This is a genomic window from Pseudomonas sp. XS1P51, assembly GCF_054897845.1.
Genome location: NZ_CM142707.1, coordinates 6,501,938 through 6,559,608 on the forward strand (window position 1 = coordinate 6,501,938; position 57,671 = coordinate 6,559,608).

Here is a 57,671-nt window from a genome sequence, read left to right on the forward strand (position 1 = left end):
CGTGGTCGTCGCCGAAAACATTCATGTGTGGATGGCGGACACCCAAACCCCGCAGTCGCATGCCGATTGGCTGACGACGCTGCACGCCATCGAAACCCTGAAACCGAAAACCATCGTGCCAGGTCATTACCTCGGTGAGAGCGCCCGTTCCCTGGCCGCCGTGCAGTTCACTGCCGATTACATCAAGGCTTTCGACGAAGAAACCGCCAAGGCCAAAGACTCCGCTGCGCTGATCGCCGCGATGAAAAAACGCTACCCGACACTGGGCGAAGAAAGCTCCCTGGCGCTGAGCGCCAAAGTCGCCAAGGGCGAGATGAAGTGGTGACCCGTCGTACCTGAAACTGATCGCTGATCGTTCCCACGCTCTGCGTGGGAACGATCAACTTGCATTGATTTACCCAAACCAACTGGAGAGCGTCATGAGCAAAATCGCAATCATCGGTGCCACCGGACGTGCCGGTAGCCAACTGTTGGAAGAAGCCCTGCGTCGCGGTCACAGCGTCACGACCATCGCCCGCGACACGTCGAAGATCGGACAGCGTGCCGGTGTGGTCGCCAAAAACGTCGACGCCCTCGATGCCGAAGCGTTGCAAGCGGCAGTTACTGGCCATGATGTTGTGATCAGTGCCGCGCACTTCGCGACCCTTCCAGCCAGCGCTGTACTCGGGCCGGTGAAAAAGGCCGGGGTGAAACGACTGCTGGTGGTGGGCGGTGCGGGTTCGCTGTTGCTGCCGGACGGAACTCGCGTTATCGACAGCAAGGGCTTCCCGGCGGAGTACAAGGCTGAGGCCAGCGCGGGGGCGGAGTTCCTCGGGAACCTGCGTCAGGAAAAGGATCTGGACTGGACCTTTGTGTCGCCGTCGGCGGAGTTTGTCGAAGGCGAGCGTACCGGCACGTTTCGGATCGGCAAGGATGATTTGCTGGTGAGCAGCGCAGGGCGGAGCTGGATTACGTTCGCCGATTATGCGATTGCGATGCTGGATGAAGTGGAAGCGACGAAGCACTCTCGTCAGCGGTTTACTGTCGGGTATTGATCCAGAAACACCGCCCCCTGTAGGAGCTGCCGAAGGCTGCGATCTTTTGACCTTGATCTTCCCGGCGCCGCTGAAGATCAAAATCAAGATCAAAAGATCGCAGCCTTCGGCAGCTCCTACGGGGTTTGTCCGTTCAGCGGGCCTGAGCCTGCTCCACCAACCACCCCATCAATTCGCGCAATTTCGGCGAAGGTCCAGGCTTCTCGGGGAACACCAGGTAATACGCTAGCCCCGTTTTCACCTTCAATTCAAACGGCATGACCAGCCGCCCGGCACTCAGGTCATCGCCAATCAACGACCAATCCCCGATCGCCACGCCTGTCCCCTGGGACGCCATCGACATCGCCAGGTCCAGCGTCTCGAAATGCTGACCCTTGCTGACATTACTCAATTGAAGGTTTGCCGCTTTCAACCAGGCGTTCCAGTCCCGCTCATCCCGCGTCGGGTGCAGCAGCAAGTGCTGTTGCAGATCCGCCGGTGTCTGCAAGGCCATCGGTCCGTCCAGCATGGGTCGTGAACACACCGGCGTCAGTTGCTCATCGAACAGCAGATAAGACGTCAGTGCGCTGTCCGGCGGCGCGCCGTACATCACCGCTGCATCGAACTGCTCGCGATGGAAATCCACACCGTGCTTGACCGTGGTGGTCAGCTCCACCGGCACATCCGGGCGTTCCCGTTGCCACTGCAACAGACGCGGCAGCAGCCAGCGCATCACACAAGTTGGCGCCTTGAGTTGCAGGGTCTCGCGCTTCTCGCCGATCTGCTCAACCGCCTCGTCGATCAAGCCGAAAATCTGCTGGACCCGTGGCAGCCACTCCCGTCCTTCGGCGGTCAGGTCGAGACCCCGGGCCTGGCGAATGAACAGCTCATAGCCCAGATGATCTTCCAGCCCGGCGATCTGCCGACTCACCGCGCCCTGGGTGATGTACAGCTGCTCGGCGGCCCGGGTGAAGTTGCAGCACTGCGCGGTAATCAGAAATGTGTGCAGCGCCGGCAGGGGAGGCAATCGTTTCATTGGGATCCAAGGTATGACGTGAGGACATGGCTAGTATGACTTTTTATCCATTGTTGCGGCTACGTGTCGCCCGTTCCAATGAGGCCATCCCTGGACCTGCCTACTCATCATAAACACTGCGCAGGCCCGGCGTCTCAAACGAACAAGAAGGGCAAAGACATGGCGACGTGCGGCGAAGTATTGGTCAAGTTACTCGAAGATTACGGGGTTGAGCAGGTGTTCGGCATTCCCGGTGTTCACACCGTGGAGCTGTATCGCGGGCTGGCCCGTTCGAGCATCAACCACGTTACTCCGCGTCACGAACAGGGCGCCGGTTTCATGGCCGACGGCTACGCTCGCACCAGCGGCAAACCGGGTGTGTGCTTCATCATTACCGGCCCTGGCATGACCAACATCACCACCGCCATGGGCCAGGCCTACGCCGATTCGATCCCGATGCTGGTGATCTCCAGTGTGCAGACCCGCAACCAGTTGGGCGGCGGTCGCGGCAAGCTGCACGAGCTGCCGAACCAGAGCGCATTGGTCGGCGGTGTCGCGGCGTTCTCCCACACGTTGATGTCGGCGTCCGAATTGCCAGGCGTCCTGGCCCGTGCGTTTGCCCTGTTCCAGGCCGGTCGCCCACGTCCGGTGCACATCGAAATTCCGTTGGACGTCCTGGTCGAAGAAGCCGATGACCTGCTCGCCAGCGTGCCGGTGAACGTCGACCGCGCCGGCGCATCGCCGACCGCCATTTCCCGCATGACCGATTTGCTGGCCGGTGCCAAGCGTCCACTGATTCTCGCCGGTGGCGGCGCCATTGATGCCGCCGCCGAATTGACTGAACTGGCCGAACTGCTGGACGCGCCGGTGGCCCTGACCATCAATGCCAAAGGCATGCTCGAATCCGCTCACCCGCTGCTGATCGGTTCGACCCAGAGCCTGGTCGCCACCCGCGCCCTGGTGGCCGAGGCCGACGTGGTGTTGGCGATCGGCACCGAACTGGCCGAGACCGACTACGACGTGACCTTCGCCGGTGGTTTCGACATTCCCGGCAAACTGCTGCGAGTCGACATCGACCCGGACCAGACCGTGCGCAACTACCCGCCGCACATCGCGCTGGTGTCCGACTCGCGTAACGCTGCCCAGGCCTTGCTGAGCGCGCTGTCCCACAAGTCACTGGCCGAGCGCCGCAACGATTGGGGCCAGGTCCGTGCCGCACGCTTGCGCGAAGAACTCGCCGCCACGTGGGACGCTCCGACCCTGGCGCAGACCCGCTTTCTGGAAACTGTGCTGCACGAGTTGCCGAACGCGGTCTTCGTCGGCGATTCGACCCAGCCGGTGTACACCGGCAACCTGACCTTCAATCCGGAACGCCCACGTCGCTGGTTCAACTCGTCCACCGGTTACGGCACCCTCGGTTACGCCTTGCCGGCGGCCATTGGCGCCTGGCTCGGCGGCAGTGTCGAAAGCGGTGCCCGCCCACCGGTGGTGTGCCTGATCGGCGACGGTGGCCTGCAATTCACCCTGCCGGAACTGGCCAGCGCCGTTGAAGCGCGCACCCCGGTGATCGTCCTGCTGTGGAATAACCAGGGCTACGAAGAGATCAAGAAATACATGGTCAACCGCGCCATCGAGCCGGTCGGCGTAGACATCTACACCCCGGACTTCATTGGCGTGGCCAAGGCCCTGGGCTGTGCGGCCGAAGCCGTCAACGGTGTCGAGCAATTGCGCAGCGCACTGCGCGCCGCCACCGATCGCCAGGGCCCGACGCTGATTGAAATCGATCAGGCTTCGTGGATGAAGGCGGTGTCGCAATGAGCTTCCGCATGACGTTCCCAACGGCACTGGACGGCCTGTACATCGACGGCCAATGGTCGGCCGGCAACGAGCATTTGCGCGTGATCAACCCGGCGACCGAAGCCCTGTTGACCACCGTTAATGGCGGCGATGAAAAAGCGCTTGATCAAGCCGTAAGCGCCGCGAGCGAGGCTTTCAAGGACTGGTCGAAAACCACCGGTGCCGAGCGTGGGGCGATCCTGCGCAGAATCGCCGCGGGCGTGCAGGCCGGTCGCGAACAGTTGATGCACTTGCAGTCGAGCAACAACGGCAAACCGCTGTTCGAAGCGGCCATCGACGTCGACGACGTGATCGCGACGTTCGAGTACTACGCCGGTTTGGCCGAAGGGCTCGATGCCAAACAGGACAGCGCTGTTGAGCTGCCGAGCGACGACTTCAGCGCCCGCGTGCGCCGTGAACCCTGCGGTGTGGTCGGCCTGATCGTGCCGTGGAATTTCCCGATGGTGACCACCGCGTGGAAACTCGCCCCGGCCCTGGCCGCCGGTTGCTGCGTAGTGCTCAAGCCTTCGGAAGTCACACCGCTGCCGGAGCTGGAACTGGCGGCGATCATCGCCGAGGCCGGCCTGCCCAAGGGCGTGTTCAACCTGGTCTGCGGCACTGGCCTGGCGGTCGGTGCACCGATGTCGGCCGATCCACGCATCGCCAAGATTTCGTTCACTGGCAGCAACGCGGTGGGCGTGCAGGTCATGCAGCGGGCGGCGGAAACCGTGAAGGGCGTGAGCCTGGAACTGGGCGGTAAATCCTCGCTGCTGGTGCTCAAGGACGCCGACGTAGAGCTGGCCGTGGAAGTGGCCTGTGGCGGCGGTTTCTTCAATGCCGGGCAGATGTGTTCCGCCACCAGCCGCGTATTGGTCGCCGATGAACTGGCCGATGAGTTTCTAACGAAACTGAAAAAACGCGCCGAAGCCATTCGCGTGGCCGACCCGTTCGACCCGAACGTGGAAATGGGCGCACTGGTCAATCAGGCGCAATACCAGCGTGTGCTCGGCCACATCGATCGCGGCTTGAGTGCCGGCGCCAAGCTGATTTGCGGCGGCAATCGCCCGGCGGACCTGCCACGCGGATATTTTTTGCAGCCGACGATTTTCACCGAAGTGCCCTCAGGCAGTGCGCTGTGGTGTGAAGAGATCTTCGGCCCGGTGATCTGCGTGCGCAGTTTTGCCTCTGAAACCGAGGCGATTGCCCTGGCCAACGACAGCCAGTTCGGCCTGGTGGCCAGTGTGGTCACCCGCGACGTTGAGGCCGCTGATCGGGTCGCCAACGCCTTGCAGGCGGGGCTTGTGTGGATCAATGCGCCGCAAGTGATCTTCCCGCAGACCGCCTGGGGTGGCTACAAGCAGAGCAGCATCGGCCGCGAGCTGGGGCCGTGGGGTTTGCAGGCATTTCAGGAAATCAAACACGTGATTCGCGCCGTCTGACGGTACCTATCACTGTAGGCGCGAGCTTGCTCGCGATGGATGTCAACGATAACGCGGGGAGTCAGACAACCCGCGTCGTTCATGCGCCTTTCGCGAGCAAGCTCGCTCCTACATGAGGCATGCACTGGCGTCATGGCTTCAATGAGTTTTTATCGATAGTCAGGTGTTTTGCACGACCTCAGGATGAACCCGTCGGCTCAGCGCAAGCCCTTTGAAACCGGGGGCTTTAAGCAGATCCGACCGCGCGGATGCAACGGTTGCGACCAACCTCATACTTAAAAAAACAAAGGGAGTCCTTCATGGGCGAGCACGATCTGAACAGACGTCAATTCATCAAAACTGTGGGCGTAGCCTCGGTTGCAGCGGCGGCCATGAGCTTGCCCTTCGTCCGGGCCAATGCCAGCGACACACGCTTCCAGGGCAAAACCCTGCGTCTGCTGACCTGGTCCGATGACACCGGCCTGGCAGCACTGCGCAACATCGCGGCAACCTTTGAAGACAAGTACGGCTGCAAGGTCATCGCTGACCGCACCGGCAGTACCTCGGAAATGGTCGCCAAACTCAAGGCCGGCGGCGATCGTCCGCAGTACGACATCATCACCCTGGCAGGCGTCGGCGCCGAAGGTCTGGCCGCTGCCGGGTTGCTGGAAAAACCCGATCTCAACCGCATCCCCAACCTGGTCGACGTACCGGAGAAATACCGCACCGGCGCCAATGGCCACGGCATCGGTTACCTGCTCTGGTGCAACAGCCTGGTCTACAGCACCCGCACGATAAAAGAGGCACCGGACAGCTACGCCGCCCTGTGGGACGCCGACCTGTCGCCGAACATCTTCCTGCCGCCGCCGAACTGGACCGAGGCCATGGACCTGATCATCCTCGCCGCCAAACTGGCCGGTGGTGATGAACACAACATCGAACCCGGCTTCAAGAAACTCGCCGAGCTCAAGGATCGCGTGGTGACCCTGGGTGAAAATCCGAACCAGATCGCCGAACTGTTCCGCACCGGTTCCCTGGACATGGGCGGCTTGTATGCACCGGCGTTTTTCCCGAAACAGATCCGCGATCCGGCCTACGGTCTGGGTGCTACGTTCGGCATGAAAGAAGGCTTCTACACCGACCTGATGCTCTCGGTCATGCCGAAAAGCCGTCCGGGCGATATCGACCTGGCCTACGCCTTCATCAACCACTCTCTGGACCCGCTGGTGCAGGGCAAGATGGCCGAAGACATCTACAACGGCCCGGTCAACGCCAAGGCGATCATCTCCGCCGAAGCGCGCAAGAGCCCGTACATCCTCACGCCGGAGCAGATTGCCGAGAAGGCGATCATGCACGACAACGCCTTCCTGGCCTCCGTGCATGACCAATGGATTCGTCGCTACACGGAAATCTTTTCTTCCTGATCCGTAGGAGCTGCCGAAGGCTGCGATCTTTTGATCCTGCTCTTCGGTGGCTCTGAAAAGGTCAAAAGATCGCAGCCTTCGGCAGCTCCTACAGGGGCCTGTGCATTCAGATATTCCTGTACCTGATCTTCCATTGACGAGACCCTTGCTATGGAACACCAACCTTTGACCCATCCGGTCAGCGCCGCTGCATCGCGCCCACGCCTCGGTGTTTCGCCGACGACGCGTGCCTGGTTTTTCCTCTCGCCATCGATGCTGTTTCTCGGCGTGCTGATTGCCGCCAGCCTCCTGGTCCTGCGCATGAGCGTGGGCACCAAAGGTGCGGAATGGACCGGGTTCAGCCTGGCCAGCTACGCCCAATTGCTGGAACCGTATTACCTCAAATCCTTGCTGCTGACCCTGCGCCTGGCCCTGATCAGCGCAGTGATCGCCGTCGTACTGGCGATCCCGGTGGCCTACACCATGTCGCGCCTGACCTCACCGTTTGTGCGACGGATTTTCCTCGCCGCGGTGCTACTGCCCTTGCTGGTCAACCTGCTGCTGCAAAGCTACGGCTGGCTGGTGATTCTCGGCCCTGGCGGGATGCTCAATCAGGCGCTGATGGGCCTGGGCCTGATCAAGCGACCGATCATGCTGCTGTACAACCAGAACGGCGTACTGATGGGCCTGGTGCAAACCGCATTTCCGTTGGCCGTGCTGCCGATCGCCAGCGCCATGCGCGGCGTCGCCCGTACCTATGAAGAAGCCGCCGCCACGTTGGGCGCCAGCCGTTTGCAGGTGTTCCGCCAAGTGGTGTTGCCGATGAGCATGCCGGGGATCATCACCGGTGCGACGCTGGTCTTCGCCTACAACGCCAGCAGCTTCGTGGTGCCTTTGCTGCTCGGTGGCCGTCGTGTGCCGATGCTGGCGGTGATGGTGCATGACCAGATCGCGCCGCTGATGAACTGGCCCGCCGCGTCCGCTGCCGGCGTGGTGCTGATCGTCACCACCCTCGCGATCATGACGTTGTCCGAATTCATCACTGGCCGTCGTCGGCGCATGCTGGAGGCTTCGCAATGAGCTCTGTGATCAAGAAGCGTTATGGGCTGTTGCCCGGTGAGACCGGCAAGTTTGCCGGCATTCTTTCGGGCTTCATCCTGCTGCTGGCGGTGTTGCCGATCCTGACCATGATCGTGATGTCGTTCAGCGGGGCGTCGAACCTCGACTTCCCGCCGAGCAGCTACAGCCTGCAATGGTACAAAGCCGCCTGGCACACCTTTGTCTCGCCGGACTCCAGCGATGTGCTGAGCCTCGGCAAGGCCATGAGCACCAGCCTGATGGTCGCTTGCCTGACCATGGTGTTCGCGACGATTGTCGCGGTGCCGGCCGCCTATGCCCTGACCCGTTGCGAGTTCCGCGGCAAGGCCGTGGCGCTGCAACTGATGTCGTTGCCGTTGGTGTTTCCGATGGTGGTGTTGGGGCTGGCGTTGCTGCTGGTGTTCGACAGCCTGCCCTTCCAGATCACCACTTCGCGACTGGTGATTGCCCACGTGATCCTGGCGTTGCCGTTCGTGGTGAAGAACTGCACGGCGGCGATGCTCTCCATCGGCAGCGAAGTGGAAGAGGCCGCGCAGATGCTCGGCGCCTCACCGCTGCGGGCGATTATTGATGTGGTGGTGCCATTGATGAAATCGGGGATTCTGGCGGGCATGCTGCTGGCGTTCATCGTTTCGTTCAACGAATTCACCGTGACCTATTTCCTCTACACCATCGACGTCATGACCGTGCCGATCTGGATGTACAGCCGCACCGTGTCGTCGCTCGACCCCACCGTATTTTCGTTTGCCGTGCTGATCGTGCTGATCGACTTCGTCCTGATCTGGGCGTTGGAGAAGCTGGTTGGTGAAGGTGGCGTTTCGTTCTGATTCTTGAGGTGCAACATGACTGGTCTGATTCTGGAAAACGTCGAGAAACATTACGGCTCGGCCTGCGCGGTAAAGGATGTAAACCTGCATTTGCCCGAGGGCAAACTGGTGTGTTTTCTCGGCCCTTCGGGCTGCGGCAAAACCACGCTGCTGCGGATGATCGCCGGGCTCGAAACCCTGACCGGCGGCGAAATTCGCCTGGACGGTGAAGACATTGGCCACACGCCGGCGCATCAGCGCAATTTCGGCATGGTGTTTCAATCCCTGGCGTTGTTCCCGCACATGACCGTGGGGGAGAACATTGCCTATCCGCTGAAACTGCGCGGGGTCAGCAAGGCTGATCAGCAGGCGCGGGTGGTGGAGTTGCTTGAGCTGATTCAACTACAGGAAATGATTGATCGCCCGGTGGCAAAACTCTCCGGCGGTCAACGTCAGCGCGTGGCGATTGCCCGGGCGATTGCCAATCACCCGAAAATCCTGCTGCTGGATGAACCGCTGTCGGCGCTGGACGCCAAGTTGCGTGAGTCGATGCAGGTGGAGATTCGTCAACTGCAACAGCGCTTGAACATCACCACCATCATGGTGACTCACGACCAGCGTGAAGCCATGACCATGGCCGATATCGTCGTCGTGCTGGGTGAGCATCGGGTGCAGCAAGTGGGGACGCCGATCGAGATTTACCGGCACCCGGCGAACGAATTCGTCGCGGACTTTATTGGCTCGGGCAACATCTTCCCGGCCACGGCGCTGGGCAATGGCAAGGTTGGTTTGCCGGGCGGCGATGCGCTGGACGTGCCGATCTGCAGCAGCATCGTGGTCGGTGAGAAGGTCAAGATGCTGATTCGTCCTGAAGACCTGCAACTGTCGCACCCGCAGGCGACGGCGGGTAATCGGTTGCTGGGCAAGGTGACGTTCGTGCGGGATATCGGCGCGACGATTGAAACGACCGTGGAGTGTTCCGGGGTTTCGTTTACCGCGTTGAGCACGCCGTGTCAGGGGTTTGGGTTGAGCATTGGCAATCCGGTGTCGGTGACCCTTCCTGCCGAGGCGTGCCGCGTACTCGGCGCCTGACTGACTGGCCCCATCGCCGGCTTGCCGGCGATGAGGGCAGTATTGTCAGCACAAACCCTGGCTAGACACTCAACCGCAACCGCGCCAAATCCCGCAACGGTGGCGCCCCGAACAATCGGCTGTATTCCCGGCTGAACTGCGAAGGGCTTTCATAGCCGACGCGGTATCCCGCCGCCGACGCTTCCAGCCCCTCCGCCAGCATCAACCGCCGCGCCTCTTGCAGGCGCAGCTGCTTCTGATATTGCAGCGGACTCATTGCCGTCATCGCCTTGAACCGGTGATGCAATGTCGACACACTCAGGTTCACTTCCTTCGCCAGATCATCGATACGCAACGGCTGTTCATAATTGCCGTTGAGCCATTTGATCGCCTGGCTGATGCGGTGGCTCTGGCTGTTGGCGATGGCGATTTCATACAGGCGATGACCCTGCTGACTGCGCAACAGCCGATAGAGAATCTCCCGACGAATCAGCGGCGCGAGCATGGCGATGTCTTTTGGTGTGTCCAGCAAGCGAGCCAGACGCAGCACGGCGTCGAGCATCGCGGTGTCGAGCCGTTCGACATACAGGCCTCGGCCAGTGGGACGTGTAGGCACGCCAATCGGGCCGGCGTCGGCAATCAGCGCGGTGATTTCCGCCGGGTCGATGTCCAGTCGCACCGCGAGGATCGGTTCCTCCGGCGAGACGTTCACCACCCGCCCGCTCAGCGGCATCGAGACGGAGACCACCAGGTAGTTCAGCGGGTCGTAGTTGAAGTACTCGTCAGCCAGCCGAACCTCTTTGCGCCCCTGGGCCATGATGCACAGTGCCGGTTGCGCCAGCACCGGGGCGAACTCATGGGATTGGCTGTGGCGCGCCATGAACAGCGAGCCGACCGCAGTGGCATAATTGCCATCCTCCTGCGTGTTGCGGCGGATGATGGCGGCCAGTTCCGCGCGCCGCTTCTCCATGTCAGCGTCCAGCGGGGCTTGAAAATGATCGAGCGACGACATGCCTGGCATCCTCTTTGAAGCGTTGGCGATGAGCTGAGCTTAAGTTTGTGCAAGGCACAGCGGTAGACACATCCTGCCAAAAGCTTGCCTGATTCTGCACGGGGTTGGGTGGCTGCGCCGCCATGGCAGGACACTGCCGTGAAAACTTGCTTGAAAGTCGTGTTTCAGCCCCGTGACAGGATTTACACGTTGTTACAGGTACAGAGGGCAGCTTCGCAGGATTGTGCAACAAGCCGGCAGGAATCGACTAACGGGGCCGCGCGCGGGCGCTTAACCTTGGATCCTGTCGCAGCCCGTCCCACGGCTGCGGTCGACTACCTGGGAGGGTTGAACATGTCTACGCAGATCCCCGTCAGTCATATGGCCTTTGTCCGTGCCCGCGCCGGGCGTTCAGCGGAACTCGGTGCGCGCCTCAGCGCCTTGATCGAGCCGTCGCGAGCCGCGCCTGGGTGCTTGAGTTTTTCCCTGCAGCATTCGCAATGCGATCCGGAGTTGTGGCTGGTGTCCGGCTTCTGGACCCATCAGCAAGCCATGACTGCCTACTTCAGTACCCCGGCCATGCAGATTTTCGCCGAGCTGGTGCAGGAGCTGGTGGTCAACAGCCTGGATTTTCATACCTTCAAGGATGTGTCGGCAGCCCAGGCGCTCGGTCAGTCCCGGTCGTGGGTACACAAAATGGCGGGTTGAGGGTTTAATGGCTCAACTCTCAATCAGCCAGGATCCGCGACATGGCACGCAAAGCCTTTGAAACCTTCGAAGCCGTATCCGCCGTAGTCCCCCGCGAAGGCGGTTACTACGCGGCGATTGCCACCAAAGCCATCGGCAGCCCGGGTGTACCACGCTTTAACAAACTGCTCGAAGAGCAGACCTTCAAGACCGCCAAAGAAGCGGACGAAGCCGCCGCACTGGAGCTGACACGTCTTAAAGGCGTCAGCGAAGACGGCGACCTGATCTGGTAATTACTTGACCGCCCCTGGGCGGAACATCTTGAACAATGCCTCAGGCCCCAGCTGGAAATAATCCGCTGGTCCGCCGCCGCGCAGAATCGGTTCTGCCGCGGCGGTGTCGTACACCCCATCCTTCAACAGCCACTTGGCGATATGCACGGCGACCACTTCGCCGAGAATCAGCCAGCTCGGCACCACTTCGCCGTCCGCCCGTTGCAGCTGAATGATCTGCGTGACCTTGCACTCGAAGGACACCGGGCTTTCGGTGACCCGTGGCACCTGAATGATTTTCGAGGCCGCTGGCGTCAACCCGGACAGCTCGAATTCGTTGACCTCTGGCCCGACCATGGCGCAGCTCTGGTTCATCTGCTCGGCCAGTGGCCGGGTCGCCAGGTTCCAGGCGAACTCGCCAGTCTGTTCGATGTTGTTCAGGCTGTCTTTGCGCCCGACGCTGGAAAAACCAATGATCGGCGGAATGTAGTTGAAGGCGTTGAAGAAACTGTACGGCGCCAGGTTCAAGCGGCCGTTGGCATCCAGTGAAGAAATCCAGCCGATGGGACGCGGGCCGACGATCGCGTTGAACGGATCGTGGGGCAGACCGTGGCCTTTGGCGGGTTCGTAGAAGTGGATGTCGTCGGGCATGGAGTGAATTCCTGGGGCTCTCGGGAGGCGCTCATGGTGCAAGGACGAGCGGATAATTTCCAGCAATGCGGTACAAATGTGGGAGCGAGCCTGCTCGCGATGGCGGTGTAACAGACAAAATCTTTAGCGAGTGTTAAGCCGCTATCGCGAGCAGGCTCGCTCCCACAGGGTTTTGTACCGATTCCGGCATTTATGTTCCTCCAGAAATGAAGAAGCCCGGCCGAAGCCGGGCTGTGAACCTTCCTCCAATGATCAGCCGATGGCTTCTGCAGTGCCGGTTTTATCAAAACCGTCGGCGGCATAGGAGTCGGAGTGGGCGCGTTCGACCGAGGCGCTGGCTTCGGAGGTAAAAGAGGCCGAGTTGGTTTTGTCATAGCCATCTGCGGCAAACGCGTTGGCGGTCAGTACGGAGAAGACCAGGGCGAGGAAAAGTTTGCTTTTCATCTTCATAACTCCAGATTCAATGATGTTGAATAAATTGATTAAAATGCATTGATAAGTGATAAAAACAATCGATTAATTAGATGTTAAGGCCGTCAGGCTTTTTCGCTTTCAAAGACTGAGTGAGCGCATCGCCGTTAATCGATCAGGCAGGGGCAGGATGTGTTCCGGGCATTAACCGTCGATTAATCCGAGGTGACAGATTTTTCATATAGCGACTGGCTGATGGAAACTCATCATTCTTAGCGCCAAAAAAAGGGGGGCAGACCTTGCGCAGGTCTGCCCCCTTTTTTGTAGCGCGAGTGGACTTAGTCGGTCTCGATCCGCGAATGCTTGCGGGTGTCTTTCATGGTGATGTACACCAGCAACGACACGGCAATACACGCGGTGACATACCAGTAATAACCGGTTTCCATACCAATGCTCTTGAACCACAGGGCGATGTATTCAGCGGTACCGCCGAAGATCGACACGGTCAGCGCGTAGGGCAGGCCTACGCCGAGTGCACGGATCTCGGTCGGGAACAGTTCGGCTTTCACCACTGCGTTGATCGAGGTGTAGCCGCTGACGATGATCAGCGCCGCCATGATCAGGAAGAACGCACCCCACCAGGACTGGATAGTGTGCAGGGTGGTCAGGATCGGCACGGTGAACAGCGTGCCGAGGACACCAAAGGCAATCAGGATCGGCCGGCGACCGACCTTATCCGACAAGCCGCCGATGATCGGTTGCAGGCACATGAACAGGAACAGCGTTGCAGCGGAAATGGTGGTGGAGTCGGAAATGCTCATGCCGACGGTGTTCACCAGGTATTTCTGCATGTACGTGGTGTAGGTGTAGAACGCCAGGGTGCCGCCCATGGTCAGGCCGACCACGGTCATCAGTTCTTTCGGATGGCGCATCAAGGTGCGCATGGCGCTTTCCTTGGCCTTCTCTTTCTTGGTGAACGACTCGGTTTCTTCCATGCCACGACGCAGGTAGAGCGCGACTACGGCACACAGCGCGCCGATGGCGAACGGGATGCGCCAGCCCCAGGCGTACAGCTCTTCGGTGGTCAGCACTTGTTGCAGCACGATCAGCACGGCCAACGCTATGAGCTGGCCGGAGATCAGGGTCACGTACTGGAAGCTGGAGTAGAAGCCGCGACGTTCTTTGGTCGCCATCTCGCTGAGGTACGTCGCCGAGGTGCCGTACTCGCCACCGACCGACAGGCCCTGCAGCAAGCGGGCAAACACCAGCAGGATCGGTGCGCCGATGCCGATGGTTTCATAACCCGGGCTCAGGGCGATCAGCAGCGAGCCGAAGCACATCAGGTACACCGAGGCCATCAAGGCACGTTTGCGACCGGCCTTGTCGGCGTAGAGGCCCATCAGCCAGCCACCGATCGGGCGCATCAGGAAGCCCACGGCGAAGATCGCGGCGGTGTTCAGCAGTTGTGCGGTGGTGTCGCCTTTCGGGAAAAAGGCCTTGGCGAAGTACAGGGAGAAGGCGGCGTAGACGTACCAGTCGTACCACTCGACCATGTTGCCGACCGAGCCGCTGAAGATGGATTTGATGCGGCTGGCGGTGGTTCTTTCTCTGGCCGGTACGGCAGCCGACCCAAGGGGCAGGGTATTGGAGTTATCCATTGAAGGATCCTTCGTTTAATTGTTTTTGTGGAGCGCGTTGAAACGCAGCCTGCTGGGGCTATAGCAGGAGCTGTGCCAACGGGAGGAGGGCCGGTTTAGAGGGGATGAATGTTTGCGGTGAGCGGAAATCCGCTTATTTTGGATTGGGGGCAAGCGGAAAACCGCTTATCCGGCTTATGGATTTGCTTTGCCTGCACTGGCCTCATCGCGAGCAGGCTCGCTCCCACAATGGGCCGGTGTACACAGTTAAAAATGGGGAGGGAACAGACTTGCAATGGTCCGGTGTACACAATTCGAATGTGGGAGCGAGCCTGCTCGCGAAGAGGCCGGATCAGACACACAAAAATCAGCTGTCTTGCAGGAACATCTCGCGGGTCAACCCATGTCGCTGCATCTTTTCATTGAAGGTGCGGCGCGGCAGTTGCAGCTCTTCGAGCACCGCTTTCACGTCGCCCTTGTGCCGGGTCAGCGCCGCGCGCAAGCAGTGCGCTTCAAATGCTTCCTGCTGTGCCGCCAGCGACTGCCCGGGATCGATGCCCACCGGTTCCGGCTCGCCGAGGCCCAACACCTGACGCTCGGCCACGTTCGCCAGTTCGCGCACATTGCCCGGCCAGTCGTGACTCAGCAGATGGCTCAACTGCGGGCCGCTCAGCGGTGGGAACGTGCGCCCCAAACGCTCGGCAGCGCTTTGGGCAAACGACTCGAACAATAACGGAATGTCTTCACGACGCTCGCGCAACGGCGGCAGACGCAACTCGGCGACGTTCAAGCGATAGGCCAGATCCTCGCGAAAACGTCCGGCCCGCGCTTCGTCCAGCAGATCAGGTTTGGTCGCCGCGATGATCCGCAAGTCCACACGAATGCTCTGATTCGAACCCAGACGCTCCAGCTTCTGCTCCTGCAATACCCGCAGCAATTTCACCTGCTGGGCCAACGGCATGCTTTCGATTTCATCGAGAAACAGCGTGCCGCCATCGGCGTATTCGAGCTTGCCGATGCGCTTGCCCTGGGCGCCGGTGAACGCGCCGCTCTCGTGACCGAACAGCTCGGCCTCGAACAACTGCTCGGGAATTGCCGCGCAGTTCAGGGCCACAAACGGCTTGTCGGCGCGCGGCCCGAAGTCATGCAGGCAACGGGCAACCAGCTCCTTGCCGCTGCCGGTTTCACCGCGGATCAGCACGTTGACCGGCAGCGCCGCCAGATCCAGGACTTGCCGGCGCAGCGTCTGCAAGCCACGGGACACACCGAGCAGCGTCGCGTCGAGTTTGGCGCGGTTGTCCGCCTGCTCGTGCAAGGCACGGTTTTCCAGCACCAGCCGGCGTTTATCCAGGGCTCGGCGCAGGCTGCCGAGCAGGGTTTCGGGGCTGAACGGTTTTTCGAGGAAGTCATAGGCGCCATCGCGCATCGCGTCGACCGCCATCGGCACGTCGCCGTGGCCGGTCAGCAGGATCACCGGCAAATCAGCATCGCGGCGTTGGATTTCGGCCAGCAATTCCAGCCCCGTCATGCCCGGCATGCGCACGTCGCTGAGGATCACGCCGGGGAAATGCCTGGGCAATTGCGCCAGGCATTCATCGGCGCGACTGAACAGCTGCACTTCGAAACCCGACAGGCTCAGCCATTGCTCAACGGCGCTGCGGATGCTGCTTTCGTCGTCGACCACCATCACGGAATTCAGCATGAGCCATGAGCCTCCAGATCGATCGGCAGCATGACAGTAAAGGCCGCGCCGCTGCCTTGATTTTCCACACTCAGGCGTCCGCCCGATTCGTGAACGATAGCGAACGACACCGCCAGCCCGATACCCAGTCCATCACCCACCGGTTTGGTGGTGAAAAACGGATCGAACACCTTCGCCAGGTTTTCTTCGGCAATGCCGCCACCGTTGTCGGTAACGGTAAGACGCCAGAGTTGTTCGTCGGCTTCGAGGCGGATTTCCAGACGCTTGCAGGGTTTGTCCTGCATCGCATCCAACGCGTTGCGCAGCAAATTGATCAGCACCTGTTCCAGACGAATCGCATCGCCACGCACCCAGGCCGGGCGCGTCAGGTGCAGTACCGTGCTGACCTGTTCATCACGCAGGCGAGTGTCGAGCAGTTGCAGCGATTGGTCCACCACGGCCGCCAGGTCCAGGCGTTCGCGCAAGCCACTGGGGCTTTTGCGGGCGAAGGTTTTCAGGTGGCCGGTGAGGGCGGCCATGCGCGTCAGCATGTCATCCACCGGTTTGAGCGCCTTGTAGGCGTCGTCGACCCGGCCGTGATCGAGCAGCAGCCTCAGAGTAGCAAGCTGCATGCGCTGGGCGGTCAGCGGCTGATTGATTTCATGGGCCAGCGCCGCAGACATCTGGCCGAGGGCGGCGAGCTTGGCCGATTGCACCAGACCGTCCTGTGCCGTGCGCAAGTCGCGGGTGCGTTCTTCCACCAGTTGTTCGAGTTCTTCGCGACTGCGCTGGCGCATTTTCGCCAGGCGCCAGCGCTGGTTGAGAAACAGCAACAGAAACACCAGCGTCAGCCACAACCCGGCAGCGGCGAGCGCGGCGTTGCGGCTGTCTTCGAACGCGACCTGCGGGCGACGCAGCAGGTGCAGGGTCCAGCCTTCGGCGGTCAGCGGCAGGGATTCCCACAGGTAATCCGCTTTCCCGTCCGGGCCATTGACTCGCGCCAGCTCACTGTTGTCGTCGAAGCGTCGCAGCGATTGATAGTCCAGCAGCGTCAGCGGCTGCTTGTCGTATTGGCGGGTGGCTTTGAGTTCGGCGTGATCGCTGTCGTTCAGCGGTTTCAACTGGCGATAGCGCCAGCCCGGCTGGTTGGCGATGAAGATGATCCCGCGCGCGTCGCTGACCAGCAGCGTGTCGCTGCCCTGACGCCATTCGCGCTCCAGTTCCGGAAACTCGAGTTTCACCACCATTGCACCGAGAAACTGCCCGTCGTCACCCGTGACGGCGCTGGACAGGAAGTAACCGGGAATCCCGCTGGTCACGCCCACTGCATAAAAGCGCCCGGTGCCCTGGGTGCGGGTCTGGCTGAAGTAGGGGCGAAAGCCATAGTTGTGGCCGACGTAACTGCTGGGCAAACGCCAGTTACTCGCCGCCACGGCGAGGCCGGTGTGATCGAGCAGTTCCAGGGTCGAGGACTGCGCGGCACCGTTGATCTTTTCCAGTTTTCGATTCAGCACGTCCTGTTGTTCGGGCGTTACCGGTCCGTTGAGCGCGGAACGCAACTCCGGGTCAAGCGCCAGCACGGCGGGCAGGGCGCGGTAGCGTTCGATCAGGGTGTGCAGGGACGTGGCGTACAACGCCAGTTGCTGATTGGCGCGGGCAGCGTCTTCCACCAGGGCCTGACGCTCGGCGTGGCGCGTGGCCAGGGTGGCTGCGAGGGCTGTGCCGGCGAGGATCAGGAAGGTGTAGAGCGTCAGGCGCAGGGTTCGGGACGTTGGCAGCATGATGGTGCAAACAGATAGAAAGTCGGGCGGGCACCATAGCATGGTGTGCCCGCTGGAAGAGACATGCCTTTCATTGACTGGTTGCGGGTGTTCTGCGAAAGAAATTCAAGAAGCCGCTGAAGTAGCCAGGTTGTCCTCGATCTTCAGCTGCAGGCTGATTTCGCTGCATGGGTGCTCGATAGCCCACCATTTTATGTAGATCCACGACAGTGAAATTGTTACCGAGAGCACTGATGAGTTCAGGAGACTTAATAGCTTCTGTAATCGCATTTATGGTGTTTTCTGGAAGCTCCGTATCTTGCGTTGCGTCGTGAAAATCATCATCGGGACCTTCCAGTATCTCTCTGATGCGATTGGCTTCGGCTTCGAGCTCTTCACGCGACTCTGCATTTCCATTGATTGTGGATAGTTCGATGTTTTCTTGTGAGGTACCCGTGCTGCTCTCGATATCCTTATGAATCCGACCCATGATTGTGATGTTGTATGTGCGCAAAATAATTCGAGCTACCAAGTTGCCAACAATTCCCCCGACTATCCCGCCTACTGCCGTGCCAACTGCCGCCGCTGTCGCTCCGCCTTCTGCTGAGCCGCCAGCTGGGTTGGTTGTTTCGTTCAATATGCCTCCTATCACGCCGCCCACTGCACCACCGAGTGCCCCGCCTGCCGAGGTTAACTTTGTTTTTGCGCTTGTTGCGAGGAATCTCTGAGCCCGGTGTTTAAAGTCGTTCCACAGACCCTCGGGGTTTGTGTTTACTAAATTTTCAAGGTCGCGTTTAGCCTTAAGGAACGTGTACAGATTGCGTCTTTGTTCATCGGTCATTCCCTCAAAGTCTAAACCCGGTGGCAGTGGTGGCTCATCTGCCATCTGTCCTTGTGCGTCGACGTACCTCAGCGGATTGCTCCTGACCATCCGATACACATTCAACCCATCCACATCCCCCGCCGGATCCGGACTGATCCACCGACACAACCACGGCGCGTAATACCGCAACCCATAGTCATACAACCCGCTCGCATCCCGTTCCTTGCCCGAATAACGAATGGTTTTGTAACGGGCCTCGACGTCATTGCGCGCCGCCCACCAGGCCGTGCCGCCGTAGGGGTAATAACCTTCATGGCTGATGATGTCAGCCTCGCCATCCAGTTCCAGAGCGCTGGAGCCCAAATGGTCGCAGAGGCTATAGCGCAACTGATCCTGCTTGATATCGTCGGGTGGCGGCGTGACCCAGTGCAGGCAACGTACCTGATCGCGCTCGGCCTCTACGGTGATGACTTCCAGGTGTTCGCTGGCATCCAGCGTACGGATTTCCAAGCCAGGTAAATATCGCACTTCACACACATGCGTCGTGCCGCTGGCAAGGCTGCGTTGCTGTTTTCGCACGCGCAGATGTTGATGGTCATAAACGTAATATTCAGCATCGTTCTCGCCACCATCACGGCTGACGAACGTGATTTGTTGCAGCTGGTTTTGCCCGGTCCACAGCAAGCGTTGATCATGAGGATGCAGACTTTGCAGGTTGCCACTAGCATCAAAGCCACGACCGAAATCGGGTGGACGTTGTTCATCCCAGGCCAGTGCCCGGTTGCTGTCTTCGGCAACTTTAAACGCTCGGCGATGCGCCTGGCCGGGATGGCCGCTTTCGTGGCGCAGCACGGTGAGGTTGCCGCCCTGATCGTACTCGTAGTGTTCGGTGTAGTTGAGCAGCCGGTTGCTGTCGCCAGGGTCGGGCATCAGTTCAGGCAACTCTGGGCGGATGCTCTGGCCCAAGGCTTCGCGGCCCGTTGCACTGATCAATTGGGACAGGCTGTCGTAGGTGTAAAGGCTAATAGCCTCAACCTGCTGATTCGCAAAATAGCGTGTGGGTTGGGTGTGATCTTGCAATTCCACTACGTTGCCACCGGCATCGTATCGGTAACTCAGTGCCTGCAACCGTCCTCGACCGACGCGATCGGTCGTCAGTCGTAACAAGCGTCCACTCGCCGGGTCGAACTGCGAGCTTGTGGTCGTGCCGTTGCCGGCGGTTTGCGATTCGATCTGGCCCCGGGCATTGTACCTCAGGCAGTGCAGCAAGGTTTTTTCGGCGGTGTCGTCCTTGAGTTGCAGGTGCACCTGTTGAAGCTGGCCTGCCCGGTCGAAGTGCCATGATTGCCGGTGGCCGCGGGCGTCGACTTGCCGAATCAGTTCGCCGAGCGGGCTGTAGCGTCGACGAGTCTGGAAACCTTCGCACGGCTCGAGTAATTCGTTGCGAGCTTCGAGTGACAGCGGCCAGTCGGGGCGTCGCAGGGTTTTGAGAAAGTGCCGCTTCTGGATGATCAGCTCACCCAGTAAACCGTACTCCTCTGAATGCAGAGTGCCGGCGGTGTCGTCGTAGCGGATCAACTGGCCGCACTGATTGCGTTCGGCGAACCTGGCCGAGTTGTCCGCGTAGGTCAGGCATTCGATGATTCGTAAACTCGAGTCTTGCGTTTGTTCATGGATCGCTGTCAGCCGCTGCTGTTCGTCGTACTTGTACGTCCAGTGGCTGCATCGGCCATCCCAACGTGTCTGCATCTGTCCGGATTCGCCGGGCAACTCCAGACGCCAGCCGGCATCGATACTGTCCGTGAACAACACCGCCCCCGAGAGGCTGTAAACCGTGGCCAGATTCGGTCGGGCCTTGGGTGTCAGGAAGCGCGGGTCGCGTTGCGCCACCAACCGGCCGGCGATGTCATGCTGTTGGGCCGTAACCCGCGCCTCAGGGATGAGCGGGTCAATGTCCCGCCGCCAGTACGTCACCTGGCGTACTGGCAGGCTGCGGTTATCGATGACCACCAGCTGTGGGGTGTGTGCATGGACACTTGAGTTCAATGGAGTGTCCAGTTATTCCAAATGGTCGGTGGACGGGTTGGTGGCGGGTCAAACAGATCGTTCTCATCGAAGGCAATGGTGTACCAGCAGCGATAGCGCTGTTCTCGACGCAATGGTCTGAGTTCCGAGTTTTCTCCTTGCTCCATTTTTTTCGCCAGGATGGTGTGCGTGGGGCGGCCGGCGGCGTCGTAAAACTGTTGATCGTGATAAGCGAAGGCGCGTAACGAATCGTCGTTGATGCGACGAAACTGATCGGCGAAATAAGGCCGGTAGATCCGCACCTTCTCACCCTTGTTGTTGTATTCGACGGGTTCGCTGACCCGCCAGCGCCGCATGGCTTCGGCTTCCTCCGGTTTACCCTCTTCATTGAGTTTCAAGGTGCCGTCGTCCGCCACCACCCAGGCCTTGCCGGGCTCCACTTCCTGCTTGGTTTGCAGCACGCGGCCGAAACCATCCTGATGGATGATGGCGATGCGAATCTGTAACTCCGGATCACCCGGATAGCGGTCCGCCTGCAAGGTCGCGACGTGAACCGGTTCTCGATGGGCAGCGTCAACGTATTGCTGCAAAAGCTGTTCGTCTGCGCTCGGGTTTTCGAGCTCCAGCAGATGCTGGCGCGCGCGATCACAGAGATGGCCACTGGGTAGTACAAAACCTTGCGCTCGGGCCCAGTCGAACCAATCGCCCTCCGGCAGCTGAGTTGTCGGGATTCGGCCCATCCAGCTGAAAGCATCACTGAACATGGCCATGGCGTAATTGCCGATGGCTTTGCGGGCTGTACTGATGGCACTGGTCGGGCTGCGGTCGTAGGGCGGAATATAGTTACGCAACGAATGAAAGCCGACTTTCTCACCCAGTTCAGTACCATAAAAACTGGTGACCAGCACCTCGCCAAAGGCGTTGTAGCGCGCTTCCTGAATATTGCGATTGGGGTCTTCGATGGCCGCGGGCAAAAACGTGCAGTAATCGGTGTTCAGCGTTCGGGTGATGCAACCGTCCGGCAGTTCGATAGCCGTGTGCAGGCACCAGTGGGGGTCATAGGTGACTTTGGTGATGCCGTGGCTTTGGGTCTGCTGGAAATGTTTGATGTTGTAGAAACCTTCCGGACCATGATAGCTGGGGAAGCCTCGGTGCACGGACCACAGGTAGTTCTTCGCGTCGGTCGGGTCCGCCGGTTCAGGTTCAGGTTGTTCCGGTTTGGGCAGGAACCACTTCATGATGTGGTAACCCACTGATTCAAGCTTTTCCTTGAGATTGAAGGGCATTTCCTGCTGGTCATTCTTGAGCTTGTCGTAAGCGCTCAGGGCTTTGGCATCCAGTTCGGCAATTTCCACGTGGCCTGGCAGCGCATGGACAGTCGCCTTACCCTCTTCCATCGTCTCACCGGTGGCGGGGTCGATGTAGAACTGCATGGACATTCCGGCGAGCACCCACTGCTCCGCCCATTTATCAGTGTCGCTCCATTCAAGGACGTTCTTGTGGTGGATGTCCTCGATATTCAGATCTGACTTTTTCAGCACCAGTGCATTACTGCGCTCCCTGAACGGCAGCCCGAGCCGATAGGGCTCTCCCGGTTTCCAGCTCGCTTCGTCATAAACATGGATGTATTCGGCTTTGGACTCAGTCAAGTACCAGCACTGTTGCGCGTCATCGTGGGCGTCCGTCCACCAGCGGTTTTCATGTTCGTCATCAAACGGCGGTGTTGCGTCGGTTTTGCGCCGTGCGTAGTAGACGACGAAGGCATGCAGCACGCTGCCGAATTCGTCCCATCTCAGGTTGAGCGTGTGTTCGCAACGGGGGTCGTCCGGCATTTCCGGTTCGTACTGATAGCTGATCGACTCCAGTGCCATGGGTTGCAGCACGGTGTAAGGGTAATGCTCACCTTTTGCGCGCAGCAGGCGAACCTGAAAGCGATGTTCTGCCACGGCATAAGGCACCATGGGATTATCCAAAGCGAACACTTCAGTGCGCAGCGTCGAGCCGCTGAGCGCGCGCGCGATCTCGCGAGCGGTTTCCTCATCGGGTGGTGGCTCGATGGGTTCTGCCGCTCTGTCTCGCAGATGAAAACGTTCCAGCCTGGTGGGTTCCAGGTCTTTAGCGTCTGTGTCGCCAATGTAATAACCGTTCCTTGGTTGATTTATGTACTTGCCAATGTGAAACCAGGTTTTACTCCAGATCGGAGCGGTGAACCCCAAGCTCGCGCGTTCTACCTCGGTAGCTTCGGTATCGGTCTGCAGTAACAAACCAAAGCCGCGGAATTCTCGTTCGAAGGGGTCGTAGTAGCCCTGGCGATAGCTCATGAGCTGGGTCAGTTGATTGCCGGTGATTTCATCGACCTGGGTTTGACGCTTGACCAGATGCATCGCGAACGGCACACCGGATTCAACGACGGTGTCTTTATCGATCTGGTGTTGTTCGTATTCCTCGTCCAGGAATTCCTGCGCCGAACTGCGATAGCCGATGAAACTCAGAGCGCCCATGTTGTTGTTGCTGCGATTGACCAGGTACGGCTTGGCTTTGACGAAATCGTAGCGCCAATGCCGTGGGGACATGTGCGGTACGGTCAGGACCAGGCCGGTGCATCCCAGCCCCAGCAGGTCGGCAGTGGTGACCTGACACAATCTGTCGTAACGCACGCCTTCAGGCCAGGGCAGATCGATGGATTCGCTGGCGAAGCCCTTGCCGCAGTGGTTCATGAACACTCGCAGGCGGTCCGATTCCAGATAGATCAGGTCGGTTGCGCCCGAGCCATCGAGGTCCGCCAGCAGGGCCTGTGAAGCATTGAAGCTCTCGTAAGGAATGTCCGGTGCGTTGAGTTTGATTCTTTTACCAAAGCGGCCATGCCCCAGATTGGGCCAGCACTCCAGACTGTTGTGACGGATGCGAAACAAGTGCTGTTTGCCGCTGCCCAACACATCACTGAAACCCACCACTTCAGTTTGTGAACTGCTTGGCAGTGGCAAGGCATCGTCGTTGTCGTGCGGCACATCGCTGCCTTTGCTGAAGCCGTTGTCATCGCCCATATTGGTGTACAAACGCACGCTGTTGCTGCCGATCAGGGCGACATGGGTGCGACCGTCACCCACCAGATCGGCCATCTGCGCCTGGGGATGGAAATACTCCAGCGGAAACGCTTTGTAGGGGACGTACGTCGACCACTGGCGGTCGGGGTGCATCGTAAAGAAGCCATTCATGCTCGGGGCGTGCAGTCCCCATTCCAGCTTGCCGTCACCGTTCAGGTCGCTGAGGGTCTGGCGTACCGCTTTACTGCTGTCGGCCAGCGGGATGTACGGCAGCTCTTTCAATTCGCCATAACGCACGTCATCGCCGCCGCTGTCGGCCCGCAACGGTTCGCGGTAGTACCAGGCCTTGTCATGACGGCAAAGTACGCCCGGCATGCCTTTGCCGTACAAATCCACCAACTGGTAGCGCTGACCGTCATTGAGTCCCGGCATCTCTGGAAAGGTGCTCCAGCCCGGATGTTCACCTTCGAGATCGAAGGGCGCGTAGTTGAACTCCATGGGCGGCCGGCTCTCAACCTGGCCTTGCCCGTCATAAACCTGAAGATGAGCAGCGGTCAAATGGCTGTAATCCAGCGGGCTCTGGTGATGCTCCAGAAACAGGCGCTGAACCAGCAGTGGCGAATCACCGAGCTCGGCGGTGAAATGGTGAAACATCAACACTTGTCGACACAGGCGTCGGGTGCCCAATTCGAATCCGTAGTCGTGGTTCCAGAACGGGTCGCTGCGTTCGAGCCACTCGCCGTACTGTTCGCCTTCCTGCAAGTATGGTGGGCCGTAGGCCGGTTTTACCGTCAGGTCGTGGCTGCGTTCGCCATAGTCGAACAGCAGATGAAAGTGGAAGTGCACGTTTTTCCGGTCATCGGCGTTCAGGCAATACAGCGTCGACTCCGCCACCGCGTTGCCATAAAGCACCCGGTGCAGATATCGCTGGGCACGATAATCGCGAAACTGTGGCGCGGTGGGTTCTTCTGTCTCGGCCTTGTACTCATAGACGATGTGCTCGCCGCGAGTGTTGACACTCTCGTCCAGCAACCACACACCGACGCGTTCGGGTTCCAGTGGTTTGCTCTCGTCTTTGTGTTCAGCCCGGCGCGAGGCCAGAGTCTTGCCATACACGTGGGTGCTGCCATCGGCGCTCTGAATCTTCCAGAAACCCGCCGCGTCATCTTCATTGAACCAGCGTTCGATCTTGGCGAATCCGCCCTCGATCCGGGGCTGGTAACTGACAATCCGATAATCTGTCGTTCCAACGACGTCGGCTCTCTCGCTGGGCTTGCCGTTACCGTCAAGCACGACCATCCAGACCTCACCGTCGGGGCCGACGATCAGATCCTTGCCTTCATAAAATGGAACGCCCTTGCTCGTGCGTACCGTGATGGCGTTGACGGTCAAACTCCAGCCGATGCCGTACTGACTATTGCCCACATGGCTGCTGTAGCCGAGCGAAAGCGACGGCACCAGATCACGATTGGGTGCATTGGAAATCGGCAATGACAATGCCAGCGAGGCTGAACCCGTGGTGCCCACCGCTCCCCAACCACCAAAGCTTGCAATGGCGCCGCCAATTTTGGGTTGGGCGGGGGCTGAAATATTGATAGTGCCTTTTTGTTCTTCCGTGGCCATTTCTGTTTCCACCTGACAAGGACGCACAAGTGCATTCAACTTATCAGGGGATGCAACGGCTGTGACCTGTCACATCTGACAGGTCAGCTCGATTAACCCACAAACAATTGCGGTGTTCTCAGGGCGAAAAAAAACCGGTCTGTCGTCGCCGACAGGCCGGTTTCTTTATGGGCGTTTCAGTGCAGCTTACTGCACTTCCACCGCCAGGCTTTCACTGATCTTTTTCTGCCAGATGGCAGGACCGGTGATGTGTACCGACTCACCCTTGCTATCCACCGCAACAGTTACCGGCATGTCTTTGACGTCGAACTCGTAGATCGCTTCCATGCCCAGTTCGGCGAACGCCACCACGCGGGATTTCTTGATGGCTTGCGCCACCAGGTAAGCCGCGCCACCAACCGCCATCAGGTAAACCGCCTTGTGGTCCTTGATCGCTTCGATCGCGGTCGGGCCGCGTTCGGATTTGCCGATCATGCCCAGCAGGCCGGTTTGCTCGAGGATCTGACGGGTGAACTTGTCCATCCGCGTCGCGGTAGTCGGGCCGGCAGGGCCCACCACTTCTTCGCGTACCGGATCGACCGGGCCGACGTAATAGATGAAGCGACCCTTGAGGTCCACCGGCAAGGCTTCACCCTTGTTCAGCATCTCGACCATGCGCTTGTGCGCGGCATCGCGACCGGTGAGCATTTTGCCGTTGAGCAGGACGGTTTCGCCCGGCTTCCAGCTCTGCACGTCTTCCGGGGTCAGGGTGTCGAGGTTGACGCGACGGGCCGACGGACCGGCCTCCCAGACGATTTCCGGGTAGGCGTCCAGCGGCGGCGCTTCCAAGGACGCCGGGCCGGAACCGTCGAGCACGAAGTGGGCGTGACGGGTGGCGGCGCAGTTCGGGATCATGCACACCGGCAACGAAGCGGCGTGGGTCGGGTAATCCATGATCTTCACGTCGAGCACGGTGGTCAGGCCGCCAAGGCCCTGAGCGCCGATGCCCAGTTGGTTGACCTTCTCGAACAGCTCCAGGCGCATCTCTTCGATGCGGTTGGACGGGCCGCGTTTTTTCAGCTCGTGAATGTCGATGGATTCCATCAACACTTCCTTGGCCATGACGGCGGCTTTCTCGGCGGTGCCGCCGATGCCGATGCCGAGCATGCCCGGTGGGCACCAGCCGGCGCCCATTTCCGGAACGGTTTTCAACACCCAGTCGACGATCGAGTCGGACGGGTTGAGCATGGCCATTTTCGATTTGTTTTCGGAACCGCCGCCCTTGGCCGCCACGTCCACTTCCACGGTGTTACCCGGAACGATGGAGTAGTGGATAACGGCAGGGGTGTTGTCCTTGGTGTTTTTGCGAGCACCCGCCGGGTCGGCGAGGATCGAGGCACGCAGGACGTTTTCCGGCAGGTTGTAAGCCCGGCGCACGCCTTCGTTGATCATGTCGTCCAGGCCCATGGTGGCGCCATCCCAACGCACGTCCATGCCCACGCGGACGAACACGGTGACGATGCCGGTGTCCTGGCAGATCGGGCGGTGGCCGGTGGCGCACATGCGCGAGTTGATGAGGATTTGCGCCATCGAATCGCGGGCTGCCGGCGATTCTTCACGCAGGTAGGCCTCGTGCATCGCCTGGATGAAATCAACGGGGTGGTAATAGGAAATGAATTGCAGGGCGTCGGCAACGCTCTGAATCAGGTCGTCTTGCTTGATCACGGTCATGAGTCGCGCTCCTCTAAAAGACGGGAACATTCAATAAGGTGCTTGCAGCTTGGGTGCATCGGTCGGTTGCAAGCACCTTTCAAGGCACGCCGGGCATGCTGGCGCGACGCTAAAAAGGCGCGGCAGTATAACGCGCCTCGATGGCGGGTACACGCGCCGACAGTCAATCGTTGGTCGCATGGGATGGTATTGGCTATCACGCCGGATGTAGGAGCTGTGTAGGAGCTGTCGAGTGAAACGAGGCTGCGATCTTTTGATCTTGATTTTTTTAACATCAAAAGATCGCAGCCTCGTTTCACTCGACAGCTCCTACACAGCTCCTACAAGCTCCTACACAGCGCCTACAGGGAAAACAGTCAGTGTTCTGACGCCAGTTTTTCGCCCCGAAAATTGAATGGTTATTTATCAGGCACGCCACTAAAGTGGCATTCGGCCTGTAGAGTAGGACACTCTGACAGCCTCCTTTCGCACGGTGAGTCAACGATTGACCCATAACGCCATCCAGCGCCTGTTGCTCAAACGCTTTGCCCTCGCAGCCGGCACCTACGCCCTGGCTTTGCTGCTGCTGTGGCTGGCGTTTTTCACGGGGCATTACGATGAACCCTTGGCCAGCGTGGCCATCGGCAGTGCGCTGGTGGTCATCAGTCAGGCGGCGCTGTTCACGGTGTTTTACAGCGGCTGCAATCTGCGATTTTCCGACCCCAGCCTGACCGAAGCGCAAGTGTTGCTGGGGCTGGGTTGGCAAACCTGGCTGATCGCCAATCTGGATGAGGCTCGCGGCGCGTTCCTGGTGTTCTACGTGCTTATCCTGCTGTTCGGGTTGTTTCACCTGTCGCGCCGTGCCTTTTTGCGCTGCACGCTGTTGGTGTTTTTCAGTTTCAGCGCGATCACGTTGTGGGAGGGCTACCACTTCCAGTTAGCCGACCCGGCGCTGGCCGCGTTGCAGGTGTGCGTGCTGTTTATCGTGCTGGTCTGGCTGGAGCTTTATGCCCGTTATGTCCAGGCTTCCCGTCAACGCATGCGCCAGCGCCGATTCGCCTTGCAGGCGCATCAGGACACCCTGCGCGGAATGATGCGCCAGCTCGAAGACCTGGTGGCCACCGACGAACTGACCGGGCTGTTCAACCGTCGACATTTCCTGCGCCTGGCCTCCCGCGAGCTGAACGCCATGGAAGCCGGTGTCGTCCATGGCCTGGCGCTGATCGACCTCGACCATTTCAAACGGATCAATGATGTGCACGGCCATGCCGCCGGCGATCAGGTGCTGCAAGCCTTTGCCGGTGTGGCCACCGCCTGCTTGCGCGAGGGCGATGTGCTGGCCCGTTATGGCGGTGAAGAGTTCGTGGTGCTGCTGCCCGACTGCAACGCCGAGCGCCTGACCTCCTGCTGCGAGCGGTTACGCATCGCGTTCACCGATGTCGAGCTGATTGGCCTCGACGTCAACCACCTCAGTTTGTCGGCGGGCATGACGTTGCTGGAACTGGGCGACGACCTCGACGATGCCTTGCAGCGCGCCGATCAGGCGCTCTATCGCGCCAAACGCGACGGGCGCAATCGCTGTGCGGCGGCGTGGGAGAACGTCGATGCCTGAGTTACGCGTCGGCGAGCGTCAATGGTCGGTGGCGGCGGGCAGCAACCTGCTCGATGCATTGAATCAAAACGGTGTAACCGTTCCTTACAGCTGTCGCGCCGGCAGTTGTCATGCGTGCCTGGTGCAATGTGTGCAAGGGTTGCCAAGCGACAGCCGACCCGATGCCCTGAGCGCGGAGCAGCGTCAGCAAGGTTGGCGCCTGGCCTGCCAGTGTCAGGTGATCGAAGACTTGCAAGTGCATACCTTCGACCCGCAACAGGACGGTCGCCCGGCCGAGGTGGCAGCCGTCGATTGGCTGAGCGCCAGTGTGTTGCGTTTGCGCCTGACCCCGCAGCGCCCGTTGCGCTACAACGCCGGGCAGCATCTGGTGTTGTGGGCGGGCAGCATCGCGCGGCCGTACTCCCTGGCCAGCCTTCCGGAAGAAGACCGCTTTCTGGAGTTTCACCTCGATTGTCGCCAGCCGGGGGAATTCAGTGATGCAGCCCGTCAGTTCAAGATCGGCGATCCGATCCTTCTCGGCGAGTTGCGCGGCGGGGCATTGCATTACGACGCGGACTGGAACACTCGACCGCTATGGCTGATGGCCGCTGGTACCGGGTTGGGCCCATTGTTTGGTGTCTTGCGCGAAGCCCTGCGGCAGGATCACGAAGGGGCCATCCGCGTCATTCACCTGGCCCATGATGCCGATGAGCACTATCTGGCCAAACCCCTGCAAGCCATGGCCGCCAGCCGTCCGAACCTCAGCATCGAGCTGTGGACCCCGGCCGAGTTGCCCGCGGCTTTGGCGCAACTGCGGCTTGTTTCCCGGCAAACCCAAGCCTTACTCTGCGGAGCCCCCGACAGCGTCGACGCCTTTGCCCGGCGCCTGTACCTGGCGGGACTGCCGCGCAACCAACTGCTGGCCGACGTCTTCCTGCTTCGCGGTTGAGCGCTGACTTTTCAGACGCGAGACCGACCATGACCGATGCCATCCAACTTGAACGCGAACGCGGCCTGCTGACCCTGCGCCTGAACCGCCCAGACAAGAAAAACGCCCTGACCCGCGCCATGTACAGCCACCTGGCCGAGGCGCTGAAACAGGCCGACACCGACCCTGAAATCAACGCCGTGCTGATCACCGGTTCCGCCGAGTGCTTCACCGCCGGTAACGATATCGCTGATTTCCTGCAGCAACCCCCGAGCAGCCTCGACAGCCCGGTGTTCCACTTCATGCTCACCCTGCTCGAATGCCGCAAACCGGTGATCGCCGCCGTGGCCGGTGCAGCGGTGGGCATTGGCACGACAATGCTGCTGCATTGCGATCTGGTGTATGTCAGCCGGGATGCGCGCCTTCGTATGCCTTTCGTCAATCTTGGATTGTGCCCTGAATTCGGCTCCAGCCTGATCCTGCCGCGTTTGCTCGGGCACGCTAAAGCCGCCGAGTTGTTGCTGTTGGGCGAAGGCTTCAGCGGTGAACAGGCCGCGCAGTGGGGGATTGCAACTGAAGCCTTGGGCAGTGGCGAAGCGGCGTTGGCCAAGGCGCGGGAGATGGCGTTGCGTTTCGAGTCACTGCCGCCGGAAGCGGTGCGCATCAGCAAGCAATTGATGAAAGCCCCGGACCGGGAATTGCTGCGCAAGGTGATCGAAGAGGAGGGCGCGTTGTTCACCCAGCGGCTGCGCTCGCCGGAAGCGATAGCGGCGTTGTCGGGGTTTATCAGCCGGCATTGAATCTGCGGTGGCCGGGCTGGCCTCATCGCGAGCAGGCTCGCTCCCACATTTGACCCAGAGTGCCCACACATTCTGTGTTCACCACAAATCCCCTGTGGGAGATTCTATGTTGTAGGGCAACCCTGCAACTTCAGGCCGGTTGGTATTCACCCTGATTTTTCATCAGGGCAAATGCCACCCGGCAGAGTTTCCGGGCAAGGGCCACCAGTGCCTGGGTTTTTGAGAGGCCTCTTGCCAGGTGCGCCTCATAAAACGGTTTCCATTTAGGTGAGCGACAGGCTGCCATTGCCGCGTTGTACGCCAACCGGCGTACTTCCGGGTCGCCTTTTTTGGTCAGGTGCCGGGGAGAGTTTTTCTTCCCGGAATCATCCACCGTCAGGTCCATCCCCAGATACGCGATGAACGCGTCGCTATTGGCGAAATCACCGCGCATAAAGGTGGTTGCCAACCCGGTTGCGGTTAGTTCGCCAACGCCTTCGATGGCTTTGCAACGGTCGATATTCGCTTCGATACCCGCCTCTTTGCTGACCTTACGCAGCAGTTTCTGAATGGCCTGATCCGCTTGCTTGAATGCCTTCTGCTGAGCGACCTGCACTTTCTTCAACAAGGGTTCATTGGCCCAGCTCAGCATCAGACCGGTGTGGTTCTGGATCAGCGTTGCCCGTCTGTGGAGCAAGCTTTTCAGTGAGGTGTAGGCCTTGGGTGGCGGGTTCCAGATCCGCAGTCCGTCTTGTTCATTCGTTAAATAGCGCGCCAGCAACCGGGCATCGCAGGGATCATTCTTGGCGCGTTGGCCGATGCCGCGGCGATAGTTACTGACCCGATAAGCATCCACGACATAAACCTGATGGCCCATCGCATGAGCCAGATCGACGGTGTCCAGGTGGTAGATGTTGGTGGCTTCAACGGCGATAGCACTTCGGGCAGGCAATGTTTTAAGCCAGCGTTTGAGGGCTGCTCGGTCGTTTTTGATGGCTTCAGTGGTTTGCAGATCGGCGCGATAGACAACTATTTCGGCCTTGGCGATATCGATGCCAACAACCGTCGGCGAAGTAAGGATTGTCATGACGAATCCTCGGAGCTAGGGTTTAAGAGCTTGTCGGGGTCTACCGTTGCGCTGGCTTGCCTCTATCGTCGGTTTTACCGATGAATTCCTTATCGGCGCTTTGGGTAGAAAGGGCGGGAGAGAAGTCTCCCACGGTCCGTACTGGCAAGAGTCGGAATCGAGCCTTTAGTCCCGCCCACCCCTTCAAGTCTAAACATACAAGCGAGCCTGCTCGCGAAGGCGTCAGTGCAGGCAACACATCTTCCGGATCAGAAACCAAAAAGCCCCGCCATTCACATGGCAGGGCTTTTGTTTTTCAGCAACCGATCACTCAGACCATCGGGTCGCCAACGTGCAGGATTTTCATCCCGTTGGTGCCGCCGATGGTGTGGTAGCTGTCGCCCTTGGTCAGGATGACCCAGTCGCCTTTTTCCACGACACCGCGCTTGAGCAACTCGTCGATCGCGGCCTGGCTGACTTGCTCAGGTGGCAGCGATGCCGGGTCGAACGGTACGGTGTAGACGCCACGGAACATGGCCGCGCGGGCCTGGGTTTCACGGTGTGGGGAGAACGCGTAGATCGGCACCGAAGAGCGGATGCGCGACATGATCAACGGCGTGTAGCCACTTTCGGTCAAGGCGATGATCGCCTTCACGCCTGGGAAGTGGTTGGCGGTGTACATGGCCGCCAGGGCGATGCTTTGGTCGCAGCTTTCGAAGACCTTGCCGATGCGGTGGCTGGAGGTCTTGCTGGTCGGGTGCTTTTCAGCGCCGATGCAGATGCGGGCCATGGCTTGTACAGCTTCCAGCGGGTACAAACCGGCAGCACTTTCAGCCGAGAGCATCACGGCGTCGGTGTAGTCGAGCACGGCGTTGGCTACGTCGGACACTTCGGCGCGGGTCGGCATCGGGTTCTGGATCATCGACTCCATCATCTGGGTCGCCACGATCACAGCCTTGTTGTGGCGGCGTGCATGCAGAATGATTTTCTTCTGAATGCCCACCAGCTCCGCGTCGCCGATTTCCACGCCCAGGTCACCACGGGCCACCATGACGGCGTCGGAAGCATTGATCAGCGCGTCGAGGGTTTCGTCGTCGGCCACGGCTTCGGCGCGTTCGATCTTCGCCACCAGCCAGGCAGTACCGCCGGCTTCGTCGCGCAGTTGACGGGCGTATTCCATGTCGGCGGCGTCACGCGGGAAGGACACGGCGAGGTAGTCGACCTGCATCTCGGCAGCGAGCTTGATATCGGCCTTGTCTTTTTCAGTCAGGGCCGGCGCAGTCAGGCCGCCACCACGACGGTTGATGCCTTTATGGTCGGACAGCGGACCGCCGATCAGCACGGTGCAGTTCAGTTCGGTGGCGGTGGCGGTATCAACGCGCATCACCACGCGGCCGTCGTCGAGCAGCAGCTCGTCGCCCAAGCCGCAGTCCTTGACCAGGTCCGGGTAGTCGATGCCGACCACTTGCTGGTTGCCTTCGGTCAACGGATGGCTGGTGGAGAAGGTGAATTGATCACCGATCTTCAGCTCGATCTTCTTGTTGGCGAATTTGGCGATACGGATTTTCGGGCCTTGCAAGTCACCCAGCAGGGCAACGAAGCGGCCGTGCTTGGCAGCGAGGTCACGCACCAGCTTCGCGCGAGCCTTGTGCTCGTCGGGAGTGCCGTGGGAGAAGTTCAGGCGGGCGACGTCCAGGCCAGCCAGAATCAGCTGTTCGAGAACTTCCGGCGAGTTACTGGCCGGGCCAAGGGTAGCGACGATTTTGGTACGACGGACGGACATGCAAAGACTCCTGAGTTCAAGCGCTGAGTGAGGCTACTATGGTCTTCGGGTGTAGTCATTGTTCATGTGCACTACTTATTCGTTTGTTTCTTTAACCGAACAATCCTGAAGATTTCCGCTCACGGGTCGATACAGAGCTCAAGACAGGAGAACCCCCCATGCGATTCGTGCTCATAGCCGCCCTTGCCCTCAGTGTTGTGGGCTGCACCCGTTTTTCGATGAACCATCATTTGAATAATGCCTATAGCGCTTATGACCGTGGCAATTGCGAGCAGGTGACGCTCGAACTGTCCAAAGTCGAACGCGCCAGCCGTGCGCGGCCTTATGTGTGGCCGGAAGTGTCGATGTTGCGCGGTTTGTGCCTGGAACGGCAGAAACTGTTCGTCGATGCGGCGCAAACCTACCAGTTCATCATCGCTTCGTACCCGCAAAGCGAATACGCCTACCGCGCCCAAGCCCGCCTGGAAACCCTGCAATCGCTGGGTCACTACCCGCTGCGCAGTTCGGCGGCCGTGCGCCCGACCCGATTCTGATTGCCGTTGTCATCCCAAGGCTGGCTCACCGGTGGCGGTGAGCTATAGTCGAATAACCGGTTTAGAGCCCTGCCTCTGAATCGACGTAACACCTGTGATCGGCAGGAGTAAGCGGCAGCGGTTCATGGACTGCCGCACCGGGATCGGGGAGAGCGCGCCCATCGCCTATCTATAGGCCGGCCCGTTCCGAAGCATTAGTGCGGTCCTGCTTAAGGGCCTTGCATAGCGAATTCAGCATGTTCACTGACCGCCGGATCGAGCGGCATCAACTGCCGTATTTTCTGAAAGTGTTCAACAGCGTCACCGACAAACCGATTGGCTTTCTGGGCAACGTCTCCGAAGACGGGCTGATGCTCATCAGTCAGTTGCCGATGATGATCGGCGCCGATTTCGATTTGCGCCTGAAAATCCCCGCGAGCGACGGGTGTATGCAGGTCATCGATGTGCAGGCGCATTGCCTGTGGTGCCATGAAGACGCAACCCCCCACCATTACGACGCCGGGTTCAGCCTGCAACGGGCACCGCCGGAGTATGGGCAATTGGTGGAGGCATTGAAGCAGTACTTCAGTTTTCAGCCGTTGCCTGCCTCCGCCTGAAGTCTGCGGTGTTGTTGCAATCGCCATCGCGAGCAGGCTCGCTCCCACATTGGATCTGCTGTGGACACACTACTTGTGATCACCACCGATCAATTGTGGGAGCGAGCCTGCTCGCGATAGCGTCAGTGCAGACAACAAAAAACCAACCGCTGAAACACTACGCCGAACCAATCGCTTGCTCGTTCTCCAGCGACTTCTCCACCAGCAATAACCCCAACTCACTCAACTGATAAATCGCCATCGCCAGATGCCGCGGCTTGTCCTCCAGGCTATCGGCCAGGTCGAGCAGCAGAATGCTGACCGAAGAAAAGGTTTCGTAGGTCTGGATGGCAATGGCTTCGGCGTTGGCATCGGGGGCGACGGTGAACATGTTCATACCTCGGTCGCTGGATGAGCGCAGGTGGTTGATGTCGGGTTTGAGGTAATGGTCGAGCGCCTTGTCGGCGGCGGCGTGGAGTTTTTTTGAATTGAGTGAAGCGTAGGGGGAAACCAAGGGGTCGGTTTCGGGGGGATTGGGTGTGATCTTGAACATTTTCGTGAATCCTCTATTGGAGCTGCCACCGACTCGCGACTAAACGAGGGGTGGCGGCTGTACGCAGGTTAGTCGACCGGGAGGATCACGAAAAACCGGCGCGCCCGAGGGCGCCCTGCGCACAGCCACCATAGAGTTCAGGGATAGGAGATACCTGAATTTCTGGATTGCAGTCCGACTACGTGAAACCTCCGGGCGACTAAACCCGATCGCTGATGAGCAGCGACGCGGATCAAGTTACGGGGCAGGCACCAGGCGCACAAGCCGGCGGATTCTGGCGGATCTGTAGGCAATGCCGCAAGGCGTTGTAGTCAATGGTTGCAACACTTGGCATCCACGGCGTTTCCGGAAGTACAGGTAGCACCGTTCGTCGGAACTGTCAGATCTGACAGGTCGTCAGTCAGCAACTGTTGGCGTATCAATAGTCTCACTGAAGCATTCCAACGTTCCATCGCCTGAGGATGGAGAGATGAAGCAAAAAGCAAACAACTCAGCACCAGAAAATGAGGTCGCGACCGCCCCCAACCTCGCTGTCCCGATCGTGAATTCCCCGATACAGGGTGGAAGGTACTATTCGCCCGTGCCTGTCAACGTAAAGCGTGGAGTGGGCGGTTTGTACTTCCCGCAGTGGTTCACTATCAATTTTCATGAATTGGGGATTGGCGAAAAGAAGGAATCTGATCCCGCCGTATTCACCCAAGCGCTACCTCCAGGGCCTCACCGGATCGAAACACGGGCAGGCAGGCACGTGGGCGGCGGTGGCGGCGGCGGTGACCAACATTCCGAGTGGGGGCATGTTGGTTGGTTCTACGTCCGCACCCCGCCAGAATAAAAATTGCCGTTGCGGTAAGACGCTTGAAAAAAACCATTCTTCGTATCTGTGATTTCAAACATGTGTTCAATGCCTCGCCCCGCGACGTAACACGAGAATAAACGGCAGTCCGCCCTGACTAATCGCCCCTTTCAGCAGGAGCTACAAAATGAGAACGGAGTCCCTGAATCCCGCCCTCAAACAGCTATTTGATATGACCCCCGGTGTCGAGGGGCCATCGATCATGAGCCGGTGTGAGGGATTTATTGAGCAGGGCGGTTCGGTATTTGACCTGCTGAAGATGGGCCGTCGAGGGATAGTCGACAGGTTGGGTTTGCACACTCGGGATGCTCAAGTTCTGCTGGACAGGGCTACCAGCCTGATGGTGTATGCCGCGCGTGAGTATCGCGAGTATCGGCTGCTGAAGCAGACTCCACGCAATCCCCTGCACCGTACCGGTGTCCGGGCTTGGGTGGACGCGCCGACCTATGATGACTTGTTCAAGACCGACTGGGAAAACTGCGCCCCGAAAAATGGTCAGTCCGCGGATGCGGCAGCGACTGCTTATTTGGTGGACTTGTGCAGGTTGGCCCGGGACTTGGAAAAAGGCGCTGGCGGCACCCCGATCAAACTCGAGGAACGGCGTCCGGACATTACCGATTTCAAGCTTGATGCCATGAGCCTGAACCAGGTCAAGCCGAGCATTACGCTGATTAATGAGGGACTGGAAGACATCATCAAAAAAACTGTCACTTTGCAGAAAGACCAGGTGGTCGATGATCTGATGCTGGAAACACGTTTTCCTTTTCGAAGCATGCCGTTCGAGTGGTATCACGAGCAATGGAGCCAGGTGCTTGCATTAAATAACCTGACATTAGGCGAGGTGGTGCGCACTATCGACCCGACAGCTCCCTACTTCAAGCAAAAGGGAGGGCGTGGCATGTACGCCGATATCGCGTTGCGCCAGTCATGCGGTATAGGCCCGATGGGGCAGTCATTATTGACAGAGAATTTTTATTTTCCGATCACCCCGGCTGAGGAAGCAGCACGTTCGTTTGAGCGTGAGGCTGCCGGTACATTGACCATAGATGACTTCCTCAAGACAAACTTCGGTTCCACGCAGGTAAAACTTACTGACTCAAAACATTTATGTGATCAGACATCCATTGATGCACAGAAGTTGGTAGATTTTCTATCCATTGAGGAACACACGCCCACGGTATCCAAAAACCAGGACATCTTTATAGAAGATGAACTAACGGTGGTGGGGCCACAGAATTTTGGTTCGGTATTTATCAACAACGCAGATGTGCCTGCCTTGGGTCTTTCTGCCGCTCAGAAAGACACTACGCGCACACTGGAGGGGCACAGCAACAATCGCTGGGACCGGATCAACCGGATGTTGCGTCTGGCTCGCTGGACAGGATTGGGCTATCACGATTGTGACCGGATTGTAGTCGCCGCAAACCACGCCGAGCAGCGCCAGCGCCAGCCTTCGCAAGCTATCGAGACTAGCGAAACTGCCGGCACTGCCAAACCAGACCGGTATCGCATTACTTTCAATACTTTGCGGGCCTTGGGCCTGGAGCGGGAGTTCAGGCAACAGTTCAAATGCCCGGCTGAAGATTTTGCGGCAATGATTGATGAAATTTCCATTTTCGGCCGAGGCGAGCAAGCGTCTCAATTCGACAGGATTTTTAACGAAAAAGCCTTGTTCGATACGCCGCTGATCATCGACAACAGAGTTTTTTCGATCATGGGTAATACCCGTGATGACAGACGCACCATCGACCAGATTTGCAGCGCCCTGGGGCTTAATCAAGAGGCATGGCGCTACCTGGCCAGGGCGATCTCGAAAAGCCATGGACTGATCAACGAATTGCGCTGCAGCCTGCCCATCCTGTCGTCGTTTTTCCGTTGTGTGAAGTTGGCCTCTTTACTCAGGATTTCACCCATCGAACTGTGTGCAATGCTGGAAGTCATCAGCGAGCGCGGCACGGCCGGGTTGCTGCAGAAAATCACCGGTGAGTCCCATATTGCGATCGGCGGTGCTTCTGGCGACGGGGATGTATTGCACGTCATGCGGGCCGCTGCGGACTGCATGGTCTGGTGCCGGGAAAATGACATTGGCGTGCAGTGGCTGGTGCAACATATTGCGCCGGTGATCGTCCCGCCTTTGGCAACGGCAGCACATATCAATCTGCTGGAAACGATGCACAAACGTCTACAGCCGGTGTTGTTCACCGAGGCCAGATTGTTGGCTGCCGGCGTCCCCCAGGCCAGACACTACGACTGGATGTACTTGCTTGCACGGGTGGTTGATCGCAACGGTCTGTTGATTGCCCTGGCAGCCAGTGACGGCGTCGCTTACGAGCAGTTGGCCCGTGTGGAAATCGAAGCAGCTGTCAGTAAAGACCAGGAGGGCCTGCCTGACGGAGAGCTTGATCCTGATGCCTCTGTTCGGACTGTTTCGGCGATTTTAGCCGTGGTATTGCAAATCAAGGCGTTTCAGGCGGCGTTGGTCGGCGAAGGCCTGTCCCGTCATCTGGATTTGTCTCAGGACCTGACGCTGCCACTGCTTAAATGGGTAAACCAGGGGGGGGTATACCTACTGCTCACTGAAACGATACGGGCGTTGAACGCTGTAGTTTCGGGTACGGACAAGATCAGAATTGGCGACGAGGTACTGACGTTTCTGGCGAACCTGGAGCGGCGCGCCGGGGTGGTGAAAAAGCTGGAACTCAGTTCCGCCATGCTCATGACCGTGACCACCGGACAAAACTGGAGGTGGTTTGGCGTCCAGCAAACGGAAGACCTGACCCTGCATACGCTGTTAAACATGATGTTGTATCGCAACGCCGTTAAACAGACCGGGCAATCCGCTGAAAACTTGCTCAATTACCTGCATTTGGTCAACAGCTTGCCGGCCTACTTGACGGACGAGGACCTACGTCTGATTCGTGACTCCGCGGCCAGCAGGCTGGCGCAAGTATTGAAGTGGGGGGTCAGGGAAATACTCGAGTGCGTTATGTACCTCAGCCCTTCACGGCCGATTGTTCAGGATTTGACCACCCTGGGAGCGTTGATGCGTATTCGCGGGCTGGCCATCAACAGCGGGCTGGATGCCAAGTCAATCATTGCCTTGGGGATGCTTACTCCTGACAGCCACAAGGACGACTGCCGCAGTGCCGCCGAGCACTTGATGGAAGTGCTGTCCGAAGCGTCGATCAAGGGGCATTCCGGATCATTCGGCGAGCTGGGCCAAAGCAGTACCGCCGAGATCAACTGCATTGGCACTCCGCTAATTGCCAATAAAAAGAATGAAGTGGCATTGATCGAGCTGAAAATACGCGACCTTACCGACAAGCCGTATGAAAACATCACGGTCAGATGGAGTTGTGATCGCCCAGGTCTGCTGGATGAAATGTCCTATACCGATCAAAGCGGTCGTGCCGTGGCGCGTTTCAAGGCGGCCAACTGGATGGGAATCGCTCACGTCAAAGCGCTCTATGGTCTGGAGCAGATAGTGCTGGCGCAAGTATTGATCGATTGCGACGAAGCGACGCTCGGAGTCATCTTTGACAACAAGGCGCTCGCAAACAAAGAGTATCTGGCCGGCGGGCTGGAGTTTATGCCAATCGAGGTGCAGCTTGTGGATCACGGCAGTAATCCCGGTCGCGGCCGCACCATCGAGTTTTCCGGCCGGGGCGTTATTGTTAATCCCCAGGCAGTTGTGACCGATGAGCAAGGTTTTGCCAGAACCAGAGTCAGCAGTATGGAGCCTGTCACTGATGCGAGTGTGCTGGCGCGTTACCCTGGCTCGAATTCCATGGTCATCGGCAGCATCAACTTCGTCGATCGCCCTTATATCCTGCGGATGGAAACTGTCAGCATGGCCGTGAAAGACTCACCCTTGCGTCTGGCTTGCTATGTGGTTCGGTTGGACAAAAAACCTGGGGTGGACATCCCGGTTACTCTGGAGTACGCGGACGGCCCATCCGACCCTGTGATGACGGACCCCAACGGTATCGCATGGTTTGACATCGCGAGCCCTGCGCAAGGCCAGCAAACGTTCACGGCCAAGGTCGAGTCCGGCGAACAGTCACTTTCCGTGTACGTGGCCGAGAAAGCGGTGATGTACAGCCAGTCCACGGACTACCTGTTTCCGGTAGCCGGCTCCGGCGCGCCAACGTTGTTGTGGGTCGAAGTGAGGGAGGAACCGTATAACCAGGCCCGAGCTATTGCCAACTGTTCGATTGAATGGATTGTCACGCCGCCGGCTGCATCTGAACTTGATCCGGTGGTCGTGCTCACTGACGAACAGGGACGCTCCACTTTTGCCTTTGAGGCGGAAACGTCGGGTCGGTACAAGGTAACTGCGAGGCGAATGGATAAACCAACGGAAACGAAAGAGTTCGATCTTGAAGTCCTCAAGGCCCTCGACTGGCAATTCTCACTGGTGGACCAGGCGGATACTGGCAACCCTTCCACCGAACTGCCACTGCAACTGGTCCGTGGTCATGAGTACGAACTTGTTATTGAGTTGCCATCGGACGTAAATCTGAACGGTGCCCGTGCGATGTTGGGCTGGTCCGCAGATTACTCTCCCCAGGGATTGGGCATGGACTTCAATCCCCTGACCGGTGCCTATGTCCTGATAGGAGATGATAAAAACCTCAAATGGACAATCAAATGCGGCGATGTCCTCAATGGCAGTTTCGCGTTGACCTTCCTCTGCAATCGTATTGACCAGCGCCTGGTATTGTCAGGACGCCTTGATGCTCCGTCGCCCACACTGACCTCCCCATCCGGCGAGGATACGAAAAGTGTCGAAAGGCAACCCTTGCTGATCGGTACAGGCAGTCCCCATGCCGAAATTTATGTGTTCGAGGGGCGTAATGGCAGCTTGCTGCTTTCTCGCACCAGTATGGACAAGCATGGTTCCTGGTCAACAAGGTTACCTAAACCTCTTGCATTAGGCCCGCATGTTATTTCGCTGAAGCAACGCCATGCCGATACGACTGAAGCTTGGGCAACTGATACCCCCATCACGGTGACGAATGTTATCGCTAAGGCGCAAATCACCAGTCCGCCGAGAGACGCCAAAGTTCGTCCTTCGTCATGGATTGAAGGGTTGGGTATGCCAGGGGCGGAGATTGAAGTGTTTAAACATTCAACTCAAGAAGTGTTGGCGAAGGGGGCCGTTGCTGAAGATGGTCGATGGAGGATTAAATTTACTGCGGATCTCGTGACCGGGAAATTGCTGCTCAATCCACAATTGACGATGGATGGGGACAAGTCTGCACTTTGGGAGGAAGGTTATCCCATCGAGGTGTTGAACCGGAGTTGATGGATTAGTCAGTACAAAAAGTACAAGTCGAGACTTTGAACGCAGCGCTCTCTGAAGGTTGTTGCGATAGCGTTCACCCGATAATGCAGAAATAGCATGTGCGGAACTGGAGCTTGATATGGAAAAGTCCATCGTTGGCAAGTTAAGCGAACGTCGTAGCGTGGCACTAGCTGATTATTATCTGGGGGTGATTGCCCCAAAAGAGGACAAAGATCGCCCTGAAGGTTCCAAATTAAATCTGACCTCGCTGGAGGATCTATACCAGTACTTGTTCATGGATACCCAAGACACTTCCTTGTTGGAAACTACATGGGTTGCCAGCGCGATCGCTGCGTTGCAAACATACATCAGCGCAATTTACAGCGGTATGGAACCGGGTTACACCAAGGCGTTTAGCAAACAGGCACTGGAAGCCTGGCACAAACGTTATTGCAACATCAGTGACTGGGCCGGCTTCAAGATGCTGGAAAATCATCCAGAGAACTACATAAACCCAATCATGAGGTTGAGGAAGAGTAAATCCTTTCAAACGCTGGAAAGTAATTTGGCGCAGGCGGGTTTGACTGAGTCTGCGGTGCAAAAAGCACTGTATGACCATTTGCGGCGCTTTGAAGAGATTTGCGATTTGGACATGATTGCCGGTTTTATCAATGGCACTGAAGCAGATAGCCAAAAGTTCAAACAGGCGCAGTATATTTTCCTGGCCCAACAACGGGTGCAACCGTTTGGCTATCTATGGCGTACGGCCGATGTCGATTTGATTGCGAGCTCCGAATATTTGAACCCGGCTTCCTGGTCCGAGTGGGAAGCCGTAGATATCCCTGCGGGACCGCAAGTGCTGGCGATTCGGCCAGTGTACTTCGCGGCTCATGTGCTGGTTGTTTGGGTCGAAGGCTATCAAGAACCGGTTGAGCTTCTGGAAAATGGAGAGGAAGTTCCGGGCGTCTGGCATCTGGAAATGAAGTACTCACGCCGGGGAATCGACGAGCGCTGGGCGGTACCGATCAGCCTGGGGAAAAAAGATTTCACCCATGTACCCGAAGGCTCCGCGCGACTGGTGGCGGTGACCTATACAGGCGAGCATGAACATGTCGACGATGTGTTGGCCGTTTGCTTCACAACCACCGATCCTTCATCGGCAGCGATGGATCTGCAGAGTATCGCCGCAGATGATCAGAGAGGCTGGATGTTTGCGTCGCTCGACGCATGGTTGGTCCCGCAAACACCTGATGCAGGCAGTCTCAAGACATTGATCAATGTGCGCTTCGCAAATCAGATGGCATTGCAGCACAAATTGCCGTTGAGTGAACGCATTACCCTTAGCGAGACACTGGTGCCTGCATCGGCTGTTGCGATTGCAGAGCCGACTCGAGAGGGCATTTTGAGTAATTTTCTGTCGTTGAACCTGAGTTTCAGCAGTCAGGCGTCTATCGTCGACGGCGCACGGACTGTCTCGCATCAACTAAAGGTTCAGGGGCTCTGCGATATTGAACGGGCACAATATGAGCTGAAAGAATTAGCGTTTCTCATCGAAACATCCATTTCCGGTGAACAAAACTACTTTGAACTCACAAAAAAGGGACGTGATGGGATAAAACTGACTTGCCATCATAATGCTGATGACGGTTTTGATTTCAAACTATGCATGGAAAATGAAACAACTGGCATTTTGGATGTTTTAGCTTCGGTTAAAGCCAGCGATTTTCAAGGCGGTGGCTTTGGCGTTACGGTAATTAAGGATATACAACTTTCCAACGAGCAACTGGAATGGCTGTGGTCCCGCGGTACGAAAGGTATAAGGGCAGGTGGCGGCTTTTTTATTCAGCATGGCCCTGAAGATAAATGGGAGCAGCCTTTCTGGAGTGCTGATAACACGTTGTCGGTTGAAAAATTGTCGGTGAAGGTGCCTTTATCGCTAAAGATCACCGATAGAAGTGGCGGTGAACCGGTTACTTGGGCAGAAACCGTGGAATTGAAAGGATGGTTTAGCACGCAATGGCTCAACTTTACCTGGACGGGCGATCCCGTCGGTAGGGCGCTGGACATTGTGTGGGGCGAGTTGAATGAGGGCATTTATGGTCGTAATCATTATGCCGTTGAACTCAAGCAAATCCCGCTCGAGAGTAATGTTCCTTTGCTCAGCAAACAAGCTTCGGGTGCGCAGTTTCTGGACATGCGACCCCTAACGCTCGTCAATCTGGACTGGGTGCGATTGAATTCTACGTTTGGTAGTCACCTGAGCGCCAAATGCGCAATTTCCATTGACGAGTTACTGTCAAGATCAACTCAATTTATCCACGAGCCAACACCTCAGAAAAATCAGAGTTCACCAACAGTACCACTCACCGAGGAGATGGACTTCAATAGCGCCCATGGGATGTTTTATTGGGAGTTGTTTTTTTACTTGCCATTCCTCATTGCTCACCGCTTGTGCGAGGAGCATCGGTATCTGGAGTCGCAAAACTGGTACCACTACATTTTCGATCCGCACACTCGCGAAGACCAGCCCCATGAAGGAGGGGGCCTGAAGCGGTACTGGCCATGTCGGCCAATATCGGATGACGGAGATATCTCATTTGTTGCCCGTAATCTGGTAGACCCTGATGCCATCGCGCGTGCAGCACCGATTCACTATCGCAAAGCCATCTTCATGGTTTATGTGGATTGCATCGTCAAACATGCCGATTCATTGTTTCGACGCGAAACCCGCGACAGTCTCGCAGCAGCCAAGGTGCAGTACGTCCGTGCATATTCGCTATTGGGGGAGCGTCCGACCTCAAGCATCATCGACTACTGGGTGCCGAAATCCGTGGATGAGATTCTCGCTGCCAAGCCTGAAACGGCAGTTTTACTGAACACATTTGCCCGGACGCTGGAGGTGAATGTTGCGAATTTACCTTCCCGGGTTCACGCGATACCTGACATTGCTCTCCTGCAATTGGATGTTTTCCGCACCACGGCCAATCACGTGGTGCTGGACAAATCGGCGTATATCGACAATTGCCTGCACAACATGCGCAACAACCTCAGCCTGCTGGGCAAACCGCTGAGGTTGCCACTCTACGCGCCGCCAACCGACCCGGTAAAGCTGCTCACGGCTCAGGCCGGAGGCTCATCAGGCGCGTCGCGCAGTGGTGGTAGCTCGGGAATTATTCCTCATTATCGCTTCAGTCAACTTGTGGAGGTGGCGAAGCAGGCGGTCAGGTTTCTTACTGATATGGGACGCGAAGTCCGGCAGTGCATGGAGCAGCGGGATCGAGGTGCCCTGGAGGAATTGCAGCATAAGCATTTGATCGAATTGGGCAGCTTTACCAAGGCCATTCAACAAGAAACCCTTATGCAGCAGGAGGTCTCGCTGACGTCACTGAAGCAGAGCAAGGAATTGACCAAGGAGCGGATGAATCACTTTGAGCAGTTGCTGGTCGTGGACGTCGCACCGTGGGAAGCGTCTGCACTTGAGGGTCAAATGCAAGCCAGGATGGAAATAAACGGCGCAGCGCCCTTCTTCGTGGCAGATGGTTTTCTTGGTTCAGCGCCAAATATGGTGATCGCGGGAACTGCCTATGGCGCGGGTGGGATGGTATTGGGTGGGTCTAGTCGTGCGTTAGGGATTGTGGCGCAAGGTGCTGGTGATTCTGCCTTGATTGCCGCAGACAAGTCAGCAACCAGTGGCCATTACGTGCGCAGACGTGAAGAGTGGCAGTTGGCGTTCAACCAGGCCAAGGCAGAGATGCTGGTGCTTGATGAACAGGAAAAGGCACAACAGCATGCACTGAACGCCGCCCGAGCGAGCCTGGAGCACGCCGAAAAAGTCAGTTCACATGCGCAAGAAATCCTTTCTTTCTACAAAAACCGCTCCACCAATAACGAACTTTACGGTCTGGTTTTGAGCCAGGCGTCTACTTTGTTCTTCCAGGCATATGACGTAGTTGCAGACCTTTGCAGAAGCGTCGAAAACTGTTTCCAGTACGAAACAGGTATCTACGACACACGAATCATTCGACCGAATATGTGGATGGACAACTACCATGGCTTGGGTTGCGGTGAGGTGATGAGTTTCGATTTGTTGTGCCTGGAAAAGGAGTACCTGAACAGAAACGCAAGGCGACTGGAATTGACCCAAACGATTTCACTGCGTCAGATGTACGAGGCAGGTGTTTTTGTTGATAAGAAAACCTGGACGGACGTTCAGGCCGATCTGAAGCTCAACGGGAAAATTCATATCAGTTTCCCTCAGCAGATGTTCGACGAAAGATACCCAGGCCACTATTGCCGCCAGATCGTCAATGTAGGGGTCTCAATACCTGCGGTAATCGGCCCTTATCAAGATATCAGCGCGACTTTGACGCAAATAGCCAGCACGACGGTCATTAAGGCCAACGTCGATTCGCTCGATTATCTGTATGGCGACAAGTCTGAAGCACCACCAGACGATGTTCTGCTGAACCTTCGCAATAACCAGCAAATTGTTATTAACCATGGCCTGGAGGACTCCGGTCTGCATCAGTTGGCGTTTGGTGATCCCCGCTATCTGCCCTTTGAAGGTACGGGAGCGGTTTCCGAATGGGACTTTGGGTTGCCATTACATAAAACTGACAGACAACAAGCATTTATCGACAGCATGGCAGATGTGATTTTCCACCTGCGTTATATGGCCAATGACGGTGACGCCAGTTATATCGACGCGGTCATTGACAGACTGCCTGCCAGTGACCCAAGTCGCGTAGTGGCGGCCGAAATGTCAACGGTGCGCCCGTATTCCGCCAAACAGTAAGCCAAGAGAGATGAACATCATGAAAACAGAAAAAAAACGTGGTCGTAACCTTGTCCTTAGCGGGAGGTTTCCTGATAAGTGGGGAAGTCACTGGACACGGATCGGCGAGCAGGGCAACTGGGGACGATACGAGGATCTGGATTATGGTTTTTACTTGCGGTTGAACGGGCAAGCGGCTTATTCACAGTCGGTTGATACAGTTTCGTTCACTCAACCTCAACTGGAGCAAGTTGAGTACAAAGTAAGTTTTCGATATGAAAACGCGGGTAATTTTCCAGAGGCAAAAGTTATTCTCAAGGCTAGTACCGAGCACGAGATTCTTCTGAGCACCAAAAAAAGGTCCGATTCGTTGGCCAGTTGGCGTGATTACCTTGACGATGTTTTCACGGTGGTGCTTGCTGATAGCGACATCGGACTTCAAATCCATGGTGCGACAGGTGGGGGGTCAAGCGGTCTGTTGACCACTGATTTTGATATCCAGATCCACTTGCCACCATTGAAACTCAAGAGCCTGAAGCTGGATCAGAGGGAGTACCCTTTCACCCGATCCCAAACCGACGTTAAAGCGGTTTTTGGTTGAGCCCGGAGACGAAGGGCGTCATGGCGCACCGCCGCGCTTCCAGGCCATGTAGTTCGTCACCAGATCATGCCCCAACAGCCCTGCTCGCGCCTCCACCACCGGAACTCCATGGGCGTTCAAGCGTTCATGGAGTTCGGCTCGGGCATTGAGGTAATCCACCGTCCCGCAATAAATCAGCGCCTCCGACAAGGTTTGCACCGGTAATTGTCGCGCAGTGTCGAGCACATTTTCTCTGAGGCTGGCGACCAGCACCCGATGCAGCTTGCTCAGCCGATTGACGGCCGTGAGCAGTTCTTCATCGTCTTCGTCCCGCAAATTAGTCACCAGTACCACCAACGCTCGCCGTTTCTGCCGGGCCAGTAGTTGGGTTGTGGCGGCTTGGTAGTCGGCGCTGCGTTGAGTGCTGATCAGGTCGTAGACGGTGTTAAGTATTACGTTAAGTTGCCCGGCACCTTTCACCGGGGCGAGATAGCGCGGCTGATCGCTGGCGAACGTGCACAGCCCGACGGCATCACCCTGGCGCAACGCCACGTAGCTCAGCAACAGACACGCATTAAGCGCATGATCGAAATGCGCTAATTCACCATCCTGACTGCGCATACGCCGACCGCAATCAAGCATGAAAATGATCTGCTGGTCACGCTCGTCCTGGTACTCCCGCGCAATCGGCGTGCGCTGGCGGGCGGTGGCTTTCCAGTCGATCTGGCGCAAACTGTCGCCTTCGCGGAATTCCCGTAACTGATGAAACTCCAGGCCCAGGCCGCGTCGTTGCCGCTGCCGCACGCCGAGTTGGCTGAGCCAGTTGTCTACCGCCAGCAGTTGGCCGCCGTAGAGGCGGGCGAAGTCGGGGTAGACGCGGGTGTGGTCGGTCACGCTCAGCAGGCGTTTCCCGGACCACAGGCCCAACGGGCTCGGCAGGTTGATTTCACAGTGTTCGAAGGTGAAGTGACCGCGCTTGAGCGGGCGCAGGCGATAGCCGATCAGGCTGTGCTGGTCGGGGTGAAGTTCGACCGACAGGGGAAGGTTTTCGAAGCTCAGGCCGTCCGGTACGTGGTCGAAAATCTGGATGTTCAGTGGCTGGGGAAAGTCGTGCTCGACTTCCAGTCGCACTTCGCCCCAACGGCCGAGCGCCAGGCTGCCGGGCATTTGTCGTTTTACGCGGGGTGAGGGCAGGCGCTTGAGGCGGATGGCGTCGAGTATTGCCTGGGCCAGTAGCGCCAGCAGTAATCCCCAGTTGATTGACAGCAGGCTCGATGGAACCGCGATGTCCAGCGCTCGCAATGTGCCCAGAACGATGCCGATGGCCAGCAGGATCGCGAGCCAGATCAGTAGCAGGCGCGAGGGTTTCATGGTGTGACACCGTGCAGCCAGATCAAAAGATCGCAGCCTTCGGCAGCTCCTACAGGTGCGCGCGTTCGGCGTAGGAGCTGCCGAAGGCTGCGATCTTCTATCCGGGCCACGACGTTCACAACCGTGGCGCCGGTACTTGATCGAGCAGTTGCCGCAACACGTGATCAACCTCCAGCCCCTCGATATCCAGCTCCGGCGCGATGCGCACGCGATGGCGCAGCACCGCCAGCGCGCAGCCCTTTATGTCATCCGGAATCACGAACTCGCCGCCGCGCAACAAGGCCCGCGCCCGTGCACAGCGCACCAGGGCAATGGATGCCCGAGGCCCGGCGCCGAGGGTCAGGCCGGGCCAGCTGCGGGTGGTGCGGGCCAGGCGTATGGCGTAGTCGAGGACCTGATCGTCCAGCGGCAGATCACTGGCGATGCGTTGCAAAGCCATCACGTCCTTGGCTTGCAACACGGTGCGCAGCGGCTGCACGTCGAGCATGTCGGCCCGTGTCGAGCGGCTGACCTGACGCACCATGTTCAACTCCTGTTCGGCGTCGGGATAGTCCATGCGCACCTTGAGCATGAAGCGGTCGAGTTCGGCTTCCGGCAGCGGGTAAGTACCTTCCTGTTCGATGGGGTTTTGCGTGGCGAGCACCATGAACGGCTGCGCGATGGGCAGGGCGCGGCCTTCGAGGGTGACTTGCCGTTCCTGCATGGCTTCGAGCAGCGCAGCCTGGGTTTTCGCCGGAGCGCGGTTGATTTCGTCGGCGAGCAGCAGGTTGGTGAATAACGGTCCTTTGCGCAGTTTGAATTGCTCGGTCTGCAAGTCGTACACCGCGTGCCCGGTGACATCGCTGGGCATCAGGTCCGGGGTGAACTGGATGCGCGCGAACTCGCCGCCGAAGCAGCGGGCGAGGGCGCGCACCAACAAGGTTTTGCCCAGCCCCGGCACGCCTTCGAGTAGCACATGGCCGCCGGCAATCAGCGCGGTGAGCACGTCGTCGATCACCGTGTTCTGGCCGATCACCGCTTTTTGCAATTCAGCCCTGACTGCCTGGGCCAACTGACTGGCGCGCTGGCGTTGCTGCGCGGCATGGCTGGGTGCGCCGGGCTCGACGTGTTCACTCATAAGGCGTTCCTCAAGGTTTGCAGGTGGGCGACCTGACGGCTGAATTCAACGCTGGATAGCCGTTGCTTCGGTCGCGGGCTCATGGCCTGGCTGATAGCGCGTGTAGGTTGGCCGGTCATGCGTGCGAGCACCAGCCATTGTTCGGCGACGCCGAGTTGTTCAAAACCGGGATGACGGCGCCGCACGCGGCGCAGGATGTCTTGCTGCAAGGCTTGCAGCAGGCTGTCCTGACCGTTGCGGCGCAACATGAAATCGGCGCTGGCGCGCAGGTGTTCCTGAAGTTGCCGACGGGCTCTCGGTGCCGGTTCAATCAACGGGCCATGGCGCACACCGACGTGCCAGAGGCCAAGGCCGATCAGGCCAATGAGGGCGACCAACGCCTGTGGGAAATAGCGCAGCAGCAAGGTCAGCAGGCTGTCGTGATCGGTATTGAACAGCAGGGTCACGTTTGTGTCTGCGGTCAGGTACCAGAGCAGCCAGGCGTTGTCGTATTGGTCGATAGCCGGGGTTTTCCACAGGTCGGCGTCGGTGACCACGATGATCGACCCGAGCCCGTGACTCAGCTGCATCATGTGCGTGGCCTTGCCACTGTTGGCCCACGCCTGGGCGAGGTTTTTCGGGTCTTCGAGATGAAACGCGGTATCGAAACCGGCGTAGGCCGGTGCGTCTTCGTCTTCGAGATAGAGCTTGGTCAGTTTGGGGTAGGGGTCGTTGCCGGTGTCGGGTGGCGGATCCTTGAGGTCTTTGCTCAGTGATTGGTGCAACTGCACCCGGTCGAGCAGCAGGTCATTGCTTTGGCCAAGTTTTTCATCCCACAGCGACTGGGCGACGAACAAAAGACGCCCGCCGGCCCGGGTCCAGTTCATCACTTGATCAATCTGACGCGGAGTCATGTTGTACCGGTCTCCGAGCAGCAACAGACTGTGCTGATGGGGTTCCAGGCTGGGCAGGATGTCGAGGCTGTTGGCATGGCTGACGGTCAGGCCCTGTTTGCGCAAAAAATGCTCGGCGGCCAGATAAGGGTTGGCCTGGGCTTCGGGCGAGGGGCCGTGATCGATTTCTGCGGGATAGGGCGTCGCCTTGGCGTACAGATAAACACTCAGCGCGCCCAGTAGCACGGCGATGAACACGCCGGTCGCCAGCCACAGTCGCCGGTTCAACGCGCCGCTCCCGGGCCGAACAAGGTACGCCAGCCGTCGCAGAGTTCCTGCTGCAAATGTGCGGGTGGCAAGCGATGCCCGTAGGCCATGTTCTGCCAGTGCCCGGTCAGTTTTTTACTGAAGGCCAGCAGCGCGGGTTGTTGCAGTTGTTCGATGCGCTCCAGCACTTCGCCTTCGGTGTCGGCGGATTTCAGCGCTATGTTGTAGTCGTGCAACAGGTGGCTGAGCAGCGCGCGATAGAGCAATCCGAGGGCCTGGCGAGGGTTGGATTGCCAGAGGCTTTCGGCGCTGGCGGCGATGTCGGCAGGCAGGGTTTCGCGATTGAGGTCCAGGCCGAACGCATGCTGCGGTAACGGTCGCGCGACTTTACGCTTCAAGGTCGGTCGACGACTGACGAAGGCTTGCAACCAGTCACGGTAATGCCAGATCACCAAACCTGCAGCGCCGATGACCACACCCCATAGCAAGACCTCAATCAATGTGGCCACTGTGCCGAAGCGTTGACTGTCCAGCAGCTTGAGCAGCACCTTCAGCCATTCAGGTGTTTTGCCATCGTCTGCGTTTTCTGTGCCCGGCTTGTCCTCGCCAAAGCGATAGCGCGTGACCGTTTCCTTGTTCTTGAACGGGGGCTGATCGAGGATCGCCTTGATGCTGTCCCGGGACGCTTGGCTGGTCAATGGCTGGTCCAGCAGACGCGGACTGTCGGGGGAAATATCCGGCTCGGCAGCCCAGACGCTTTGCCCCGTTGGCATCAGTAGAAAAGCCGCCAGTAGCAGGGTGATGGCGGCGCTGCTCATACGTTGGCGCAGGCGGCGGAACACCAGCTCGATATCCCACGCCTCCAGCACCGTGCGCCGGTTCAGATAAAGGCTGAAGCCGCAGGCCACGTAGATCGGTTCCCACACCACCAGCACCAACACGTAAAACACATTGGTCAGATGCTCCAGCCAACGCCAGTCTTGTGTGGCGGCGGACAGCAACGTCTGCCAGCTCCAGTCGAGTTCGACCTGTTGCGGCAGGAGCATGTAGAACAGCACCATCAGGCCGATCCACAGCGCACTTTCCAGATGCACGCCGATGATCGTCAGCCACCGTGCTGCACCGCCGTCGCGCTGCAACAGCACCTGCAATCGCTGTTGTCGTGCCTGACCACTCAAGCCTTCGAGTTGCATCACCGGCATCAGGAAACTGCGACTCAGGCTCAGGCGTCGCCAGGTCAGGCTGGCCAGCAGTTGTGGCTTGAGCAGTCGCGGCCATTGGCGCAGCGCCTGTTTCAACGTGGGCGTTTCACCGAACATGGCTTTGGACAGGATGTACAGCGGCAGGCGTTCGAACGCCGGTTTCAGCCACCAGAAAATGAATGCGGCGAGGGAGGGTGAATCCCACAGCAGCAAGGTGAGCAGGGCGAAAACCGGCAAGGTCACGATGGCCCAACTGGTCATCAACAGGCGTCGGTGCCGCTGGCTCAGCAGGACGCCAAGGTCCATGGCCTCCCAGGTCGAACGAGGGCGGATCACCACCGTAGCGTCACTCAGGCGCATGGCGGGTCCGTCCGGCAAACAGCAGATACATCGCCACCAATAACCAGAGTGCCGCGCCGACCAGGTACTTGGTCATGGGCGCGACCCCGGTCATGGACGACCAGTAGGCTTCGATAAACGCGGCAATCAGCAGAAACAGCATGACCCCGCAAATCAGCAGCACGCTCTTGCGCGCCGCCAATCTCAAGGCCTCGGCGCGAGGCAGGCGCCCCGGTGCGATCAATGCCCAGCCCAGCTGCAGGCCGGCGGCACCGGCCAGGGCAATGGCACTGAGTTCGAAGGCACCGTGGCCGATCACGAAAGACCAGAAGGTTTGCCCATAGCCGATATGCGTCAGATGCCCGGCCACCGCGCCAATCATCAAACCGTTGAAGAACAGGAAAAACGCGCTGCCCAGGCCAAACAGCAAGCCGCTGGCAAAGGTCTGAAAGGCAATGCCAATGTTGTGCATGATGTAGAAACCGAACATCACCCAGTCTTCACTGGCCGCCCGTTCCGCCGAGCGCCCCAGGTGACCGGCTTCGGGGTCGTACATGCCTTGCATCTCGCTGATCTGTTCGGCCGGGATCAGGTTGTAGACCAGGTCCGGGAACAGATACACCAGCAAGGCGATGCCGAGCAGGCTGCCAAAAAACATCAGGCCGGCGGCGAGCACGAAGCGCCACTGTTCACGCACCAGTCGCGGGAAATCCGCCAGGATGAAACCCAGCACATTGGCACCCAGTCGGCTGCGATGCCGATACAGCTGTTGATGCCCGCGCAGGACCTGTTGCTGCAACGAGTCGATGAGAAAGCTGCTGTAACCCCGTTCCTGAGCCAGGGCCAGGTGTTGGCAGAGCCTTCGATAGTCTTTCGGGAAATTCGCGACTGGTGATGTTTCCTTGTTGTGCTCCAGCCTTTGGAGCATGAGGGAAAACTGCTCCCATTCGGCCTTGTGGCGACTCTCGAAAAGACTTTGCTTCATGTGGGGCCCAACAAGCCGCGGGCGATGCCGTTGAGTTCGGCCACCGCCCGTGGGGCTGGAACCTGCAACGGTTGGGCGAGGATGGATGCGAGTTCAAGGGCCCGCGCCTCGGAGAGTTCACCCTGGCGTTCGGCAAACCCGAGAATGGCACGTTGCTCGGTCAGCGTCAGGACAAAGGGCGGTCGTCGTGGTTCGGCGGCAGGGAGTTGGGGGCGGGTGAGCGGTTGTTCGCGGTAGATCACCAGCGTGCCGGCGGCCAGGTCGCCGAGGCGTTTGAAACTGGGGTGTTGCAGGCAACTGATGGCCCCGAGGAAATAGCCAAACGGCAACAGGTCGACAAATCGCAGCAGGTTGCGCAGCAGCGACGCGGACCAGCCGATCGGCGTGCCGTCGTCCTGCACCACCCGCAGGCCCATCCACTGCTTGCCCGGCGAGCGCCCTTGATTGAGCACCTCGAACAGCACCATGTACCACCAGCTCACCACGAACAGCAGAATCGAGCCCAGCCCGGCACCGAGTTTTCCGAGGAAGGCGAGGACAATAAACAGCAACCCGAGGATCAACCCGCGTAGCCCAAGGTCGATGGCGAACGCCAGCGCACGAACCATCAACCCGGCCGGGCGCAGTGGCAAGTCGATGCCTTCCGGCGTTTCGACCTGATACCGCGTATCCAGGGGCGGGGACAGCGTCGCTTTCCTTTGCAGTGCTGTGGTCTCGAGCATGGGCAACCTGATGATGTGGCCTGATCGGGATTCTCTGTGCGTCCGATGCTAGCAGCCTCACGGGGGAAAACGACATAACTATGTATTGCACGGTGAGTAGCGAGAGATGGTTGAATGACAAGATTACTGGCCGGGGCGGGATGTGAACGCCTAGACTTCGCCGATCTTCAGTTCAGGAATAGCCCGTGACCTCCATCTTCTGGTACGACTATGAAACCACTGGCATCAACCCCCGTTGCGACCGCCCGCTGCAAGTGGCGGGGATTCGCACCGATTTTGACCTCAATGAAATAGACGAGCCGGTCAACCTCTACTGCCAGCCCAGTGAAGACATCCTGCCGCATCCGGCAGCGTGCGCGATCACCGGTATTACGCCCGGCCGTCTGGCCGAACAAGGCCTGAGCGAGGCCGATTTCATGACCCGGGTGCATGCCCAGCTGGCAACGCCGGGCACCTGTGGCGCGGGGTACAACACCTTGCGTTTCGATGACGAGATGACCCGCTACAGCCTGTACCGAAACTTTTTCGATCCCTACGCCCGCGAGTGGCAGGGCGGTAACAGCCGCTGGGATCTGATCGATGTGGTGCGTGCGGCGTATGCCTTGCGACCCGATGGTCTCGTTTGGCCGACGGATGACGAAGGGCGGGTGACGCTCAAGCTTGAACGCCTGACCGCCGCCAATGGCATTGATCATGGCAATGCCCATGAAGCGTTGTCGGACGTTCGCGCCACCATTGCGTTGGCGCGTCTGATTCGGGAAAAGCAGCCGAAGCTGTACGACTGGCTGTTTCAGTTACGCGGCAAACAAAAGGTGATGGATCAGATTCGCTTGTTACAGCCGATGGTGCACATTTCCGGGCGCTTTTCGGCGGCACGCAGTTATGTCGGTGTGGTGCTGCCCTTGGCCTGGCACCCGCGCAACAAGAACGCCTTGATTGTCTGTGACCTGCACCTGGATCCTCAGGGCTTGCTCGATCTGGATGCAGACACCTTGCGCCAGCGCTTGTACACCCGCCGTGATGACTTGGCCGATGGCGAGTTGCCGGTGCCGCTCAAACTCATACACATCAACAAGTGCCCGGTGGTGGCACCCTTGTCGGTACTTCGTGCCGAAGATCAGCAACGCCTGGAGCTGGATATGGCGCTCTATCAGGAGCGCGCGCTGCGGCTAAGTGACGCACAAAAAGTTTGGCGAGATAAAGTTCAGGCTATTTATGCCAGCGAGGACTTCACTCCGAGCCAGGACCCTGAGCAACAGTTATACGATGGTTTTATCGGCGATCGGGATCGGCGTCTATGTGAGCAAGTCAGGCTTGCCGACCCTGCCCAATTAGCGAAAGAACAATGGCCTTTCGATGATGAACGTTTGCCGGAATTATTGTTTCGGTATCGCGCACGCAACTTTCCCGACACGTTGAGTTTCGAAGAGCAAGAACGCTGGCGAATATTCTGTCTGAAACGTTTGTCAGCCCCCGAGTGGGGAGCGCCAAATACGCTGGAAACTTTTGTGGAAGCCGCGGCCCAATTGAGCATTACAGCGACTTCGTTTCAGCGGGAGGTGCTCAGTGAGTGGGACAAGTATGTCCAGGGATTACGCAAACGTTTGAATCTTTGAAATCGAACATATCCCGGCCTGAATTCAGGGCATAAAAAAACGCCAGCGTATGCTGGCGTTATTTTTTGTCGCGAAAACAAGCTTTGCGGCTTAGCCCAGCAGGGTAGCCCAGCCTTCAACCACGTCACCGCCCCACTTGGCTTTCCACTCTTTCAGAGTTTTGTGGTTGCCACCTTTGGTTTCGATGACTTCGCCGTTGTGCGGGTTTTTGTATTGTTTAACTTTGCGAGCACGCTTGGTGCCAGTAGTTTTTACTGCGCCGCCGCGTGGAGCCTTGGTTTTGGATTCTGGATCCAACAGCGAGATGATGTCACGCAGGGACTTGGAGTATTCGCCCATCAGGGTGCGCAGTTTGCCTTCGAATTCCAGCTCGGTTTGCAGTTTGTCGTCTTGGGACAGGTTCTTCAAACGGGCTTGCAGCTCTTTGATAGCTTCTTCGGTGGCACGATATTCGTTGATCAAGGACATGGGGACTACCTTATGTTGGGCGCTGGATGGCAGGTGACAGTGCGGCAATAATAGTCAGGGTGTTTCATCAAGTAAACATTTAACCGGGGTTTATTTAATTTAGTTATGGCGACTAGGCCGCAAATTGGATGCATAGTTAAATATCGTCAAGCAGGCCTCACAGATATTCACAATTGGGCTCTTGAAGAATGGCTATAAGAGCACCATCGCGCGGGTAGCGGGCGCAGCCAAAACCTGTGTCGCCCACCTTCGTGCAACGCCAGGCATCATCAATACTGCAGTTTTGCTGCGCAATCGCTAGAATGGCGGCCTTTGCGAAGTTCTGGAGTTCCCCCCTCATGCGCACTTTTCGGCTGGTGATTGCTTGCCCGGACCGCGTCGGCATCGTTGCTAAAGTCAGTAACTTTCTGGCGTCACATAACGGCTGGATCACTGAAGCGAGCCACCATTCGGACAATCTCAGTGGCTGGTTCTTCATGCGGCACGAGATTCGTGCCGATTCGCTGCCTTTCGGTCTCGAAGCCTTTCGCGAAGCATTTGCGCCCATTGCCGAAGAGTTCTCGATGAACTGGCGCATCACCGATACCGCGCAAAAGAAGCGTGTGGTGTTGATGGCCAGCCGCGAATCCCACTGCCTCGCCGACTTGCTGCACCGCTGGCACAGCGATGAACTGGACTGCGAAATTTCCTGTGTGATTTCCAACCATGACGACTTGCGCAGCATGGTCGAGTGGCACGGTATTCCGTATTACCACGTACCGGTCAATCCGCAGGATAAAGAACCGGCATTCGCCGAAGTCTCGCGCCTGGTCAAACAGCACGATGCCGAAGTGGTGGTACTTGCCCGTTACATGCAAATCCTGCCGCCCGAGTTGTGCAGCGAATATGCCCACAAGGTTATCAACATTCACCATAGCTTCCTGCCTTCGTTCGTTGGGGCCAAGCCTTATCACCAAGCCTCCATGCGTGGGGTCAAGTTGATCGGTGCTACTTGCCATTACGTGACCGAAGAGCTGGACGCGGGGCCGATCATCGAACAGGACGTTGTGCGCGTCAGCCACAGCGACAGCATCGAAGACATGGTGCGTTTCGGTCGTGACGTCGAGAAGATGGTGCTGGCCCGTGGTCTGCGTTATCACCTGGAAGATCGGGTGCTGGTGCACGGCAACAAGACTGTCGTGTTCTGACAGGGACATAACACGGTTGAAATTCGAAGGGCCTGGGCGTTCAATCGCTTCAGGCCCTTCGCCGTTTCAGCACTGAGGACATGAGCATGACCGACCCACTGGACAAAGCCACTTCCAAGGCTCCCGCCACGTTGGGAGAGGGCTGTTTGAGTCGCTACGACCCGGATGACATGAGCCCCGAGGACGGTACGGAGTTTCCCGGTGCGGCCGAGTTGTGGGAGCAATTGCAGGATGAGTCCGACGATAAACCCGGGCAGGCCTGAAAAGATCGCAGCCTTCGGCAGCTCCTACAGGGGAATGCGATCAATGTAGGAGCTGCCGAAGGCTGCGATCTTTCAGGCTTGTTTGAATTTCATCAATTTTTTGAGCAGCGGTCGTCCGAGCATTAGCAAAAACACCGGGCCACCGACCAGCAAATAGAAGTAATACGTCACCGCCCGCCAGATCAGAATCGCCGCTGCCGCAGTAGATTTCCCCACCATCGGTGCCAACAATGCCGCCGACGTCAACTCCGCTGCCCCGGCACCGCCCGGCAACAGGCTGAACTGACCCGCGCTCAGCGAAAGCATCTGGATCAGAAAGCTCCAGGCCCACTGCAAATCCGCTCCGAGCCCCCGCAATGCCAGATACAGCACGCTATAACGCAAGAGCCAATGCAGGCAGGTCAGGGCAAACACCGTGATCAATGTCTGAAAGGGTAACTTCAGCGTGTCTGTAAAAGCCGCCAGAAAGTGCAGGAGTTTTCGCGCCCAGCGCAGGCGTGTGGTGCCCTGGACATTGAGGCGAACGAGCAACCGACCGCTCAGACGTATCAGCAAACGGTGGTAGCGGGCCACCACCACGCAAGTGAGCAATCCGCCAAACATCGATAGGGCGCTGACGGTCAGCAACCATTCCATGCGTTCGCTGAGGTGCTGGAACAGCGCATAAATCAGAATTCCGCTCAGTGCACACAGGAAGAACAGCAGATCGCTCAGTTGGTCCATGGCAAACACGGCGCTGCCTCTGGCCGGACGCACACCATTGCGCGCCAGCAGTGCCATGATCGTCAGCGGGCCGCCGCTGCCGCCCGGTGTGGCGCAATAGGCAAACTCGGCGGCCATGACGACCCCGAGGCTTTTGCCCCGGCTCACCTTATCGCGCTGGTCGCCCAACAACAGGCGCAAGCGCATCGTGTTCAGCACCCAGCACAGCAGAATCATGCCGAACATGATCAGCAACCACACCAGCGGAAAGTTTTGCAGTCGATACCAGGTTTCGTTACCACCC

The 57,671-nt window shown here is 58.4% G+C and carries 42 protein-coding genes and 1 pseudogene (2 of these 43 running past the window's edge); 22 read left to right on the forward strand and 21 right to left on the reverse strand.

Going from position 1 to position 57,671, the window contains the following annotated elements; all coding sequences use genetic code 11:
* On the forward strand, nucleotides 1-325 hold the 3' portion of the coding sequence (locus tag ACYZUD_RS30065) for an MBL fold metallo-hydrolase (RefSeq protein ID WP_462021446.1). It extends 557 nt beyond the left edge of the window; the window shows 325 of its 882 coding nt (coding positions 558-882); the start codon falls outside the window, past its left edge; it ends in the stop codon at nucleotides 323-325.
* A gap of 94 nt (nucleotides 326-419) precedes the next feature.
* The gene (locus ACYZUD_RS30070; RefSeq protein WP_462021447.1) at nucleotides 420-1,034 is read left to right on the forward strand and encodes an NAD(P)-dependent oxidoreductase; all 615 of its coding nucleotides are present in this window, start codon (nucleotides 420-422) and stop codon (nucleotides 1,032-1,034) included.
* A gap of 133 nt (nucleotides 1,035-1,167) precedes the next feature.
* On the opposite strand, the gene ACYZUD_RS30075 is transcribed toward ACYZUD_RS30070, so the two are convergent.
* The gene (locus tag ACYZUD_RS30075; protein ID WP_462021448.1) at nucleotides 1,168-2,049 is read right to left on the reverse strand and encodes a LysR substrate-binding domain-containing protein; all 882 of its coding nucleotides are present in this window, start codon (nucleotides 2,047-2,049) and stop codon (nucleotides 1,168-1,170) included.
* Nucleotides 2,050-2,208: 159 nt separating this feature from the next.
* On the opposite strand from ACYZUD_RS30075, the gene ACYZUD_RS30080 reads away from it, so the two are divergent.
* From ACYZUD_RS30080 to ACYZUD_RS30105, 6 genes are all read left to right on the forward strand, one after another.
* A complete protein-coding gene (locus tag ACYZUD_RS30080) occupies nucleotides 2,209-3,846 on the forward strand; it encodes a 5-guanidino-2-oxopentanoate decarboxylase (protein WP_462021449.1) in 1,638 nt (545 codons plus the stop codon).
* Nucleotides 3,847-3,854: 8 nt separating this feature from the next.
* Nucleotides 3,855-5,303, forward strand: a complete 1,449-nt coding sequence (locus ACYZUD_RS30085; protein ID WP_462021450.1) for an aldehyde dehydrogenase family protein — start codon at nucleotides 3,855-3,857, stop codon at nucleotides 5,301-5,303.
* Nucleotides 5,304-5,602: 299 nt separating this feature from the next.
* Nucleotides 5,603-6,706, forward strand: coding sequence for an extracellular solute-binding protein (locus ACYZUD_RS30090; RefSeq protein WP_462021451.1), 1,104 nt, complete (start codon nucleotides 5,603-5,605; stop codon nucleotides 6,704-6,706).
* A 150-nt stretch (nucleotides 6,707-6,856) separates the two neighbouring features.
* Nucleotides 6,857-7,765 carry an ABC transporter permease gene (locus ACYZUD_RS30095; protein WP_462021452.1) on the forward strand — a complete coding sequence of 303 codons (909 nt, stop codon included), beginning with the start codon at nucleotides 6,857-6,859 and terminating at the stop codon, nucleotides 7,763-7,765.
* Nucleotides 7,762-8,610 (forward strand): ABC transporter permease, encoded by an 849-nt coding sequence (locus ACYZUD_RS30100; RefSeq protein ID WP_462021453.1) that lies wholly within the window; start codon nucleotides 7,762-7,764, stop codon nucleotides 8,608-8,610. Before ACYZUD_RS30095 ends, ACYZUD_RS30100 begins: the two co-directional genes overlap by 4 nt.
* Before the next feature lie 15 nt (nucleotides 8,611-8,625).
* Entirely contained in the window at nucleotides 8,626-9,681 is a 1,056-nt protein-coding gene (locus ACYZUD_RS30105; protein ID WP_462021454.1) for an ABC transporter ATP-binding protein, read from the forward strand.
* 61 nt (nucleotides 9,682-9,742) lie between these two features.
* Here ACYZUD_RS30105 and ACYZUD_RS30110 read toward each other — a convergent pair whose 3' ends face one another.
* Nucleotides 9,743-10,672 (reverse strand): AraC family transcriptional regulator, encoded by a 930-nt coding sequence (locus ACYZUD_RS30110; protein WP_462021455.1) that lies wholly within the window; start codon nucleotides 10,670-10,672, stop codon nucleotides 9,743-9,745.
* Nucleotides 10,673-11,005: 333 nt separating this feature from the next.
* Here ACYZUD_RS30110 and ACYZUD_RS30115 point away from each other — a divergent pair, with 333 nt between their 5' ends.
* Both ACYZUD_RS30115 and ACYZUD_RS30120 read left to right on the forward strand, forming a co-directional pair.
* Nucleotides 11,006-11,359 (forward strand): putative quinol monooxygenase, encoded by a 354-nt coding sequence (locus ACYZUD_RS30115; protein WP_462021456.1) that lies wholly within the window; start codon nucleotides 11,006-11,008, stop codon nucleotides 11,357-11,359.
* Between the two features lie 41 nt (nucleotides 11,360-11,400).
* Nucleotides 11,401-11,631, forward strand: coding sequence for a hypothetical protein (locus tag ACYZUD_RS30120; protein WP_462021457.1), 231 nt, complete (start codon nucleotides 11,401-11,403; stop codon nucleotides 11,629-11,631).
* Here ACYZUD_RS30120 and ACYZUD_RS30125 read toward each other — a convergent pair whose 3' ends face one another.
* From ACYZUD_RS30125 to ACYZUD_RS30160, 8 genes are all read right to left on the reverse strand, one after another.
* Nucleotides 11,632-12,261, reverse strand: coding sequence for a flavin reductase family protein (locus ACYZUD_RS30125; protein WP_462021458.1), 630 nt, complete (start codon nucleotides 12,259-12,261; stop codon nucleotides 11,632-11,634).
* Between the two features lie 252 nt (nucleotides 12,262-12,513).
* On the reverse strand, nucleotides 12,514-12,705 hold the full coding sequence (locus ACYZUD_RS30130) for a hypothetical protein (protein ID WP_462021459.1): 192 nt from the start codon (nucleotides 12,703-12,705) through the stop codon (nucleotides 12,514-12,516).
* 305 nt (nucleotides 12,706-13,010) lie between these two features.
* On the reverse strand, nucleotides 13,011-14,330 hold the full coding sequence (locus ACYZUD_RS30135; RefSeq protein ID WP_462021460.1) for an MFS transporter: 1,320 nt from the start codon (nucleotides 14,328-14,330) through the stop codon (nucleotides 13,011-13,013).
* A gap of 346 nt (nucleotides 14,331-14,676) precedes the next feature.
* Nucleotides 14,677-16,011, reverse strand: a complete 1,335-nt coding sequence (locus ACYZUD_RS30140) for a sigma-54-dependent transcriptional regulator (RefSeq protein ID WP_462021461.1) — start codon at nucleotides 16,009-16,011, stop codon at nucleotides 14,677-14,679.
* A complete protein-coding gene (locus ACYZUD_RS30145) occupies nucleotides 16,005-17,771 on the reverse strand; it encodes a sensor histidine kinase (RefSeq protein ID WP_462021462.1) in 1,767 nt (588 codons plus the stop codon). The genes ACYZUD_RS30140 and ACYZUD_RS30145 overlap by 7 nt, the downstream gene beginning before the upstream one ends.
* Nucleotides 17,772-17,841: 70 nt before the next feature.
* Nucleotides 17,842-20,619, reverse strand: a complete 2,778-nt coding sequence (locus tag ACYZUD_RS30150) for an RHS repeat domain-containing protein (protein ID WP_462021463.1) — start codon at nucleotides 20,617-20,619, stop codon at nucleotides 17,842-17,844.
* The gene (locus ACYZUD_RS30155; protein WP_462021464.1) at nucleotides 20,616-25,265 is read right to left on the reverse strand and encodes a SpvB/TcaC N-terminal domain-containing protein; all 4,650 of its coding nucleotides are present in this window, start codon (nucleotides 25,263-25,265) and stop codon (nucleotides 20,616-20,618) included. Before ACYZUD_RS30155 ends, ACYZUD_RS30150 begins: the two co-directional genes overlap by 4 nt.
* A 186-nt stretch (nucleotides 25,266-25,451) precedes the next feature.
* Complete coding sequence (locus tag ACYZUD_RS30160) at nucleotides 25,452-26,975, reverse strand: fumarate hydratase (RefSeq protein ID WP_462021465.1); 1,524 nt, start codon at nucleotides 26,973-26,975, stop codon at nucleotides 25,452-25,454.
* Between the two features lie 484 nt (nucleotides 26,976-27,459).
* Here ACYZUD_RS30160 and ACYZUD_RS30165 point away from each other — a divergent pair, with 484 nt between their 5' ends.
* Genes ACYZUD_RS30165 through ACYZUD_RS30175 form a run of 3 tightly spaced genes read left to right on the forward strand, consistent with a single transcriptional unit; the run spans nucleotide 27,460 to nucleotide 30,273 of the window.
* Nucleotides 27,460-28,566 (forward strand): GGDEF domain-containing protein, encoded by a 1,107-nt coding sequence (locus ACYZUD_RS30165; RefSeq protein WP_462021466.1) that lies wholly within the window; start codon nucleotides 27,460-27,462, stop codon nucleotides 28,564-28,566.
* Nucleotides 28,559-29,494, forward strand: a complete 936-nt coding sequence (locus ACYZUD_RS30170; protein ID WP_462021467.1) for an iron-sulfur-binding ferredoxin reductase — start codon at nucleotides 28,559-28,561, stop codon at nucleotides 29,492-29,494. The genes ACYZUD_RS30165 and ACYZUD_RS30170 overlap by 8 nt, the downstream gene beginning before the upstream one ends.
* A gap of 29 nt (nucleotides 29,495-29,523) precedes the next feature.
* A complete protein-coding gene (locus ACYZUD_RS30175) occupies nucleotides 29,524-30,273 on the forward strand; it encodes an enoyl-CoA hydratase-related protein (protein WP_462021468.1) in 750 nt (249 codons plus the stop codon).
* A 104-nt stretch (nucleotides 30,274-30,377) separates the two neighbouring features.
* Here the strand turns inward: ACYZUD_RS30175 and ACYZUD_RS30180 are convergent.
* Both ACYZUD_RS30180 and pyk read right to left on the reverse strand, forming a co-directional pair.
* Nucleotides 30,378-31,339, reverse strand: a pseudogene (locus ACYZUD_RS30180) (IS110 family transposase).
* 310 nt (nucleotides 31,340-31,649) lie between these two features.
* The gene (gene pyk / locus ACYZUD_RS30185) at nucleotides 31,650-33,101 is read right to left on the reverse strand and encodes a pyruvate kinase (protein WP_462021469.1); all 1,452 of its coding nucleotides are present in this window, start codon (nucleotides 33,099-33,101) and stop codon (nucleotides 31,650-31,652) included.
* Nucleotides 33,102-33,259: 158 nt separating this feature from the next.
* On the opposite strand from pyk, the gene ACYZUD_RS30190 reads away from it, so the two are divergent.
* Together ACYZUD_RS30190 and ACYZUD_RS30195 are read left to right on the forward strand one after the other, a co-directional pair.
* Nucleotides 33,260-33,634: a tetratricopeptide repeat protein gene (locus ACYZUD_RS30190; RefSeq protein WP_462021470.1), complete on the forward strand. Its 375-nt coding sequence runs from the start codon at nucleotides 33,260-33,262 to the stop codon at nucleotides 33,632-33,634.
* Nucleotides 33,635-33,870: 236 nt separating this feature from the next.
* Entirely contained in the window at nucleotides 33,871-34,230 is a 360-nt protein-coding gene (locus tag ACYZUD_RS30195; protein ID WP_462021471.1) for a PilZ domain-containing protein, read from the forward strand.
* Nucleotides 34,231-34,387: 157 nt separating this feature from the next.
* Here ACYZUD_RS30195 and ACYZUD_RS30200 read toward each other — a convergent pair whose 3' ends face one another.
* Nucleotides 34,388-34,762: a DUF6124 family protein gene (locus tag ACYZUD_RS30200; RefSeq protein ID WP_462021472.1), complete on the reverse strand. Its 375-nt coding sequence runs from the start codon at nucleotides 34,760-34,762 to the stop codon at nucleotides 34,388-34,390.
* Between the two features lie 469 nt (nucleotides 34,763-35,231).
* Between ACYZUD_RS30200 and ACYZUD_RS30205 the strand changes: the two genes are divergently transcribed.
* The 4 genes from ACYZUD_RS30205 (at nucleotide 35,232) to ACYZUD_RS30220 (ending at nucleotide 46,277) form a co-directional block, all read left to right on the forward strand.
* Nucleotides 35,232-35,594 carry a hypothetical protein gene (locus tag ACYZUD_RS30205; RefSeq protein WP_462021473.1) on the forward strand — a complete coding sequence of 121 codons (363 nt, stop codon included), beginning with the start codon at nucleotides 35,232-35,234 and terminating at the stop codon, nucleotides 35,592-35,594.
* A gap of 148 nt (nucleotides 35,595-35,742) precedes the next feature.
* Entirely contained in the window at nucleotides 35,743-40,923 is a 5,181-nt protein-coding gene (locus ACYZUD_RS30210; protein WP_462021474.1) for a Tc toxin subunit A, read from the forward strand.
* Between the two features lie 118 nt (nucleotides 40,924-41,041).
* Complete coding sequence (locus tag ACYZUD_RS30215) at nucleotides 41,042-45,697, forward strand: Tc toxin subunit A-related protein (RefSeq protein ID WP_462021475.1); 4,656 nt, start codon at nucleotides 41,042-41,044, stop codon at nucleotides 45,695-45,697.
* Between the two features lie 19 nt (nucleotides 45,698-45,716).
* Complete coding sequence (locus ACYZUD_RS30220) at nucleotides 45,717-46,277, forward strand: hypothetical protein (RefSeq protein WP_462021476.1); 561 nt, start codon at nucleotides 45,717-45,719, stop codon at nucleotides 46,275-46,277.
* A gap of 18 nt (nucleotides 46,278-46,295) precedes the next feature.
* Here the strand turns inward: ACYZUD_RS30220 and ACYZUD_RS30225 are convergent, their stop codons facing one another.
* From ACYZUD_RS30225 to ACYZUD_RS30250, 6 genes are all read right to left on the reverse strand, one after another.
* The gene (locus ACYZUD_RS30225; protein WP_462021477.1) at nucleotides 46,296-47,627 is read right to left on the reverse strand and encodes a DUF58 domain-containing protein; all 1,332 of its coding nucleotides are present in this window, start codon (nucleotides 47,625-47,627) and stop codon (nucleotides 46,296-46,298) included.
* Between the two features lie 115 nt (nucleotides 47,628-47,742).
* Nucleotides 47,743-48,744: an AAA family ATPase gene (locus tag ACYZUD_RS30230; protein ID WP_462021478.1), complete on the reverse strand. Its 1,002-nt coding sequence runs from the start codon at nucleotides 48,742-48,744 to the stop codon at nucleotides 47,743-47,745.
* A complete protein-coding gene (locus ACYZUD_RS30235; protein WP_462021479.1) occupies nucleotides 48,741-49,904 on the reverse strand; it encodes a DUF4350 domain-containing protein in 1,164 nt (387 codons plus the stop codon). Before ACYZUD_RS30235 ends, ACYZUD_RS30230 begins: the two co-directional genes overlap by 4 nt.
* Nucleotides 49,901-51,445: a DUF4129 domain-containing protein gene (locus ACYZUD_RS30240; RefSeq protein ID WP_462021480.1), complete on the reverse strand. Its 1,545-nt coding sequence runs from the start codon at nucleotides 51,443-51,445 to the stop codon at nucleotides 49,901-49,903. Before ACYZUD_RS30240 ends, ACYZUD_RS30235 begins: the two co-directional genes overlap by 4 nt.
* Nucleotides 51,432-52,409, reverse strand: coding sequence for a stage II sporulation protein M (locus ACYZUD_RS30245; protein ID WP_462021481.1), 978 nt, complete (start codon nucleotides 52,407-52,409; stop codon nucleotides 51,432-51,434). The genes ACYZUD_RS30240 and ACYZUD_RS30245 overlap by 14 nt, the downstream gene beginning before the upstream one ends.
* Complete coding sequence (locus ACYZUD_RS30250) at nucleotides 52,406-53,131, reverse strand: RDD family protein (protein WP_462021482.1); 726 nt, start codon at nucleotides 53,129-53,131, stop codon at nucleotides 52,406-52,408. Before ACYZUD_RS30250 ends, ACYZUD_RS30245 begins: the two co-directional genes overlap by 4 nt.
* Nucleotides 53,132-53,316: 185 nt before the next feature.
* Between ACYZUD_RS30250 and sbcB the strand changes: the two genes are divergently transcribed.
* The gene (sbcB, locus tag ACYZUD_RS30255) at nucleotides 53,317-54,747 is read left to right on the forward strand and encodes an exodeoxyribonuclease I (RefSeq protein WP_462021483.1); all 1,431 of its coding nucleotides are present in this window, start codon (nucleotides 53,317-53,319) and stop codon (nucleotides 54,745-54,747) included.
* Between the two features lie 90 nt (nucleotides 54,748-54,837).
* Here sbcB and mvaT read toward each other — a convergent pair whose 3' ends face one another.
* Complete coding sequence (gene mvaT, locus ACYZUD_RS30260) at nucleotides 54,838-55,215, reverse strand: histone-like nucleoid-structuring protein MvaT (RefSeq protein WP_462021484.1); 378 nt, start codon at nucleotides 55,213-55,215, stop codon at nucleotides 54,838-54,840.
* Nucleotides 55,216-55,553: 338 nt separating this feature from the next.
* Between mvaT and purU the strand changes: the two genes are divergently transcribed.
* On the forward strand, nucleotides 55,554-56,402 hold the full coding sequence (gene purU, locus ACYZUD_RS30265) for a formyltetrahydrofolate deformylase (RefSeq protein WP_462021485.1): 849 nt from the start codon (nucleotides 55,554-55,556) through the stop codon (nucleotides 56,400-56,402).
* 86 nt (nucleotides 56,403-56,488) lie between these two features.
* On the forward strand, nucleotides 56,489-56,665 hold the full coding sequence (locus ACYZUD_RS30270) for a hypothetical protein (protein WP_462021486.1): 177 nt from the start codon (nucleotides 56,489-56,491) through the stop codon (nucleotides 56,663-56,665).
* A 72-nt stretch (nucleotides 56,666-56,737) separates the two neighbouring features.
* On the opposite strand, the gene ACYZUD_RS30275 is transcribed toward ACYZUD_RS30270, so the two are convergent.
* On the reverse strand, nucleotides 56,738-57,671 hold the 3' portion of the coding sequence (locus ACYZUD_RS30275; protein ID WP_462021487.1) for a lysylphosphatidylglycerol synthase transmembrane domain-containing protein. Its footprint extends 62 nt past the window's final position; the window shows 934 of its 996 coding nt (coding positions 63-996); the start codon falls outside the window, past its right edge; the stop codon is at nucleotides 56,738-56,740.

Coding starts and splice junctions, on each gene's coding strand:
- mvaT (WP_462021484.1), bottom strand. CDS start 55,215: ATGTCCTTGATCAACGAATATCGTGCCACCGAAGAAGCTATCAAAGAG.
- ACYZUD_RS30110 (WP_462021455.1), bottom strand. CDS start 10,672: ATGTCGTCGCTCGATCATTTTCAAGCCCCGCTGGACGCTGACATGGAG.
- ACYZUD_RS30125 (WP_462021458.1), bottom strand. CDS start 12,261: ATGCCCGACGACATCCACTTCTACGAACCCGCCAAAGGCCACGGTCTG.
- ACYZUD_RS30075 (WP_462021448.1), bottom strand. CDS start 2,049: ATGAAACGATTGCCTCCCCTGCCGGCGCTGCACACATTTCTGATTACC.
- pyk (WP_462021469.1), bottom strand. CDS start 33,101: ATGTCCGTCCGTCGTACCAAAATCGTCGCTACCCTTGGCCCGGCCAGT.
- ACYZUD_RS30115 (WP_462021456.1), top strand. CDS start 11,006: ATGTCTACGCAGATCCCCGTCAGTCATATGGCCTTTGTCCGTGCCCGC.
- ACYZUD_RS30205 (WP_462021473.1), top strand. CDS start 35,232: ATGAAGCAAAAAGCAAACAACTCAGCACCAGAAAATGAGGTCGCGACC.
- ACYZUD_RS30145 (WP_462021462.1), bottom strand. CDS start 17,771: ATGCTGCCAACGTCCCGAACCCTGCGCCTGACGCTCTACACCTTCCTG.
- ACYZUD_RS30200 (WP_462021472.1), bottom strand. CDS start 34,762: ATGTTCAAGATCACACCCAATCCCCCCGAAACCGACCCCTTGGTTTCC.
- ACYZUD_RS30245 (WP_462021481.1), bottom strand. CDS start 52,409: ATGAAGCAAAGTCTTTTCGAGAGTCGCCACAAGGCCGAATGGGAGCAG.
- ACYZUD_RS30095 (WP_462021452.1), top strand. CDS start 6,857: ATGGAACACCAACCTTTGACCCATCCGGTCAGCGCCGCTGCATCGCGC.
- ACYZUD_RS30240 (WP_462021480.1), bottom strand. CDS start 51,445: ATGCGCCTGAGTGACGCTACGGTGGTGATCCGCCCTCGTTCGACCTGG.
- ACYZUD_RS30080 (WP_462021449.1), top strand. CDS start 2,209: ATGGCGACGTGCGGCGAAGTATTGGTCAAGTTACTCGAAGATTACGGG.
- purU (WP_462021485.1), top strand. CDS start 55,554: ATGCGCACTTTTCGGCTGGTGATTGCTTGCCCGGACCGCGTCGGCATC.
- ACYZUD_RS30270 (WP_462021486.1), top strand. CDS start 56,489: ATGACCGACCCACTGGACAAAGCCACTTCCAAGGCTCCCGCCACGTTG.
- ACYZUD_RS30230 (WP_462021478.1), bottom strand. CDS start 48,744: ATGAGTGAACACGTCGAGCCCGGCGCACCCAGCCATGCCGCGCAGCAA.
- ACYZUD_RS30170 (WP_462021467.1), top strand. CDS start 28,559: ATGCCTGAGTTACGCGTCGGCGAGCGTCAATGGTCGGTGGCGGCGGGC.
- ACYZUD_RS30130 (WP_462021459.1), bottom strand. CDS start 12,705: ATGAAAAGCAAACTTTTCCTCGCCCTGGTCTTCTCCGTACTGACCGCC.
- ACYZUD_RS30175 (WP_462021468.1), top strand. CDS start 29,524: ATGACCGATGCCATCCAACTTGAACGCGAACGCGGCCTGCTGACCCTG.
- ACYZUD_RS30140 (WP_462021461.1), bottom strand. CDS start 16,011: ATGCTGAATTCCGTGATGGTGGTCGACGACGAAAGCAGCATCCGCAGC.
- ACYZUD_RS30160 (WP_462021465.1), bottom strand. CDS start 26,975: ATGACCGTGATCAAGCAAGACGACCTGATTCAGAGCGTTGCCGACGCC.
- ACYZUD_RS30085 (WP_462021450.1), top strand. CDS start 3,855: ATGACGTTCCCAACGGCACTGGACGGCCTGTACATCGACGGCCAATGG.
- ACYZUD_RS30100 (WP_462021453.1), top strand. CDS start 7,762: ATGAGCTCTGTGATCAAGAAGCGTTATGGGCTGTTGCCCGGTGAGACC.
- ACYZUD_RS30220 (WP_462021476.1), top strand. CDS start 45,717: ATGAAAACAGAAAAAAAACGTGGTCGTAACCTTGTCCTTAGCGGGAGG.
- ACYZUD_RS30070 (WP_462021447.1), top strand. CDS start 420: ATGAGCAAAATCGCAATCATCGGTGCCACCGGACGTGCCGGTAGCCAA.
- ACYZUD_RS30215 (WP_462021475.1), top strand. CDS start 41,042: ATGGAAAAGTCCATCGTTGGCAAGTTAAGCGAACGTCGTAGCGTGGCA.
- ACYZUD_RS30250 (WP_462021482.1), bottom strand. CDS start 53,131: ATGCTCGAGACCACAGCACTGCAAAGGAAAGCGACGCTGTCCCCGCCC.
- ACYZUD_RS30135 (WP_462021460.1), bottom strand. CDS start 14,330: ATGGATAACTCCAATACCCTGCCCCTTGGGTCGGCTGCCGTACCGGCC.
- ACYZUD_RS30090 (WP_462021451.1), top strand. CDS start 5,603: ATGGGCGAGCACGATCTGAACAGACGTCAATTCATCAAAACTGTGGGC.
- ACYZUD_RS30195 (WP_462021471.1), top strand. CDS start 33,871: ATGTTCACTGACCGCCGGATCGAGCGGCATCAACTGCCGTATTTTCTG.
- ACYZUD_RS30190 (WP_462021470.1), top strand. CDS start 33,260: ATGCGATTCGTGCTCATAGCCGCCCTTGCCCTCAGTGTTGTGGGCTGC.
- ACYZUD_RS30105 (WP_462021454.1), top strand. CDS start 8,626: ATGACTGGTCTGATTCTGGAAAACGTCGAGAAACATTACGGCTCGGCC.
- ACYZUD_RS30155 (WP_462021464.1), bottom strand. CDS start 25,265: ATGGCCACGGAAGAACAAAAAGGCACTATCAATATTTCAGCCCCCGCC.
- ACYZUD_RS30120 (WP_462021457.1), top strand. CDS start 11,401: ATGGCACGCAAAGCCTTTGAAACCTTCGAAGCCGTATCCGCCGTAGTC.
- ACYZUD_RS30210 (WP_462021474.1), top strand. CDS start 35,743: ATGAGAACGGAGTCCCTGAATCCCGCCCTCAAACAGCTATTTGATATG.
- ACYZUD_RS30225 (WP_462021477.1), bottom strand. CDS start 47,627: ATGAAACCCTCGCGCCTGCTACTGATCTGGCTCGCGATCCTGCTGGCC.